This window comes from Hymenobacter psychrophilus (assembly GCF_900107135.1).
Lineage (GTDB): Bacteria > Bacteroidota > Bacteroidia > Cytophagales > Hymenobacteraceae > Hymenobacter > Hymenobacter psychrophilus.
Genome location: NZ_FNOV01000020.1, coordinates 1 through 41,131 on the forward strand (window position 1 = coordinate 1; position 41,131 = coordinate 41,131).

The 41,131-nt window shown below is 58.1% G+C and carries 39 protein-coding genes and 1 pseudogene; 20 read left to right on the plus strand and 20 right to left on the minus strand.

Going from position 1 to position 41,131, the window contains the following annotated elements:
* A partial coding sequence (locus BLW21_RS19790) for a hypothetical protein (protein ID WP_217633895.1) occupies window positions 1-267 on the plus strand: 267 nt, incomplete at its 5' end.
* A 388-nt stretch (window positions 268-655) separates the two neighbouring features.
* Here the strand turns inward: BLW21_RS19790 and arsB are convergent.
* From arsB to BLW21_RS19815, 5 genes are all read right to left on the minus strand, one after another.
* Entirely contained in the window at window positions 656-1,786 is a 1,131-nt protein-coding gene (gene arsB / locus BLW21_RS19795) for an ACR3 family arsenite efflux transporter (RefSeq protein ID WP_317040247.1), read from the minus strand.
* Between the two features lie 11 nt (window positions 1,787-1,797).
* Window positions 1,798-2,292 carry a GNAT family N-acetyltransferase gene (locus BLW21_RS19800; protein WP_092743661.1) on the minus strand — a complete coding sequence of 165 codons (495 nt, stop codon included), beginning with the start codon at window positions 2,290-2,292 and terminating at the stop codon, window positions 1,798-1,800.
* 27 nt (window positions 2,293-2,319) lie between these two features.
* Window positions 2,320-3,093, minus strand: a complete 774-nt coding sequence (locus BLW21_RS19805; RefSeq protein WP_092743663.1) for a metallophosphoesterase family protein — start codon at window positions 3,091-3,093, stop codon at window positions 2,320-2,322.
* A gap of 65 nt (window positions 3,094-3,158) precedes the next feature.
* Window positions 3,159-3,617 carry a DUF6428 family protein gene (locus BLW21_RS19810; RefSeq protein ID WP_092743665.1) on the minus strand — a complete coding sequence of 153 codons (459 nt, stop codon included), beginning with the start codon at window positions 3,615-3,617 and terminating at the stop codon, window positions 3,159-3,161.
* A 28-nt stretch (window positions 3,618-3,645) separates the two neighbouring features.
* The gene (locus BLW21_RS19815) at window positions 3,646-3,996 is read right to left on the minus strand and encodes an ArsR/SmtB family transcription factor (protein WP_092743667.1); all 351 of its coding nucleotides are present in this window, start codon (window positions 3,994-3,996) and stop codon (window positions 3,646-3,648) included.
* Between the two features lie 78 nt (window positions 3,997-4,074).
* Here BLW21_RS19815 and BLW21_RS19820 point away from each other — a divergent pair, with 78 nt between their 5' ends.
* A complete protein-coding gene (locus tag BLW21_RS19820) occupies window positions 4,075-7,095 on the plus strand; it encodes a Tn3 family transposase (protein WP_092743669.1) in 3,021 nt (1,006 codons plus the stop codon).
* A 28-nt stretch (window positions 7,096-7,123) separates the two neighbouring features.
* On the opposite strand, the gene BLW21_RS19825 is transcribed toward BLW21_RS19820, so the two are convergent.
* Both BLW21_RS19825 and mobV read right to left on the minus strand, forming a co-directional pair.
* Window positions 7,124-7,693: a recombinase family protein gene (locus BLW21_RS19825; protein WP_092743671.1), complete on the minus strand. Its 570-nt coding sequence runs from the start codon at window positions 7,691-7,693 to the stop codon at window positions 7,124-7,126.
* 866 nt (window positions 7,694-8,559) lie between these two features.
* Complete coding sequence (mobV, locus tag BLW21_RS19830) at window positions 8,560-9,579, minus strand: MobV family relaxase (RefSeq protein ID WP_092743673.1); 1,020 nt, start codon at window positions 9,577-9,579, stop codon at window positions 8,560-8,562.
* 1,935 nt (window positions 9,580-11,514) lie between these two features.
* Here mobV and BLW21_RS19840 point away from each other — a divergent pair.
* From BLW21_RS19840 to BLW21_RS19865, 5 genes are all read left to right on the plus strand, one after another.
* Window positions 11,515-12,519 (plus strand): replication initiation protein, encoded by a 1,005-nt coding sequence (locus BLW21_RS19840; RefSeq protein WP_092743677.1) that lies wholly within the window; start codon window positions 11,515-11,517, stop codon window positions 12,517-12,519.
* A gap of 628 nt (window positions 12,520-13,147) precedes the next feature.
* Window positions 13,148-13,615 (plus strand): LexA family protein, encoded by a 468-nt coding sequence (locus tag BLW21_RS19850; protein WP_092743681.1) that lies wholly within the window; start codon window positions 13,148-13,150, stop codon window positions 13,613-13,615.
* Between the two features lie 89 nt (window positions 13,616-13,704).
* The gene (locus BLW21_RS19855; RefSeq protein WP_092743683.1) at window positions 13,705-15,051 is read left to right on the plus strand and encodes a Y-family DNA polymerase; all 1,347 of its coding nucleotides are present in this window, start codon (window positions 13,705-13,707) and stop codon (window positions 15,049-15,051) included.
* 93 nt (window positions 15,052-15,144) lie between these two features.
* Window positions 15,145-15,978, plus strand: coding sequence for a DNA/RNA non-specific endonuclease (locus BLW21_RS19860; RefSeq protein ID WP_092743685.1), 834 nt, complete (start codon window positions 15,145-15,147; stop codon window positions 15,976-15,978).
* Between the two features lie 25 nt (window positions 15,979-16,003).
* Window positions 16,004-16,612, plus strand: a complete 609-nt coding sequence (locus BLW21_RS19865; protein WP_092743687.1) for a Riean_0653 family protein — start codon at window positions 16,004-16,006, stop codon at window positions 16,610-16,612.
* A gap of 224 nt (window positions 16,613-16,836) precedes the next feature.
* Here the strand turns inward: BLW21_RS19865 and BLW21_RS19870 are convergent, their stop codons facing one another.
* Window positions 16,837-17,346: a hypothetical protein gene (locus tag BLW21_RS19870; RefSeq protein WP_092743689.1), complete on the minus strand. Its 510-nt coding sequence runs from the start codon at window positions 17,344-17,346 to the stop codon at window positions 16,837-16,839.
* 13 nt (window positions 17,347-17,359) lie between these two features.
* The gene (locus BLW21_RS19875) at window positions 17,360-18,103 is read right to left on the minus strand and encodes a ParA family protein (protein ID WP_092743691.1); all 744 of its coding nucleotides are present in this window, start codon (window positions 18,101-18,103) and stop codon (window positions 17,360-17,362) included.
* A gap of 171 nt (window positions 18,104-18,274) precedes the next feature.
* On the opposite strand from BLW21_RS19875, the gene BLW21_RS19880 reads away from it, so the two are divergent.
* From BLW21_RS19880 to BLW21_RS19890, 3 genes are all read left to right on the plus strand, one after another.
* Entirely contained in the window at window positions 18,275-18,577 is a 303-nt protein-coding gene (locus tag BLW21_RS19880) for a hypothetical protein (protein ID WP_092743693.1), read from the plus strand.
* A complete protein-coding gene (locus tag BLW21_RS19885; protein WP_092743695.1) occupies window positions 18,574-19,365 on the plus strand; it encodes a Fic family protein in 792 nt (263 codons plus the stop codon). The genes BLW21_RS19880 and BLW21_RS19885 overlap by 4 nt, the downstream gene beginning before the upstream one ends.
* A gap of 728 nt (window positions 19,366-20,093) precedes the next feature.
* Complete coding sequence (locus tag BLW21_RS19890) at window positions 20,094-20,972, plus strand: nucleotidyl transferase AbiEii/AbiGii toxin family protein (protein ID WP_092743697.1); 879 nt, start codon at window positions 20,094-20,096, stop codon at window positions 20,970-20,972.
* On the opposite strand, the gene BLW21_RS21380 is transcribed toward BLW21_RS19890, so the two are convergent.
* The 3 genes from BLW21_RS21380 to BLW21_RS19900 form a co-directional block, all read right to left on the minus strand.
* Window positions 20,959-21,825: a type IV toxin-antitoxin system AbiEi family antitoxin domain-containing protein gene (locus BLW21_RS21380; protein WP_139255343.1), complete on the minus strand. Its 867-nt coding sequence runs from the start codon at window positions 21,823-21,825 to the stop codon at window positions 20,959-20,961. The two genes, BLW21_RS19890 and BLW21_RS21380, sit on opposite strands and share 14 nt — an antisense overlap.
* A gap of 566 nt (window positions 21,826-22,391) precedes the next feature.
* The gene (locus tag BLW21_RS19895) at window positions 22,392-22,610 is read right to left on the minus strand and encodes a hypothetical protein (protein ID WP_139255344.1); all 219 of its coding nucleotides are present in this window, start codon (window positions 22,608-22,610) and stop codon (window positions 22,392-22,394) included.
* Window positions 22,611-22,715: 105 nt separating this feature from the next.
* Entirely contained in the window at window positions 22,716-25,451 is a 2,736-nt protein-coding gene (locus BLW21_RS19900) for an Eco57I restriction-modification methylase domain-containing protein (RefSeq protein WP_092743701.1), read from the minus strand.
* A 205-nt stretch (window positions 25,452-25,656) separates the two neighbouring features.
* Between BLW21_RS19900 and BLW21_RS19905 the strand changes: the two genes are divergently transcribed.
* Together BLW21_RS19905 and BLW21_RS19910 are read left to right on the plus strand one after the other, a co-directional pair.
* Window positions 25,657-26,355 (plus strand): recombinase family protein, encoded by a 699-nt coding sequence (locus BLW21_RS19905; RefSeq protein ID WP_092743703.1) that lies wholly within the window; start codon window positions 25,657-25,659, stop codon window positions 26,353-26,355.
* A complete protein-coding gene (locus BLW21_RS19910; RefSeq protein ID WP_092743705.1) occupies window positions 26,352-26,627 on the plus strand; it encodes a hypothetical protein in 276 nt (91 codons plus the stop codon). The genes BLW21_RS19905 and BLW21_RS19910 overlap by 4 nt, the downstream gene beginning before the upstream one ends.
* Window positions 26,628-26,826: 199 nt before the next feature.
* On the opposite strand, the gene BLW21_RS19915 is transcribed toward BLW21_RS19910, so the two are convergent.
* Both BLW21_RS19915 and BLW21_RS19920 read right to left on the minus strand, forming a co-directional pair.
* On the minus strand, window positions 26,827-27,102 hold the full coding sequence (locus BLW21_RS19915; protein WP_092743707.1) for a hypothetical protein: 276 nt from the start codon (window positions 27,100-27,102) through the stop codon (window positions 26,827-26,829).
* Window positions 27,103-27,390: 288 nt separating this feature from the next.
* On the minus strand, window positions 27,391-27,963 hold the full coding sequence (locus tag BLW21_RS19920; RefSeq protein WP_139255345.1) for a hypothetical protein: 573 nt from the start codon (window positions 27,961-27,963) through the stop codon (window positions 27,391-27,393).
* A 291-nt stretch (window positions 27,964-28,254) separates the two neighbouring features.
* Here BLW21_RS19920 and BLW21_RS19925 point away from each other — a divergent pair, with 291 nt between their 5' ends.
* From BLW21_RS19925 to BLW21_RS19935, 3 genes are all read left to right on the plus strand, one after another.
* A complete protein-coding gene (locus BLW21_RS19925) occupies window positions 28,255-29,382 on the plus strand; it encodes a PD-(D/E)XK nuclease family protein (RefSeq protein WP_092743711.1) in 1,128 nt (375 codons plus the stop codon).
* Window positions 29,383-29,586: 204 nt separating this feature from the next.
* The gene (locus BLW21_RS19930; protein WP_092743713.1) at window positions 29,587-30,021 is read left to right on the plus strand and encodes a hypothetical protein; all 435 of its coding nucleotides are present in this window, start codon (window positions 29,587-29,589) and stop codon (window positions 30,019-30,021) included.
* 130 nt (window positions 30,022-30,151) lie between these two features.
* Window positions 30,152-30,508, plus strand: coding sequence for a hypothetical protein (locus BLW21_RS19935; protein ID WP_139255346.1), 357 nt, complete (start codon window positions 30,152-30,154; stop codon window positions 30,506-30,508).
* 273 nt (window positions 30,509-30,781) lie between these two features.
* Here the strand turns inward: BLW21_RS19935 and BLW21_RS19940 are convergent, their stop codons facing one another.
* From BLW21_RS19940 to BLW21_RS19955, 4 genes are all read right to left on the minus strand, one after another.
* Window positions 30,782-31,378 carry a Fic/DOC family protein gene (locus BLW21_RS19940; RefSeq protein WP_092743717.1) on the minus strand — a complete coding sequence of 199 codons (597 nt, stop codon included), beginning with the start codon at window positions 31,376-31,378 and terminating at the stop codon, window positions 30,782-30,784.
* 354 nt (window positions 31,379-31,732) lie between these two features.
* Window positions 31,733-32,290, minus strand: a complete 558-nt coding sequence (locus BLW21_RS19945) for a hypothetical protein (RefSeq protein ID WP_139255347.1) — start codon at window positions 32,288-32,290, stop codon at window positions 31,733-31,735.
* 93 nt (window positions 32,291-32,383) lie between these two features.
* The gene (locus tag BLW21_RS19950) at window positions 32,384-32,830 is read right to left on the minus strand and encodes a response regulator (protein ID WP_245711974.1); all 447 of its coding nucleotides are present in this window, start codon (window positions 32,828-32,830) and stop codon (window positions 32,384-32,386) included.
* Between the two features lie 11 nt (window positions 32,831-32,841).
* Window positions 32,842-35,727, minus strand: coding sequence for a PAS domain-containing sensor histidine kinase (locus BLW21_RS19955; RefSeq protein ID WP_092743721.1), 2,886 nt, complete (start codon window positions 35,725-35,727; stop codon window positions 32,842-32,844).
* A gap of 165 nt (window positions 35,728-35,892) precedes the next feature.
* Here BLW21_RS19955 and BLW21_RS19960 point away from each other — a divergent pair, with 165 nt between their 5' ends.
* The 4 genes from BLW21_RS19960 to BLW21_RS19970 all read left to right on the plus strand — a co-directional run bounded on the left by BLW21_RS19960 (window position 35,893) and on the right by BLW21_RS19970 (window position 38,550).
* Complete coding sequence (locus BLW21_RS19960) at window positions 35,893-36,780, plus strand: efflux RND transporter periplasmic adaptor subunit (RefSeq protein ID WP_092743723.1); 888 nt, start codon at window positions 35,893-35,895, stop codon at window positions 36,778-36,780.
* 225 nt (window positions 36,781-37,005) lie between these two features.
* Window positions 37,006-37,128, plus strand: coding sequence for a TlpA family protein disulfide reductase (locus tag BLW21_RS22020; protein WP_262490463.1), 123 nt, complete (start codon window positions 37,006-37,008; stop codon window positions 37,126-37,128).
* 21 nt (window positions 37,129-37,149) lie between these two features.
* Window positions 37,150-37,446: a TlpA family protein disulfide reductase gene (locus BLW21_RS19965; RefSeq protein ID WP_245711975.1), complete on the plus strand. Its 297-nt coding sequence runs from the start codon at window positions 37,150-37,152 to the stop codon at window positions 37,444-37,446.
* A 171-nt stretch (window positions 37,447-37,617) separates the two neighbouring features.
* A complete protein-coding gene (locus BLW21_RS19970) occupies window positions 37,618-38,550 on the plus strand; it encodes an alpha/beta fold hydrolase (RefSeq protein ID WP_092743725.1) in 933 nt (310 codons plus the stop codon).
* A gap of 308 nt (window positions 38,551-38,858) precedes the next feature.
* Here the strand turns inward: BLW21_RS19970 and BLW21_RS19975 are convergent, their stop codons facing one another.
* Together BLW21_RS19975 and BLW21_RS19980 are read right to left on the minus strand one after the other, a co-directional pair.
* Window positions 38,859-39,977: a Fic family protein gene (locus tag BLW21_RS19975; RefSeq protein ID WP_175471065.1), complete on the minus strand. Its 1,119-nt coding sequence runs from the start codon at window positions 39,975-39,977 to the stop codon at window positions 38,859-38,861.
* Window positions 39,978-40,032: 55 nt separating this feature from the next.
* On the minus strand, window positions 40,033-40,647 hold the full coding sequence (locus tag BLW21_RS19980) for a recombinase family protein (RefSeq protein ID WP_092743729.1): 615 nt from the start codon (window positions 40,645-40,647) through the stop codon (window positions 40,033-40,035).
* A gap of 234 nt (window positions 40,648-40,881) precedes the next feature.
* Between BLW21_RS19980 and BLW21_RS19985 the strand changes: the two are divergent.
* Window positions 40,882-41,131: pseudogene (locus BLW21_RS19985) on the plus strand (hypothetical protein); the annotation flags it as partial.

Here is a 41,131-nt window from a genome sequence, read left to right on the forward strand (position 1 = left end):
TGCTACCCTGGCCACCGCTTCGTGCCCTTTCACCTGGCCGCGGTGCCCCTGCTTGGAGTGTACTTGCCGGGCCGGGAGGAAGCCACCCAGCCCCTGTTTTACGGCCTGTTCAATGACCAGGTCGACCTGCAGGCCCGCACCCAGGGCGACCCTGGGTACGGGGGGGAGCACTGGCAACGCCCCGCCCCGCCCGGCGGGTGGGGGGAGTGGCGCGTGGGTCCACCTGGCGCACGGGGCGACGCGCGGGCCGCCAGACACGAGGAATGAGGACGCGAGAAGGGAAGGCCCGCGCTTAGTTTAAGAAAACGGTGATTTAAACAGGCTGCGTGGTATCCATAACGCTTTACAAACAGCCACGGTCGTTTAGAAAATGTTATACCCCTGACCTCGGAATAGTGCCGGTTTTGGCCTCTCCGGGGGTGGGGCTGTCGGCGGGGTACTATCCTCATAAATACTCCCAGCTACCAGAACAGCCCAGCAGTATCAGAAGCAGGTGGCACAGCCCCGCAACTAAGGAAAGAGTAGTAGTTGCTTCCATAGTTGGGGTAGCACAATAGTAGGAACAGAAATTCCCGCTAAGAATATATTATATACTTAATACTATTAAAGCGGCTGCTATCTCCCCTCTTTGGCGCGTTGAGGCGCGTCGGCCGGGCTAGGAGTGGGCAGCGGGAGACGGCTTGGAAACGGTGCCGACTGCTTGTCCTCCGTACCAGCGACGGCGGAACCAGAAGGCTACGTTTACGAGCGCAATAAGCGCGGGCACCTCAATCAGCGGCCCGATGACGCCGGCAAAGGCTTGCCCCGAGTTGAGGCCGAACACGCCGATGGCCACGGCAATGGCTAGCTCGAAGTTGTTGCCGGTGGCGGTGAAGGCAATGCTGGCGTTTTCGGCGTAGTCGGCCCCCAGCCACTTGCCGGCCGCGAAGCTGAGCACGAACATGATGCCGAAGTATAGGACCAGCGGCAGGGCAATACGCAGCACATCCAGCGGCACTTGCACGATGGTTTCGCCCTTCAAGCTGAACATGACCACGATGGTCAGCAGCAACGCAAGTAGGGTAATGGGGCTAATGGCCGGGATATAGACCCGCTCGTACCACTCGTCGCCTTTCAGGCGGCGCAGGACGGTGCGCGAGAGGAAGCCGGCCGCGAAGGGGATGCCGAGGTAAATGAGCACGCTTGGGGCAATGTCCCCAATGCCAATGTTCACGGCGTAGCCCTTCAGGCCGAAGTAGGGGGGGAGCACGGTGATGAACAGCCAGGCTAGCACCGAGTAGAACAGCACCTGAAAGATGGAATTCAGGGCCACCAGCCCCGCCGCGTATTCGCGGCTGCCGTCGGCCAGGTCGTTCCAGACCAGCACCATGGCGATGCAGCGGGCAATGCCAATAAGAATCAACCCCATCATATACTCGGGCTTGTCAGGAAGTAGCCAGATGGCCAGCAAGAACATGAGCAGCGGGCCGAGTATCCAGTTCAAAAATAGCGACAGGCCGATAATACGCGTGTTTTTAAAGACCGTGGGCAGTTGCTCGTACTTGACCTTGGCCAGCGGCGGGTACATCATCAAAATGAGCCCCAGGGCCAGCGGCACGTTCACCGTGCCCACGGAGAAGTAGTTCACCGCCCGGTTAATGCCGGGCACGAAGTAGCCTAGAGCCACGCCGAGCACCATGGCCAGAAATATCCAGAGCGTCAGCCCCCGGTCGAGACCGGAGAGCTTCTTTTGGGCGAGAGCCGCCGCAGGGGGCGGCATGGGCAGCGACTGGGAAAGCAAATTCATAAGAAGAGAGATTAAGCGACGCCCACGGTCGGACTGCGCCGCTCCAGCAGCACCGTGTTGCGCCACACGCCATGATGCTGGCCGATGCGTTCTCGGTGCCCGACGACGCGGAACCCCGCTTGGGTGTGCAAGCCGATGCTGGCGGTATTTTCCTCAAAGGTGCCAGCCTGTAGCGTCCAGATGCCCTGCGCTTCGGATTCCTGAATCAGCGTCTGGAGCAGTTGCCGGCCCACCCCTTGCCCCCGCGCCTCGACGGCGACGTAAATGCTGGTTTCGGCCACGCCGCCGTACACGCAGCGGCCCGAGACGGGCGAGAGCGCCGCCCAGCCCAGCACCGTCCCGTCGGCGGCCAGGGCCACGAGGCGGCTATGCGCCAAATGTCCTTTATCCCACGTTTGCCAGGTGGGCGCTTGGGTTTCAAACGTGGCGTTGCCCGTCGCCATGCCGGCCTCATAGATGGCGCGCACGGCCGGCCAGTGAGCGGCGGTGAGTGGTTGGAAGGTCATGCTTGGTAATTAGTAAACTACTGATTATTAGTATGCCTTACGCAACATATCGGCATACTCATTCGGCAAGGGCGAGGCCTCGACCGCCCGCGCGGCTTGCTCTACGTCGTAGGCCACGCGCACCAACTCCGACCGGACGCTGTCGGCGTCGGTGAGGGTAGTATCCTGGTCGAGGTGCAACAGCAGGTAGGCGGCGCGTGCGTCGCCATCCTTGGGCTTGCCCACGGAGCCAATATTGAGCGCGTGTCGGTAGCGGGTTTCGCCCTCGTGCTGGTAGGGAATGGTGCGATGATAGGGCTTGTGGGTGTGCCCAAAGAGCAGAATATCCGCCCCAGCCCCTTCCAACAGGCGTAAAAAGCTGCCTTCCGGGAAGTCCTCAAACAGGTACTGGTTGATGCGGCGCGGCGAGCCGTGGACCATGAGCAGGCTGAGCGTGCAGGGTTCTTCCTGAAAGTCCAGGCGCATGTGCTTGGGCAGCAGGCGCAGGTAGCGCCGCTCGTCGCCGCCCACGACGGAATTGGTGTAGGCGATGCTTTGCGCGCCCAGGCCCTTATCTACGTCCGTCTGGTAAGCGCAGCCGCAATCCGAGCTGGCCAGGCCAATGCCCTGGTCGTAGTTGCCGGCCAGCGTCGGGATGCCCCGCCGCCGCACCTCATTCACCACTTCGTTCGGCCAGGGCGCGTAGCCCACCAGGTCGCCCAGGCAGAAAATCATGTCCGGCCGGCGCTGCTCCAGGTCGGCCAGCACCGCTTGCAGCGCCGGCAGGTTGCCGTGCACGTCGGAAAAGAAGGCAATCGTCATCAGAATGAGAGAAGGAAGGATGTAAAGCAAAACGGCGCAACCGCAGGGTTACGCCGTGGAAGGCCTTAGCAGCACCCGCCGCCCGGTGTGCAGCTGGCCACTTGCAGTTGAGGCAGGGCGAAGGCGGCATTGGGGATGCCGCAGGCGTCTTGTGCTAGGCAAGCGGTCTGCTTGGGCGTCAGCACGAAGTCGGTGCCGTCGAACGTCAAGCCAAACTTGCCGATAGTTTCCTGCTGGTATTCCACCTCGATGGCTAAATCCTCGTTGCCCAGAATCTTCTCCGACAGGTTCAGGATGTGCAGGAATTTTTGCGGGGCCAGGCGGTGGTCGTAGTCGCCGGCTTCCCAGAGCTGGAAGTTAGCCACGGTTTCCTTGCGCTCGACGCCGCCGCAGTCGATAAAGTGCTTGCTCACCAGGCCCACCTCCGTGACGTGGAAGTGCGCGGGCAGGTACTCGCCCGTGGGCAAGCGGAAATTCACGGCGTCCAGCCCCGCCAGGGACTGCTTCATCTCGGAAATGTTCATGGTTTGGAGGATTAGGATGGGAAACAAATTAGCAGGCGCAGGCATCGGCCGGCCCGCAGGCCGCGCCGGACGTGGCCTCGATGAAAAAGGCGGTGAACTGCTGCTGCACTTGCAGTAGCAGGTCGGTATTGAGGCAGTAGCAGACCGTGAGGCCATCGATTTCGCCGCGAATCAGGTCCAGCGTCTTCAGCTCCTGCAAGTGTTGGGAAACGGTGGTGCGCGAGAGCGGCAGTTCGGCGGCAATGTCGCCCGAGATGCAGGTTTGCTTGCTGGCCAGCAGCTGAATAATGGCCACCCGCGCCGGGTGGGCCAGGGCTTTGGCCACGCGGGCGAGCTGCTGCTGGTTGGCCGTGAAGGCGGCGGTTTTGGCGTAGGTCATCGGGAAACAGTAAAGTATGTCGCAAATATACGACATACAATGACGTATGTTTACGTCCCACCGTTTTTTCTTCTCTGTATGCCGGTAGAATTTCTCAGCGACGAGCAGGCTGCCCGCTACGGCCGCTATCAGGCTGACCCCACCCCGGAGCAGTTGGCCCGCTTCTTTTATTTGAGCTCCGATGACCTGGTGTTCATTGCGCGGCGGCGACGGCGGCCCAATCAGCTCGGCTGTGCCGTGCAGCTCTGCACGCTGCGCTTTTTGGGCACCTTTCTGCCCGACCCCACCCACGTGCCGGCCGTCGTGGTGGAGGCGCTGGCCGCGCAGCTCCATGTGGCGCCCGCCGAGTGGGCGGCCTACGGCAAGCGCGTCAGTACCTGGTACGAACACCAGCCGGGGGTGGTGGCTTATCTGGGTTACGCCCCCTTCGAGGCCGCGCAGGCCTTTCGGCTCACGCGCTGGCTTTACGCGCAGGTGGCCACCAGCACGGTGCGCCCCAGTGTCTTGTTTGACCTGGCCACCGCGCACTTGGTCACCCTACGCGTGGTGCTGCCCGGCGTCACGGTGCTGGCCCGCCTGATTGCGCGGGTGCGCGAGCGCACCGGCCGCCACCTCTACCGTCAAGTCGTTGCCCGGCTCAACGCGCCGCAACAGCAGGCGCTGGAGGCCCTGCTAGTCGCGTTGCCCGGGGAGCGACTCACGCCCTTGGAAGTGCTGCGCACGTCCCCCACCCGGGTTTCCGCGCCCGCGCTGGTGGCCGCGCTCCGACGCCTGGACCAGGTGCGGACCCTCGGGGTCAGCGATGTGTCCCTGCGCGACCTGCCGGAGGCCCGGCTGGCGCGCATGGCCCGGCACGCGCAGCTGGCCTGGGCCCAGCCGCTCTTGCGCATGGGGCAGGAGCGCCGCTTGGCCACGCTACTGGCCTTCGTACAGGCGCTGGAACGCACGGCCACCGACGACATTTTGGAGTTGTTCGACGGGCTGATGAGCGCGCTGGCGCTTCGTGGGGAAGCCAAACGCCGGCGCGAGCGGCTACGCTCGCTCAAAGACCTGGACCAAGCCGCGCTACTGTTGCAGCAGGCCGTGCGTATCCTGCTGGATGAATCAGTGCCTGATGCAGCCCTGCGGCAGCGAGTACTCGGCACCCTCGGCGAAACGGCGCTCCGGGAAGCCGCGGACGCCGTGCAGGAATTGGCCAGCAGCGAGGACGACCCGATGCTCCAGGTGCTGGCCGGCAGCTATGCCACCGTCCGCCGCTTTTTGCCCGCGTTGCTCAGTGGCCTGGTATTCGACGGCTCCCCGTCGGCCAATTCCCTGCTCGATGCCTGGCACTTCTTACAGGAGCAGGAAAAGCCCGGCCGGGGCCGGCTCAAGTGGGCCGCTGCCCCCGCAGCAGTTATTCCCAAAAGTTGGGCGCGGCGGGTGTTTCCGGCCAAAGGTGAGGTAAATCCGCAGGCCTATACCCTGTGCGTGCTCGACCGGCTGCACCAGGCCTTGCGCCGCCGCGAGGTCTTCGTGCCGAGCAGTGAGCGCTACGGCGACCCGCGGGCCGAGCTGCTCCGGGGCGAGGTTTGGGAGGCGGCGCGGGATTCGGTGGCCCGGGCCCTGGACCGCTCCACCGACCCGGCCGTGGAACTGGCCCGGCTGCAAGAGCAGCTGCACGCGGCCTACACCGAAGTGAGTGCCAACCTGGCCCAGAATACGGCCTTGCAGCTGCTAGACGAAGGCGGCCTGCCTTACATCACCCTGACGCCTCTGGCCGCCCGGGAAGAACCGGCCAGCCTGACGCACTTGCGCGAGCAGCTGGCCGGGCAGCTGCCCCCGGTCGAGTTGGCCGCGCTGCTGCTGGAAGTGGAGGCCTTCACCGGCTTTGCCAGCGCCTTCACCCACGTGGCCGATGGGCAAACGGCCGCCACGGACCTGCCACTGAGCATCTGCGCCGTGCTGCTGGCCCAGGCCTGCAACATCGGCCTCAAAACCGTAGCCCGGGCCGAAGTGCCGGCCCTGACGCTGCCGCGCCTCTCGTGGGTACAGCAAAACTACGTGCGGGCCGAAACCCTGACAGTGGCCAATGCCCGGCTGGTGGACGGCCAGGCGCAGCTGCCCCTGGCGCAGGCCTGGGGCGGTGGGGAAGTCGCGTCGGCCGATGGGATGCGCTTCGTGGTGCCCGTGCGCACCATTTACGCGGGCTGGAATAGCAAGTATTTTGCCTCCCAACGCGGGGTTACCTATTACAACTTCACCAGTAACCAGTTCTCGGGTTTCCACGGCATCGTGATTCCCGGTACCCTGCGCGACTCGCTCTTCATCCTGGCCGGGCTGCTGGAACAGCAAACCAGCCTGGACCCGCGCGAAATCATGGCCGATACGCACGGCTTCAGTGAAGTGGTATTCGGGCTCTTTTCCTTGCTGGGCTTCCGCTTCAGTCCCCGCTTGGCCGACTTGCCGGACCAGCGGTTCTGGCGCCTCCAAAAAGAGGATGACTACGGGCCGCTCGACGAGCTAGGCCGCCACGTCATCAATGCCCGGCTCATCGCCGAGCACTGGGACGATATGCTGCGGCTGGCCGGCTCACTCAAACTGGGCAAGGTCAAAGCCACCGCCGTCATGCGCACGCTGCAACGTGGCGGTTCGCTCTCGGGCCTGGGGCGGGCCGTGGCCGAATTAGGCCGGGTGGAGAAAACCCTCTACCTGCTGGCCTACGTCCACGACGAGGCCTACCGCCGGCGCATCCTAGTGCAGCTCAACCGGGGCGAAGGCCGCCACGCGCTGGCCCGCGCCGTCTTTCACGGCAAGAAGGGCGAGCTGCGCCAACGCTACCGCGAGGGCATGGAAGACCAATTAGGCGCGTTAGGACTGGTCGTGAATGCGCTCGTGCTATGGAACACGCGGTATTTACAGCAAGCCTTAGCACAGTGGCCGGCAACGGAAGGACCGCTGGCACCCGATGACGTAGCCCGCCTGTCGCCTTTGCTGCACGAACACGTCAATATGCTGGGACGCTACGATTTTACGCTCCCCGAGAGGATTGCGGCCGGCGAGCTGCGCCCGTTGCGCAACCCCGAAAACTGGCAGGAGCGGTTTGCGCCCGTGGAATAAAGCGGCTGGCAGCCCCCGAGCGGAGCCGTTATACCAGGTATTTGTGCATCGTTGCCACGGGGATGCCGGTAGCCGCCTGAATCTTTTTAAAGCTCAGGCCGGTGCTCCGCAGCCGGCGTAGTTCGGCAATCACCTCGGGGGCCAGGGCGGGGCGGCCCGGCTTCTTGCTGCTGCGGGCCTGCCCGGTTTTGATGCGCTCCGAGAATCGCACCCGCTCCTGCTTGGCGATGGCGGCCAGAAAGCCGATGATGGCATCCCGGAACAAGCCCGTGCTGTCCAGGTATTGCTCGGTGAAGGACTTGAACTGCACCCCCGCCGCTGTAAGTCGTTGTAGGTGATTCAGCGTTTCGGTCACGCCCTCGCGGCTAAAGCGGTCCAGGGCCCAGAACAGCACCACGTCAAAGCGCCGCTGGTGCGCATCAGCGAAGAGCTGCTGGAATTGGGGCCGCTCGGCGTTGCCGCCGCTTTCCTGGTCCGTGTACTCTTTGTAAATGGAGTAGCCCAGCCGCTGGGCGAAGTCGCGCAGCTCGCGCAATTGGTTTTCGTTGGTCTGCCCCTTGTCCTTGGTGCTGACGCGGGCGTAAATCGCGGCCCTCATCAAAGGGTGAGTGCTGGAAAGCTCATTCGCAAAACTACTGTTTCTCGAATGGAATCAGCACAGGCCTTGTATGCCCTGAGAAGGGCGTTTTAAGGGCCAGTTTTGGTGAGGGTTTTTCGAACACTTTTTTCAGTACCTACGCCGGGTGAATGTTGAAGGCCCGGCGGCCTGCTTTTCCGAATCGACCCGCTTAGTATTAAGTATACCATATACTCTTAGCGGGAATTTCTGTTCCTACTATTGTACTACCCCTAGTTTGTCGTACCATCTTCCTTAGTTGGCGGCATTCCGGTTACACTTCCACTTGTATCCCAACGAACCACCTAACCCTCGACCTACGGAAAGAGCATTGGCTTCTTCCGCCGCAAAACGCACTGTTTTCCGCTCATAGCATTTGACATGAGGATTAGAGTACGTTTTCTGAGATGTACCAATGGCTCAGGATGCACTAGCGTTGTTTTCCGTTCCTACTATTGTGCGACCCCAGCAGCTACAAGTCGAGGATTCGAGCCTTTACCTGCCCGCTTCTGATGCGAGCCACGACGCTTTCAACGGATTGGTCATACTCGGCTTCTGAGGCGAATATGGGGTGTTGAAAAGGTTGTAAGGAACGAGCATTCGAACACACGTCAGTAGCCGGTTTCCTTCCGATGCCAACGATCCGAAGACGCTTTTTGGTTATCTTTTTCATTGCTTGAGCTGCCCGAGGCGCCATAGTTCAGAAGTGGGTGATGTATACAAAGAGCCCCCGGCTGGTGGAACAACCGGGGGCTCTGAAGCGGGTGCTGGTACACCCTAACTTCTCGTCTATGAAACGGGACACCCAAAGTTAACAATTGGGGCATAATCACTGCTGAACGCTAAAATCATTCCCCAATGCTCAGCCCTTGCTCGCGAGACAGCTCCAGTTCCATCGCCCGAGTGCCACGCTGGCGGAAATGCGCTCCGCTTTCCTCGATGTGGTTATCACTCTCCTTGATAAGCCCGAAATAAGTGTGGATTTTGTCTATTTCCCGACTTTCTGTGCTGTATTCGACCTTTACTGTGTGCTGCTCGGGGTCAATACCTAGGATACGCAAATCGAGCTTTCTAAGCTCTTTAACCATTTTGACGCCCACTTCCTCGTTGTGGTAGTGGATAATCGCACTAAGGGGCGGATTGGGGTCTTTCTGACGGTCTTTCTCGCTGGCCTGCAGCCGGGCTTGCACCACTTCGTGTGCTGTGCCCATGCCTAGCTCCTTGGCCAGCTCGTAAAAGCGCTTTACGTCCTGGTGGCGGGCCTTACTTCCCTCAACCCCGCGAATGAGCCCGAGCGGAGCCATTTCCTCGGCTATGTTGGTTTGCATATCACGCATTTTTTCTCGGCCGCCCAAAAAAGCCCGGCAATTCAGCCTGCCCCGCTCGTCCACTGGGACCACCGTGGCGTGAAAATGGGGGCTAGACTCGTCCAAGTGCAGCTGCACGTTCACCACGTTCTCTCGCCCATACGTCTTGTCCAGCCAGGCCAGCGTGTGGTCTATAAACCCGTTCAGGCGGTCCTCATCCACCTGGCTTACGGGCAAGAGCCAGGACGTGGTTTCCGCCGTGGACCGTGGGCTATAATTTCCATCCTCCTTGAAAAAATTTAAAAACTCAGGACTAACCGCAATCAAATGTTCAATGCACAATACGGCATTTTTTTTCGGCTTGCCATTTACCTTCTCCAGCTCTGCCAGACGGCTATCTACGTCGGCCAAGAGGTCAGCACTACCGCGCAGAATTTCGTTCTGGTGGGTCAGATCGGGGTCCGCATTTGGGGTGTCCCGAGTCCGTTGAAGGTGTTGGCCTAGACTGGCGATGTTGCCTTTTGTTTTCTGTTTTGCGGTGCGCAGGATGATGTAGGCCATTGGGGTAAAGAAGGCAGTGGAGAAGAAAATGGGTGCAGCTGGCCGCAGTCATAAGACTAGAATTAAAATAGTCGTCAGGGACGAACGTAACAACGATAATCCAACGCTAACTCGTTAGCGTTGGATTATCGTTGTGTAGTGAGTACACAACGCTTGAATAACGCTACCTATATAGTTCCCCAACGCTAACTACCCTTTGCTAGGAGATTCCCCCACTGTCTTCTTTTTCTTTTCCGCTGCCTTCTTTTTGCGGTTTTCTTCTTGGTCCATTCGCTTGGAAACCTCCTGGACTACCCCATCCATCACTAGGTCAGTCAGCTCATTTAGCCGGCTAAAATACAGCTCGCCTAAACGCTCTCTCCCAATTCCAAGCGCTTCCAAATGATGGAGCAACCCCCAAGAATAGGTGGTCGCTTTTCGGGTAAGCTCAACCATATGACGTTCCCGTGCTGTCGTCGCTTTCCCGATTAAATCGCTGGCGTTGTTCTTTTCCCAATGCGCAACCCGGCACGTCGTCCCACAGAACTCTTTCGTTTTGCGCTTGGCTTGGAACTCTATCCCGCAGTTTAAGCAATTCCCTATCATATGCGCAAAGTACAAATGGATTTTTACATCGCCACGCCCTTTTTCTAAAGGTCAATCATTTTGTTAGCTAGTTCACTTTACTGTCTGCGCCATTACGGGGAGCCTAGTCAGCCGCTCGTCATTCACCCTGGCCACCACTGCTCCAGACGACTAAGCCGAATATTAAGGTGCTAGTTGAGCGAGCTCCTGGCCTTCGATAGATCCCTTTAACACGACCATTCCATTCTATCTCCAAGATCTCCTTCTACTCGCTCGTCTAATAAAGGTCTCCATGCCGGACGAACCTTCCTATTTGCCCCCTCGCTCCTAACCACTTCATACTGGCCAACCAGATTTCGACTCGAGCTATCCAGCCGATGCTTTAATCCGATTTGGCCTACCTATAGCAGTTCAATACCAACCTACAGGCGAACTATCTCATCTGGCTACTCCTACTCAAAAATTGTTCTCATAGGAGGCCTGGTATCAGTTGGTTTGGTTAAGCCTAAGATTCTATCGCAGAGATTCTGCGATGGCCTTGGTTACCACCTGATGCAGGTACTTGAGGTATCAATATATTATGTGTACTTAAAAAGAGATATTTCCTTAACTATCTTAAAGATAGAATCTTGCAAACTAGATGTACATGTAATTAACAGGTTTTGTACGTATATACGCACAGAGTCTATAGAACGTCCTTCGCAAAGTTGGCCTCAATGATAAAGCAGAGCTTAAGCAGGTTTTTCAGTTATTTCTTGTTCGTATATACGTACAAAACCTGTTAATTCATTGCCATCTTACAAAGCGCTGTATGATTAAAGTTAAATTTTTTAATGTTTATGTTAAATTAATAAGCATTATCTGTCATTTTAGGGCCCAAACTGACTTTTGGGAAGATTTGTTAGTTGAGTTTGAGAACTTCTGAGAAGGGTAAGGAACACCAATCATTGGTTTAAGCTACTTATGCAAACTACCATATCAATTAAGTACTAATAAATAGTATTAAAGTGCAAATCATTATTTTGTACTATTTTAACGCCTTTTTTTGTTGTTTTCCCTATACCACCTAGTATAAACTTACCTTTTTAAATGCTTTTTTTTTGGTATCAACAATCTTGTTGATATTTTTTTTATTTACCCTATTTGCAGAAGACATAACAGCATAAAAGTGAGACTAATAGGGCCTTCAACTAACAGGTTATGTCCGTGAACTAACAGGTTATGTCCGTGAACTAACAGGTTATGTCCGTGAACTAACAGGTTATGTCCGTTAAACTAACAGGCTATGTCCGTGAACTAACAGGAAACAATAATTAGCTGTTAGTTCATGGCTGTTTATTATATTTGGATAACCTTGCTTTCCCTCTGACTATGCCTATTAAATCTGGTTCCATCCGTGTATCATCATCAGTTACAAAACTGCCGCAGCCCAGTTCGGGTGAAATTAGGCAGCACAATGCTCTCACCACGGCCCGGTACGACATGACCTCACTGGAGATGGATATCATGTTCGCCTTACTCTCACGCCTAAATAAAAATGACAAACCGGGTACTATGTACCGCTTAAGAGTTCACGAACTTGAGCAACTCACGGGCAGGGAGTGGAATTACAGCCGACTGGGACCAGCAGTCGAGGCGTTGGTTGGACGTAGCTACCATATCGACGAGGGGGAAGGGTCTTGGCTTAAGGTAGGGATGCTAGCTTCAGCCGAGTACATTAATCACCACGGCGTCATTGAACTTGAGATTTCGGAGAAGCTGCGTCCCTACCTCATCGATTTAAAGAGCAACTTCACGAGCTTCCAACTGCAAGCTGTGCTCAATTTGACCAGTAAGTATGCAAAGCGTATTTATGAGTTAGTCTCGCAATGGAAGGACATTGGCGAAACGAAAATCTATTCATTTGACAACTTCAAATACATGCTAAGCCTGAAGGACCCAGCGGGCAAGGAGGCTGAACAATACACTCAGATATCTCATTTGAGGAAAAACGTACTGGATATTGCCGTTAAACAAATTAATGAGCACACCGAATTTACAATTTCCTACAAGTTGGGCAAGGTTGGGCGCTCCTATCAGAACATCCGCTTTTACGTGGTCAAGCAGGAACCCGAGCAACTACCCATTCCATTTGAACTCAGCCCAGATGATGCCCGCATGCTAAGGGCACGTAACAATCTCGAAGATTTGGAAATCATAGACCCGACACTGGTCAAACACATTCTCTCGACCGAGAAGCTGTTGGAAAAGCTATTCGCGTTTGTCTATAAGGTTAAAACGGGTAAAATTAAAGCCACCAGCAATCCGGGAGGACTCTTTCTTAAAATGCACGGCCTAGCAGGACAAAAAAAGCATGTGAGCCAGCCAGAGAGGTAGCATAATTGCAAGGACGGAAAATGAGATGTTAGCGCCTGCTCTCTACCTGTCGTCCCAGTTGGATGCGTTGCCGGCGTTCCTGCTCTTGTGCACGGGTTTGAGCAGGACGAGGTGGAGCGGGAGCTGCACCAGCAAACAGCAAGTCCAGTGCTTCCGTCAGCGCTTGCTTCTGAGAGTAGGTATAGTCACCTTGCGCGCGTCGGGCATGGACGTAATCCCGTAACTGCTCCAAGTGGCCACAACTCAATACGAAGGTTTGGCACACGCTTTCGGGCTCCGGAGCAGCAGTAACGTCAGATGACGACCCTAATCTATCGCTATCGGGTATACCAATGTTACCCATATTACCATAGTTACCGGTATTATGAGTATTACTAACTGCTTTTGCCTTATCAACTGCTTTTTTCGTAGGCATTGGCTCGTCGGTAAGAGGGTCGCACTATTTTCTCTTTCGTTCATACTATCGATTTTAGCTTTTTTGCTGTATCAAAGAAGAGTATCTCGTAATACTTACATCCATCTTACTACCCAAATAACAATCGGAGAGCAGTAGGAAGTTTGATTAAAGAAGAAAGTTATACTAAATTATTTAGTAGTATTGTGTAACTGGCTCAGCCATCTTTGCGCTATGACTACCATCGAATTAATCGACGTGGGTACGCCCACTACCACGCTCTGGCTGCCGGTTTATGCCTCGCTGGTACCCTGCGGCTTCCCCTCCCCGGCCTCCGATGAGTTGGAAGAGCTTTTCGACCTTAACCGCTTGCTCTTCCGCCATCCGGAGGCTACTTACCTGATCCGAGTATCCGGTGAGAGCATGCAGGGGGCAGAAATTCACGCCGGCGACCTGCTGGCCGTTGACAAGCACATTGAGGCCGACCACAACCACATCGTCGTGGCCGTGATCGAAGGTGAATGCACCGTCAAGCGCCTCGTACGCCGTGGTTCCAACTGGTGGCTACAGGCCGAAAACCCCGCCTACCCCGATTACCCCATTACGGAACCCGAGAACCTACGAATATGGGGTGTCGTCACCCACGTCGTCCACGAGCTCATTCCCGGCAAGCTCACCGCCTTGCTCCGCAGCCGCGACTGATTTTTCAAGCTTGAGCTGATAACTCCAGCTCAAGCCTCCCCAGAATGAGAGCTAACAGCCAGCAGCTGTCAGCTACTAGCTCACCACCCATGTACGGTCTCGTCGACGGTAACAACTTCTACGTCTCCTGCGAGCGGGTCTTCCAGCCCCGCCTCGAAGGGCGCCCCGTCGTGGTGCTGTCCAATAACGATGGCAACGTCGTCAGCCGCTCCGCTGAAGCCAAACAGCTCGGCATTGCCATGGGGGCTCCCTTCTTCGAGGTGCGCGAGGTGCTGCGGCGCCACCAGGGCCACGTGCTTAGCTCCAACTACCCCCTCTACGGCGACATGAGCCGCCGCGTCATGGCTCGCCTGGCCGACCAGGTGCCGGCCGTTGAAGTCTACAGCATCGATGAGGCCTTCCTCGACCTGCACGGCCTGACCACGTTCTGCGGCACGCTCGACGTCCGGGCCCGGCGCATCCGGCAAGACGTCCTGCGCTGTACCGGCATCCCGACCTGCGTGGGCATGGCCCCCACCAAAACGCTGGCCAAGGTGGCCAACCGCCTGGCCAAGAAGTATCCCGAGTTGCAGGGCATCCTGCGTCTCGATACTGAAACCCGCCGTGAACGGGCCCTGCGTGCCCTGCCCGTGGAGGACGTCTGGGGGATAGGTCGCCAGTATGCAGCCAGGCTGTATACCCACGGGCTGCGCACGGCCTGGGATCTGAGTCAGGTATCCGAAGCCTGGACCCGTAAATACCTGGGCGGCGTGGTCGGCTGGCGGCTGGTGCAGGAGTTGCGCGGTCAACCTTGCCAGAACCTGAACCCTTCTGAAGACGGCACCCTCGCCCGTCAGAGCATCAGCTGCTCGCGCTCCTTCGGCCAGCGCCTGACTTGCTTCGACGACCTGTGGGGGGCCGTGAGCACGTACCTGAGTCGAGCCGCTGAGAAGCTGCGCGACCAGGGCGACCAGGCCCATATCCTCACCGTCTTTCTCAGCCAGGACCGCCACGATACCCGTATCCCCCCGCCCTACACCCGCTCCACTACTCTTACCCTACCCGGCGGCCCCACTGCCGATACGCTTCGGCTGCTGGCCTATGGGCGGCGGATGCTGGGGAAGCTCTACGAGCCCGGCCGCCGCTACGTCAAAGCCGGAGTCGTACTTGACGGCCTCGAACCGCCCGACCGTGGCCAGCAACTCAGCCTGTTTGCCCCCGCCGCTCCGGCAACCGGCCGACTCGCAGCTACCCCCGAATCCGACGCCCGCGCCCGGCAGCTCATGCACAGCCTCGATTCCCTCAACCGCCAGTTTGGCCGTGGCACCGTGCGCCCTGCCGCCAGCGTGGCCCCGCCGGCTGCTCCCGGCCAGCCCGCCGCGCCCTGGCTCGGCCGTGCCGAGCACCGCAGCCCCGCCTATACCACCCGGCTGGAAGACTTACTGATGGTTAGCTAATTGCCTCAGTAAAAGACAAGCTGAAGCCTGCAGCAGCTCCCAGGCAAGCCCATTAACTTTACGCCATGCACGCACGTTTCCCGTTACGCTCTCGTGGCAGCCCTGGCCTTTACCAGCGCCGCCTGCTCTACTACCGAAGATCCCACCCCGGCCCAGACTCCGGCAACCCCGCTGACCGAGCACCTGATCCTGGGTAACCCCAGCGGCGCCACCGCCGACATCAACCAGCCCACCAACTACCTACTCAGCAAGTCGCAATACGCGCTTAGCTACCACCGCGACCGGGGCATCCCTACCTGGGTCAGCTGGCACCTCGACGCCACCTGGCGCGGCTCCGCTGCCCGCCAGGACGACTTCCGGGCCGACAATACCCTGCCCGCCGGCTGGTACCAGGTCAGCGCCACCAGCTACACGGGCTCAGGTTTCGACCGCGGCCACCAGTGTCCCTCAGCCGACCGCACCAATACCGTAGCCAACAACTCGGCCACCTTCCTGATGAGCAACATGGTGCCCCAGGCCCCGCGCAATAACCAGCAGACGTGGGCTAACCTCGAAGACTACACCCGCACCTTCCTCAGCGCCGGCAACGAGGTTTACGTTATCTGCGGGGGCTACGGAAAGGGCGGTACCGGCTCCAACGGGTTCCAAACTACGCTCGACCAGGGCCGCGTCACCGTCCCCGCCCGCCTCTGGAAAGTGGTCGTCGTCCTGCCTAATGGGGAAAATGATGCCACCCGCCTCACCAGCAGCACCCGCGTCATCGCTATCGATACGCCCAACGACAACTCCACCAACACCAACTGGGGTCAATACCGTGTCAGCGTTGACGCCATTGAAGCCGCCACGGGCCTCGACCTGCTGTCCGCCGTGCCCATAGCGGTGCAGCAAGTGCTAGAGACCGGCGTGGATAGCGGGCCAACGCAGTAGTTTAGCCTCCTTATTGCCTCACCTTATGCAAACCCCTCCCCTGGCCCGGCTCTACCGCGCCAGCCTGCCCCTGGCCCTGCTGGGCCTCGCCCTTTCGAGCTGCGGCAAGCCCTCGTCCCCGCCCCGCGAAGTGCTCCCCCCTGTTACCGAAACCGGCTTGAATAAAGCGGGGGCCATGGTAAACGGCACGGTCTGGCGGGCCCTCTCCGCCAATCTGTTCGGCCCCCAGGCCATGCGGGCCCACGTCTTTCGCACGACCGGCAGTGGCCGCGGCTTTGAAGTGTCGCTCTCGCTCACGCGCCAGGCCCCGGAAGGCAGCGAAAAATATTACCCCTACCCCGACTCCAACATTTCCTTCTTCCTGCCCTCGGTGCTGGCTCCCGGCACCTTTGCCCTCGACCAAGCCGTTACGCGGCCCTTCCCGTCTGAGCAGGGCCGCTACGGCTTGTTCTCCGACTACTCGACCAGCCCCATCGGATACTACCCCACCGGCACGGCTCAGGGCCAGGGCCAGCTGGTGATTTCGCGCTTCGATACCGTGGCGCGGGTCGTGGCCGGCACCTTCGAGTTTACGGGCCAGCGCGACGCCACGCTCATCACCATTACGCAGGGTCGGTTTGATATAAGCTACTAAGCCGCCCTGTTAGCTGTTTTTTCCATTTCCCCACTTTCAATTGTTGCCCTTTCTGCCTGAATGTGGCACATGGGCGGCGTCCGTACTGCTCTCTCCGGACTCGATTGATATTCACCCGCTAGCTGCATAAGACAGTCCTAAAGTCAAAAGGCCACCCCTGCAGGGGTGGCCTTTTGGCTTTGAAACTGCACTCTCCTTGCTTGAGCTCAGGGAAACAGATCTGTTCACTCGCTATTGCCGGTCTGCCGCCCTTGACGAATGCGCTGACCATGTTGCAACTGCTGCTCGCGCACCTTGTCGGGACGGGGAGGCACTGAACCTACCGTGGCAAAAAGCAAGTCCAACGCCTCTTGCAACGCTTGCCTCTGTGAGTAGTTGTACTCCCCCTCCACCCGGCGCACGTGCACGTAATCTCGCAGCCTTTCCAGATGCCCTGGACTCAGAACGAATGTCTGCCGTACACCAGGAGAAGACATGACCTCATTGTCACCACTGGATTCTGGAGCAACAGCAGCGGCACGCTCCGTGCCCCTCTTTTTATTACCGGTGTTATTAGTGTTACCAATATTATTTGAGTTAACAGTGTTACCTATGTTATTACCCTTCTGCTGTCTTGTAGCAGGCTTTTCTACCAATGATGTATCATCACTGAGGTCGAAAAAGTCACGTTCTGAAGTGGGCTTGCTGGCCTTAACTTCACTGGAATTCGGCAGGTTTTTGAAAGTCTTAGCCATTGGGAATAGGGGATTAACGAGTAAGGATTTCAGCTACCAATGCCTGATAGTCGGCGGCGCCGGCACTCTGTGGAGCGTAGGAGAAGATGTCTTTGCCCAGGTGTGGCGCCTCCCCTAAAGCAATGCTTTCCCGAATAACAGTGTCAAGCACCAGGTCCGGATACTGAACCCGTAGTTGCTCAGCTGTATCTCGCCGCAACACCTTGCGCTTGTCATGTCTGGTGAAGAAGACTCCCCCTACTTTCATGTCTGGGTTAAGCCGGCGCTGCACACGGCCTACCAGGTCCAGCACCTTCTCCAGCCCATCGGTAGCGTATAGCTGGGCCTCCAACGGAATGTAGAGTGCCTGGGCGCACGCATAGGCGTTCAAGGTGACCAGGCCGAGCGCTGGCGGGCAGTCGAGCAGGATAAAGTCGCACCGGTCCCGCAGGGGTTCAAGCAGGTCCTTGAGCAGAAACTCCCGATCCAGTTCATCGCCCTTTACCTTTTCAAAGCCGGACAAGGCTGACGACCCGGCTACCAGCGCCAGGTTCTTATGCAGTGAATAGGCCTTGAGGGGATATTCCCCCAATAAGGCACCGTAGACGTTTTGCTCGGCATCGCTCAGGCCAAGGCCTTTTGTCAGGTTGGCCTGGGGGTCCAAGTCCACCAGCAGCACCCGCTGGCCGGCCCGGGCCAGACCAGCGCCGACATTAGCGGTAGAAGTGGTTTTGCCAACCCCGCCCTTTTGGTTTGTAAATGCTAGGATCTTACTCATGGAGCTAAAGTATGCATAAAAGTATTACCCGTGTTACTTATCGTGTTGATGTTACAAATATTACTGATGTTACCGGTATTACCGCAATGGAATTGCTTGAAAACAGGGTTAGATCAGGCTGAAATCGTTACTTTTGGTTGCTACCCGTGCAGCCTGCTTGGCCCGTTTCTCATGATCCCATCCACCCAAGATGCTTACCAAGCCCTCCGGGACTACCTGAACGGGCTCCTGAATCCGTCGCTGGGTGACCAGGCGCTGGCTGACGTGCCAGCAGCCCTGCGTCCTGGCTTAGAGGCGTTCATGACGGGTAAAACCGAGTACCAGGACGAGGCCGGCCGACGCATGATTTACGCGGCCGACCTGGCAGCGTGGGCTGCAGACCTTATCTACGGTACGGGCCTGACCGCACCCTTGCCCCTGGCCACCGTCGACGTGACCGAGTTGCGGGCGGCCACGCTCCGGCAGGCGGCATGAGCTGGGAGGAGATTGAGCGGCTGACCCAACAGGTGCAGCAGCTGCCGGCCGGCCGGCAGCAGACCAGCCAGCAGTTAAGCCACGTCATGGTCTCGGCGCACTCGACCATGATTGAGGGCTCGCGCGTGTCGGTGCTCGAAGCGTTTGATTTTCTGCTCGGGACCACGCCCACCCTGGGTCCGGGCAAGCCGCTGGCCGGTTACGACATGCTGGGCGACCACGCCCGCGCCCTGGACCTGGCGTTGCAGCGCGCAGATGCGCGGCAGCTTCCCGGTCCGGCTTTATTGCGCGAGCTGGCGGCGGCCGTGATGAAATCTACTGGCCGGCCCACCAACACAGCCCTGGGCACCGTGGACCCCACGCAGGGCGACCTGCGCCGGGGCAACGTGTTCATCGTTGGAGCCAGCTCCTTTCCCAGCGCCCAGAAGGTGCCCGCCCTGGTGGCCGCGCTCACCAGCGAGCTACGGGAGCGGATGCCGGTGGCCACCACCTTTCGCCAGCAGCTGGAGCTATCTTTTGAGGCCCACCAGCGCTTGGTTATCATTCACCCCTTCAACGATGGCAACGGGCGCACGTCGCGGCTACTTATGAACTATATGCAGCGGTATCATGGCCAGCCACTGACCATCGTGTTCCGCGAAGATCGGCAGGCCTATTTCGCGGCGTTGGAAGAAAGCCGCACCGCAGGGGATCTAACGGTTTTCTTTGATTTCATGCGCGACCAGCACAGGAAGTCGTTGGTCTATCAACTATCGGCAATTGCACCTCCAACACCACAACAGAGCTAATATCATACTACTAGTATTACCTGTATTATCGGTGTTACCCATGTTACTGGCATTACTGATATTACTGGATTTTCTATAATTTACATACTTCCCTTAATCCCATTCCTTTACCTACTCTACATACTTTCATTACTCTTCATATCTTCTATTTTCGCTATCATCTTTCACTCACACAATGCTTTTGCGCTTTTTGAGTGGCATTCAATTCGCTAACGGGAATTTCTGTTCTTACTCTTGCGCTACCCCTTATGCTGCTTGTTCATATGATTTGCCTACAGCGAAGTGATACAGGAAGTTCGAGATGGGGTAGCGTTCAGGGGCAAATACCCGCGCTGCACTGCCTTATCTTTGGTCGGTCAGCCTTTACAGGTGTGTGGGGCTGACAAGGGCAGGTCATTCTCCCATTCCGCACCTACTGCAACACAGAGGGGAAGCTGTCAGTGTGGCTTTCCCTCTTGTGCTGGGTGGTTGCTCAATCTGTAGGCGTTGAGCCGCTACTGAGGCGTTTCCCGGCAAAAGCTTTTCCGGAGGTCGAAGGCTAGGCGGACCGTTGGCATACAAGTTATGTGTAACTAGAATGCTGTCAATTAAGGAAAATGTTACGACCAGCTATGGAAGCAACCATTACTATTTCCTTAGTTGCTGTGCTGTGCCACTCGCTTCTGATTCTTTCGGAATTGGCCGCAGGGAAAATACATTGAAATTGAAATTTATTGCCTAAAAAAGCCATGGACATAAAAATTGTAAATAAAATCAAGCGCCTAGCAGTTATTGCTCTTGCCTCTGATGATGAATTGATAGAAAATATTGTTTTAAAGGGTGGAAATGCAATTGACTTAGCATACAGTGATGGTTGTATATCAAGAACATCCTATGACTTAGACTTTTCAATTGCTAATGGTGACTTTTTAGGAGATATTGATGTGATCAAAGATAGGATTAGAGATACATTAGCTAAGACATATAAGGAGAATGGATTTATACTGATTGATTACGAATTCATAATAAAGCCCAAGACGGCTAAAATTGGAGCACCAGATTTTTGGGGAGGATATTTAGTGCAATTTAAGGTAGTGGAAGAGTCTGTTTTTGATAAATACGAAAACGACAAATCCATGCAGAGAAGATTGTCAATTGCAGTAAAGCCAAATAATTCACCAAAATTTGAAATAGAATTCAGTAAATTCGAATTTATAAAAGATAAAAAATCAATCAATGTGGATGGATATACTGTATATGTATACACACCTGAAATGATAGTTTTTGAGAAAGTGAGGGCTATATGTCAACAATTGCCACAGTATTCTGACATAGTTAAGTCAGAAACGCAATCAGCTAGAGCAAGGGATTTTTATGATATTTATTTAATCATGACGACTTGTGGAGTAGAAATAGAATCGGAAGAGAGTATAGATTTGTTAAAGAATATCTTTGAAGCCAAAGGGGTGCCGTTAGAATATATCAATGAAATAAGAAGTAATAAATCAATTCATAGTGACGATTGGGAAAATGTTAAAGCTACGATTTCTCAAGTAGAAAGTCCTCAAGAATTCTCGTTCTACTTTGATTATGTAGTAAACACTTTTGAGAAAATTACAGGCCTTTAGGAAAATATAGCATCCACTCTGGAGAATAGTCTTTAACTTCTATTTCATACGTGAGATAAAAGTTAAAGACTTTCTTTCTGGCTTTTAGTTCGTCTATTTTTTTTCCCTTGTATCCAGCTTTTTCTAAGTAGAAGCCTACTGCCTGGAAGTATGGATATATAAAATTTATATTATCTAAAGTTGCTATAAGTTTATTAATAGAAATTCTGTTCATAGCGTTCTTATAAGCATCTAGAACTGCATGGACTCCACCTGCATAGTTTGGTCTTACAGTAATGTCTATAAGTGTGCGCTCGATATTTGTGACAGGAACGTTGTTGATGGTAGTCACTCCAGAGCGGTTAGTGAAGCTGCCATTAAGGGCAACGAAGGCATAATCACTATAATCAGCTATTGATCCGGATCTGCGCTGGGGCCTAGAAAAGGCTCTATCAATAGCATCTTGTTCTAGCTCCCTATATATGTTATGTTTTTTGCTTTGCTCAAATGTAACAAAAATAATTTTTGGTACTTGAGTAGTTAAGCCGTTAAGCCATACGGCCGAATAGTGTGATAGATAGGATTTATGTACAGATGCTGCCGCAATCTGATAAACTGGAGCATCATCAGAAACATATAAATCTTTTGATGGGACATATCCATCAAAGTCTATTTGTACTTTTCTAAGTATTTCTCTTTTGACAAGTAAGTCTGTGAACTTCTTGTCATTTGTGGCCAAGGCTAAGTTCCAAGTGCTTCTGTACTCTTCCAGTACCCCCACTAAATCAACCTTGGTGAATACCTTGGTCGGACTCTGCTTGAAAAAAGCTCTGATTCGAGCTTCTGCAATAGAAAATCTGGATTTACCCGGCATACGGAGCAGCAAACATCAGCTCGTATTAAGTATATATACTTAATACGAAGTTAATACAATAGAGTTAGAAAGTCAAGTTTGACGGCCTATGACCTCAGATTAGGCACTTTATGAAAATCTAATGATCGCTATGGTACTAAGTATATATACTTAGTACACGAAAGTTATGAAATTTTATTTAAAATGTCAAGGGTTCTTTGAGAAGTGGGGGTTTAATTTGTCTAATAGCCTATATAGTAGGCCGTACGCTGGGGGCGTGAGGGTAGTAAGTTAGAATCACCAGGATGCCCACGGGATACTATGGGGGGTATCAATTACGGCTATAATGTGCCTAGCGCCAAGTTGCCCACACAGGGGGCAACTTGGCGCTAGGCGAAGCAATACTAGTCGAAATTCATCGTCGCAAAGAGGGGCCTCGCACCGGAAAAGTACCACGCCGGCCGAGTGCCGCGCAGCAGGGCCAAAAGCAGTGCGATTCCGAGGGGCCGCGTATAAGCTATGTTAAGCAACGAAATCTATACCAGGGAAGGACTATTTAATCTTCCTCAATGCCTAAAAAATTCTATTCATCTGCGGCGAGGTTTGGGTGGCTCTGCGTCTGCGAACTGGCTGCGGCTATCAAAGAAAAGTTCGAGTGCCTGGTTCACCACATCGGTAGTTTTGGCACCACCCGGCTTATTCGATTGATAATTCACAAGGCGCCGCTTGTTCTCTGCCGTAATCGTGGACGTGAACGGGTGCTTTTTGTCCAAGTCTTCCTCTTCTTTCATGATTTTCTGGGGCATGGCCATTTGCTTGATGGGGTTCAGTACAGACTTTTAATAGTTAACTAACGTGCGCTGATGATTACGATTTGCTTCAGCTGTGGAGCTGGCAGGCTCTAAATGAAATCAGCTGCTCACCCCCGAAACATGCGCTCGCTCTTCTTCCGTCAGCTGGTACAGGTCGTATACCAACCCGTCTAGGCGGCGCTCCAGATGCCGCAGCTTTGCCTGCGCCTGCTCTTTCGCTGACGCCAGCTTGTGCGCCGCCAGCCCCGCGTAGCCGGCCAGCAGTTGATCCACTAGTCCTACTACCTCGTCGTGCGTCCTCTTGTCGGCTGAGATTTTAAGGCTGAGTTTGGGAATAGGCAACTCTTTGAGTTGCGCTATTCGAACCTTCGGGAAGGTCTTAGTCTCAGGTGAGATAAACTCTTTGAAGTAGAAGACAAACAGCTTCGACCCCAAAAGGCCCAACAGAAACTTCTCTGAGACTTGATCCTTCTTTGATTTGACATTGTAGATGCTGCGGGTTGTCAATAGTCCCTCATCATCAAGCGTGACGCAGAATTGCGAGCCGGTTTCACGTACCATTAGCTTGGGCGCGGCAAATACCTCTGCGTTTTTATTAAATTCTTGACGAGTAGGAGCAGATATGTATTTCCTGCTCTTCGTAAAGTATCGGTCAATATTACCCCCGGTTAGACAAGCGTATTCTCCCGCTTCCATCAATTTATCTCGTCCTATTTCCAAGCCCCGAGTAACCGTAGCAAGCTCGCCTAGGGGCTGCGTTTTAACCTTTATAAACAATCCGTCTGCGTCTCCCGCAAAATAATCGCGCGCTATTTTCGCTTGTCCCTTGTGAGTAATAATGATGCATGTCGGCATCTTCACTTGGTCGAATACGTTGTCGCCCTGTTGCTCAAACACGAAGTTCGCACAGTGAGTATTGATGTATGCTCGTACATTTTTCGAGTTCACATTCTTGAGGAAAAGGCTGGGCACGATGAAGCTTAACTGCCCGCCGGTGTGCGTGAGTTGCATGCCTTTTTCTAAGAATAGCGTGTACAAATCATTTGTTAGCGAATAATGCTGTTGAAGGTATTGCGCTACCTCTGTAGGCATATTTGAAACCTGCACGTACGGCGGATTGCCCATCACCACGTCGAACCCGCCCTGCTTGAACACGGCCACAAATTCATCGCGCCAGCCGAAGGGTTTCACGGTCTTCTCTGCGTCGGGGGCAAAATCTATTTCCCCATCGTAGAAGTTAGTTTCGACCAGCGAATTGCCCACCCGGATGTTCTGGTCGATGGTGGGCAGCACCCTTTCCAAGCCCAGCGTGTGCTGGATGCTGGCCGATGTTTCACCCTCCAAGCACTTGAGTAGCAGCGAGAGCTTGGTTACTTCCACGGCCTGCCCGTCGAGGTCAACGCCGTAGAGATTGTTGAGCAGAATAGCTCTCTTGACAGGGCTGCTCAGGCGGCCGTCTGGCGTAAGGCCACCCCCACGACGGGGCGGCGCTTTAGCTCCCGCCTTGCCGATTGAGACCGGTACGGGGGGCAACGCGGCCGTAGGGTGGGCCTGGTAGTAGGCCAGGTGCCAGTCGAGCAGATACTGATACGCTCCTAGCAAAAACGAGCCCGAGCCGCAGGCCGGGTCCAGCACCCGCAACTTGGCCACGTCCTGCGGGGTACGGTCAGCGCAGCGCGGCCCCAGGGTGGCGGCCACGATGTGGTTCACGATGTAGGCCGGAGTGTAGAACACGCCGCCTGCCTTGCGCACCTCCGGTTTGTCCTCGATACGCACCACCCGGCCTGGCTCTAGGCTGATGACCTTGCCCAGAAACCGCTCGTAAGCTGAGCCCAGAATTTCGGCCCCAATCACCGAAAACTCGTACGGCGACTCCGGGTAATAGAGACTTTGCAGCAACGGCGCCAGTACAGCGTTGTCGAGGTGCACTTGGGCAGAAAGCGGGTCTTTCTTCAAATCGAACAGCCCCGAGTTGTAGCGAGCCGATGCTGCCTTGAAGCGGTCGAGAAGACCAGCATACACCTTGTCCTTCTTCTTCACGCGGGCTACGGCCTGCAAGTCGGCGTAGGGCTCAATCCCCCGGTCTTCGGCGATGCGCAAGAAAATGATGCGGTCGAGCAGCATCTGCACCAGAAAGCGCAGCTCGTCGGCGTCGAGGTGGCGGTTGCGGGTGGCCAGACCTTGCGCCAGCTCGGCGCGCATGGCTTCCAGTGTGGTGAGGAAGGCCGCGTCCACGGTTTCCTTGCCACGCTTGCCGCTGCCGGTGGCCACGTACTTATCCAGCCCCCCGCGTAGCACGCTTTCCTTGGAAAATGTGTCCCACAGAAAGTCAAACTCCGCCGCGTACTCCCGAAACGTGAGGTATTTCAAGCGGCCCTTGGCAGCTTTGTCAGTGGGGGCCGGCTGCATGGTGCAGTCATACACGGCCAACTCCTCGAAATCGGTGAGGACGCTCAGGGCCAGCTTGGCGCTCCAGCCGTAGCGGCGCACCTGGTAGGCGGGCTCCAGTTCTTCTTTGATTCGGACACTAGGCTTCTTGGCTTCGACAAAAAATAACCGCTGCCCGCCCGGCAGCCGAAACGAGTAGTCGGGTGCCTTAGTGGCCTTGCCGACCTTCACCTTGTCTTCGTGGATGACTTCACGGTAGGCTTCAGCCGCCCCGCTGCTATTATCAATGTCCCAGCCTAAGGCTTGAAAGAAGGGGTCGATGAAATCGCGGCGGGTCTGCGTTTCGTTGTAGCTGCCGCGGTGGTAGTCGGGCAACTGACGTTCAAAATTTTCGACCAGGGTAGCAACTCGGGCGCGGGCTTGTTCTTTAGTAGGAGCTAGAAACATCAGAGAAGAATGGCAAAGTGCGGGCCCTAAGCTAAGCAGTGTCCGCGCAACGGCCACCCGGCGGCCCACTCCCCGGTAACCAGTTCATCAAGGACTTTCTACAGCAACAAGCTCTATTAAGAGGGCTGCCATGTGCTTGTCACGTTTTATAAACGAACGTTTAAAAAACGTGACAAGTACCAAAATAGGAGCGTAGCTTTGCTCTATGAGCAAGTACGTCGCCTACTTCCGCGTGAGCACCGCCCGCCAGGGTCAGTCCGGCCTGGGCCTCGAGGCCCAACAGGCCGCCGTGCTCCGATTCCTCTCTCCCGACGCCGTGCGCGTGGCCGACTTCGTCGAGGTGGAGAGCGGCCGCAAAAGTGCCCGGCCCCAACTGGCGGCCGCCATCGCCCTGACCCAGCGCGAAGGCGCGGTGCTGCTCGTGGCCAAGCTCGACCGCTTGGCCCGCAGCGTAGCCTTCCTGGCCACGCTCATGGAAAGCCGGGTCCGCTTCCAAGCCGTGGACCTGCCCGCGGCCGACGAGTTCACGCTCCATATCCTGGCGGCCGTAGCCCAGAAGGAAGCCGCAGCCATCTCCAGCCGCACCCGCGACGCGCTGGCCGCCAAGAAGGCGCGGGGCTTTGCGCTCGGTACCCCGGCCAACCTGACCGTTGAGGCGCGGGCGAAGGGACTGGCGGCGCGTCAGGCCAACGCGCGGGCCAACCTTCACAACCGCCAGGCGGCCCAGCTGGCCACCTTGCTGCAGGCCAATGGTAAGAGCTTGCGAGCCATCGCCGAACAGCTCAACCAGTCGGGGTACTGCACCCGGCGCGGGAAGGCCTTTCACCCGATGGGCGTGCAGCGCCTACTCGCTCATCGGCCGGATGCTCACGTGGTGGATGCCCCCACCGAGCGATACATATGAGCATAACCCTCGACGAGTTCCGGGCCCTGTCCGAAGAAGACCAAACGGCCGCCGTGTACGCCGCAGGCACGTTCGTGGGCCAGCGCTGGCAGGAGGTGGACGAGGCCGTGCTCCTGTACCGGATGCCGGGCGACTTCTTCGCCGAACTCACTTTTAACACCACGCGCCAGCAGGTGCTATACCCAGACAGCTTTGGGGACGACGAGCCGGAGAAGATGGAAGACTACGCGTTGTTCGTGCGATTGCCCGGGTGGCTTCCCGAAACGGAATAGTAACGTCCCTTCCGACCAGGAGGCCGTCCAGCAGGAAATACGTAAATCGGACAAGCCAGCAAGGCAAATCGGTGCGTTGCCGTCCATACGCCTTGTCAACAGGCTATGTACATACGGCGGGCCAGATCGCGTGCGGTGGCGCGGCTTTCCCAGGCCTTCCGGTGCAGGGGTCAGGGGGTTTTCCGCTGGTGGAAACGCGCTATATCCGCTGCAACAACGGGTCGCGCACGATGTGAACCGCGACGTGCCGGACGCCATCATCGCCCGCCTCAAACTTGTACAGCCGCGCAAACACGCCGCGGTCTCGCTGGATTTCGCTGTACACCCTCGCGTAGCTGTCCATGGTCGGCACAAACGCCTCCGCCAACTGCACCACGGCCGTCAGGGATGCGGGGGGAGAAGTGAGGTCTGGTCCAATATCTAATTGCTTTATAGTCAATCTGTACGTTTTGGTCGTGGGGTTGCTTGCCTTCATAGCGCAAAGATGGGTGTTGCTAAACAAATAGAGTAAAACCTGCGAGTCCGTGGCCAAATGGCCTTGTCGCTCGTGATAAGGTGCAAAATCGGCGTAAGAGCATCGAAAACCCGATAGTATTACGTCAGGTCGCAGCCTGGCAGCTGCCGGAGCATCTTAACATCATTGCTTACAGCGCAGGTGAGACACGGAGAGCTCATATATCGGCCAATACTTCCGGCGGAAAAGGGATCCTTGAAAGGCTGCTGGCATTAAGCTGATTGGAACAGGGTTCAGCCCTTCTCGCCCTTATGTTGTACCAGCTGTAAACATCTTGTCGGACATCTGCTTACCGCCTGCCATGAACATGATGTACTCTAAAGCGCGTAGTGGGGTAATCTTGAATGTTTCGTAGCCCGGCAAGTCTCTGAACTGTTCGATCAACGAGTCGTAGGTAGGCTGAAAGTCCGTGGTTACAGCAACTTCTCGACAGGTCTGCGCATAGGTTTCATACAGGGTCGCATTATTAACCTGATAGTGGTGGCCCTTAAGCGCTGGAGCAGTGTCGGACCGGTTGAGGAATTGGAAGACGCGACTGTCCCATATAGGGTAGACACTTGGATTGGTGAAGTGCAGCAGTTTGGAGGCACCAATGACTGAGTTGTTGACAGTACCTGCCAGTTGAGCTATCTGTGATGCTGTCAGTACGAGCCCATGCCGGGCGGCTTCCATAACCGGAAGAGCCTCGGGCAGGGAGTTGACGTTTAGCTCCAGGATAGTTGGCATCCATCCATAGACGATATGGGCAGCGGTGATGAACTGGTTCGCCGTAAATCGCTCAATCGCCTCAAAATGCTCGAGGATTGCAGGATAAGAGGACAAATACGAGGAAGTAATGGGAGGGCTGCTATCTCGGTGTGCCACATAAACTCTGGCTAGCATTTCCTGCGCGGTAAATTTCATCAAGTAGGAAAAAAGGATGGTGTGGTGTACCTCGCTATAGCTGATCAGACTTGCGGCCAATTGCACTTGGTGGTATGTTCTGTGTGCGGCAAGAAATACAGCTGAACTAGTCGTCTAACGCGTAGTTACAAATCAGTTGATCTACTGCATCTTTAACTCACAAGCAATCTTTGACCAAGGTCTGCGTGGCTTGCACAAGATATAGATAGTATGATCCAAGATCTATCATCATTACGGGAGCTGTTCACCCGATTTCGAGCTCTACATGTAAAAGAGCGGAAAGGCGCTACGTTCCTGGAAATCGCCCGCTTTCCACATCGGGAAACGGTCTGGAGCAATATCCTCGCCTTTTACTTGGATCCTAACCGGGAACACGGCCTGCACGACTTGCTCCTGCGCTCAGTGCTGGAGGCAATCGGCCTAGACAGTCCCAGCTTACTCTCCAGCCTGCATATGGTGCAGGTGCAGACCGAGATCCAAACCGCAAAGGGCAACCGGCTAGACCTACTCGTAGTGGGCGAACGGTTCATCTTAGGTATTGAGAATAAGGTGCTGGCCAGCCTCTATAATGACTTGGCTGATTATGGCGCGACCCTGGATAAGCAGGCTGGTGGCCATGTCCACGTCTATAAAGTTGTACTGTCACGCTACCCAGTAGTGCCGGATCATCAGTTTGTGAACATGACCTATGCTCAGCTCGTGCAGATGGTTCGCAAAAATCTCGGCCAGTATACTGACTATGCCGATGCCAAATATTTACTCTTCCTGCTCGACTTTCTAAAAACGATTGAGAAACATCACAACCGCCCTGCCCTTATGGAAAATCCGGACGTTTTACAGCTTCTACAAGACAACGCGGCCGTAGTGGAAGAACTGGTCAAACACCACGAAGCCTACCAAGCTGAGCTTATGGGCAAGATGGACCGGGTGGATCGTCTGCTTGTCAATCGCTTGTATACCGCTACAGGTTTAACAACCCAGTTGAAGCAGGCGGGGGGGGTGTTGCAGGGCGCGGGTGCGCGGAACGAGTCAAGCCGGTTTATCTGGCAAAGCAACCCCCTTATGAAGTATAGCCTGACCCTGGGCGATGTGGTCGTATGGTACCAGGTGGGCATTGTAAAAGGCTATAAGCTACGAGCTCACTATTGGGTAAAAGGCCCCCACTCGCTAGAGCGCCAATTGACGAGCAAGGTTATACAGGAGCAGCACTTCACCCTTACGGAGTCCGACGAACATATGGCAGCTGAAATGGAGCAGCAGCTGCAGCGCATAGTTGGCACCCTCATGCAGGCCCCTAACACGGCCACTTCTCTACCCCCCGACCTTGGCCTTAGTTAAAAGTTCGGTCCAAAAGTCGCATTTGGCAGCTAACGGACTCCCCTTGTGTACCGGAAGACCATCAGGAGCGCCTAAACTGTACTTTGATTAGGTAAACCTGTCCGCTTACCTCTTCTTAACCAACTTAGGGTCTGAGCTACCCATAAGCTCGCTGGTATCCGAAAATCACCGTTTGGCTGGACTTCAAAATACCTTTAGTGTATTATGCCCCTTCTCGCCGCTGACCTTGCTTATCCCGTGATGTGCTTTAGCCAGGGCCACCAGATGCTGCACTATGCGCGCCACGCCGACGAATTGACGGTATGCCGTGCCAAAGCGTTCAACTCGGGGTTCTATCAACACATGGAAATCGTGGACCGACATGCGCAACGGTTCGGGGTGCAGGCCGCTGAAAAAATCACGACAATGGGACCGTTTTGGGGCTTCGATCTATTGGGTGGGCAGACATTCCGCGTGGCCTTGGCGCTGGAGCCGCTGCCGCCTGATTCGTTGGCGGTACTCAAGCAACGCCTTGAGCAGGCTATGGACGGTATGGAGGCACTCGATGGCCACCCCGAAACGAAGAGATTGGTCCGCAACGCGTCCTCGTGGGCAGAGTTAGTGGCGCAGTTGGCCGACGATTACTACAGACAGTACTAACGCTCCTTATTTTGACCGGAGCGCGTTTAAGGCACCACCCTTTTGGTGAACATGCGTAACCGTTGGGTTACGATCTTAAAGTATACCCGATTCGTTATAGGTAGCTTTGAAAGGCACACCAGCAGACACTTTGGCAAAGAATAAAAAAAACGCCCGTGGGGCTTCTTGGAGCTTTTCGGAGTGGTTGGGAGTAGCAATCACTGTACTGACGTTTGGATACATGCTTCGCACTTGTGCCCACGGTCAGCGGATGACGCAGGCATTAGAAGGACCCACGGCAACCGTCAAGGCGGTAGTAATTGATAAAAAGAATTTCTTCGGCAATAGCCCGGTGTCCAACCAGTTTGCCTATTCCTATCGGTTCAAGGCAAAGGGCCAGCAGTGGGAAGGAAATTCCCGCGACCCGGCCCTGCACGTAGGTGATAGTATGCTCGTCGATTACGCGCTCGATGCCCCAGAATATAACCGGCCACACGAGAGCGAGTAACCAGTGCTTGAGAGAGCAATTATTCGCTCGTTTCAGTGAACAGATCCTGTAGTTTAGGTGGCCTGGAATGATAATTATCCGTACTTTGTACTAGCAAGGCAGAAACCGTAATAACTATGAAAGCGACTGGCAAACGAATCGTAGACCGCTACCCGCACCTGCGGGAGGGAGCAGAGCGTCAGCAAATGTTGGTGCGCAATGCCGTGGGCTCGGCCCGTGTGGAAGGCATTCGCGCCGATGAAGGGCGGCTGCGTAAAACAGTAGGCACTTCGGTTACGGAGACGGGGGCAACACGCTTGCGATAACGGCCTGCATGGGCTCGTACCGGAGCAGCCCAGCGGCTTGCACAGCCTGCACATACAAATTAAAACGTTCTGGCTCGGCCAATGCTTCCCATTGGAAGCTGGTCGAGCCGTTTTTGTAGGCCATGAGGTTGGCCAGCACGCGCGCGGTGCGGCCGTTGCCTTCCCGAAACGGGTGAAGGAACAACAACTCGGCGTGGACGCGGGCCACGTCGCGCACCAGGGACGTGGCATCGGGCCAACTGTGGGGCAAGGGCCGCAGCATTTCCTGTTCGAAATCCGCCATGTTTTTAGGCAGGTGCAGCGCCGCCGGAAAAGCGAAGCCGCCCTTGGAGAGGTTGACGGTGCGGTAACGCCCCGCGAAGCCGTAGACCCGACCGAGGGCGCGTCGGTGGATTTCCTGAATGTAGGCCACGTCAAAGACCTCGTCCTCGCGCAGCTCGTTCAACAAGCTCTGCTCGGCCAATAGGAAGCCTTCGGTTTCCGCCTGCTGCACTTCTGCCAACGACGAGAGTCCCAACAGATTGGGCAGCGCTTCTTCTTCGTCACCAGAGGAGGCGTATTTCATGGTTCCAAGGGCATAAGTCCTTCGGCTTGGCCGCGAACCAGTACAGGTAGGCAACGCGAGCGAAAAAAGGCAAGCACAAGAACGCATATTCTTTTCCAGCCCCAAAGTAGCTGTCAAAGAAATAATACTTCATTTGCGATTTGGACCGTTTTCTTGAACGGATGGGGTAGTTCATTAAGGCAAGTGCTTGAAAAAAGTAACGCGTTGGGTCGTCATGATGACCCGCGCGTACCCGCCGCGCATGCCTACATAGGCCGTGTCGCCGAACACCGCGACGGAGTTGGGATAGAGACCGCCCCAAAGGGTGCGCTTTGCTACCGCGTCGGGTCGCAGCGCGCGCAGAACCGTGAACCCCTAGCTTTGGGCGATGTATATGGTGTCCTCCACCACCGCAAAGGCTTCGGGGGCGTCGTCGAAGGCGAGCACTTGGGTGTACCCGAACGCGGGCGCCGTGCCTGTCACTTGGTACAACGCCCCACTCCGATGGGCCAAGTGCGCGAGGCCTTCGAGGAAGTACACTCGGCCCTGATACTGAAAAATCAGCCGCACGTTCCCTTCCTTAACCACCACGGGCGGGGCCTGCGGGTCCGAGCCGTAAAAGCGCAGCACGCCGCCAAATTCGCCGTGGTCCAATCCTTCGAAGCGCCCGGCGGGGGTGGTCAGGGTAACGGGCCGCCGGGGCCGGCTCAGCACATCCGTCAGGCCGGTCACGAGTTTGCCGCCTTTGTTGCGCACGGAGTAGCTCCATGCCTTGTTCAGGCGGTACACCATCGGGTCCCATGGTTGGGGCAGGGGCACTTCCTTGAACAACAGGGGGCGGTTAGTCTGTGCCCCACTGGGAGGCACATTGCACCACCAGCAAACGGCAAAAAGCCACCAGCGCAACCTGGTTGGCAGAAGAACAGAGGTCATGCGACAACGCGTAATCGTGGAACATAGCAAGGGACGCCACAACGATGGTCCATTCAATAATAAGCTCGTATTGGTTTAGCTGGGTGCCGCGGGCTAAGTAGAAGCGGCTTGGCCGAAGTGCTGCTGCAGGACCTGGTTGACTTTGTCGCGGGTAAGGGGCTTGGTGAGGTAGCCGGCGATGGGCAGGTCCTGCATCTGCTCGACGTCGCGGGGGTTGAGGGAGGTGGTGAGCATGATGATGACGACCGACGGGTTTTGGCGTTCGGGCCGCTGGGCGTAGGCGTGCAGGAACTTCATGCCGTTCATAATGGGCATCTTCAGGTCGAGCAGAATGAGGGCCGGGCAGGTGGGCGAGGCGGGCGGTTGGCAATGGGTGCGCAGCAGGTCGAGGGCCTGCCGGCCGTTTTTGGCCACCAGCACGGTGTCGGCCACGCCCAGGTGCTCGAGCAGGCGCTGGTTGAGGAAGAGTTGGTGGTGGCGTCGTCGTCGACGAGCAGGGTGCAGGAAATGGTGGCCATGAAGCGGGCGGGACGGGTGCAAAAGGGGCGGCCCTACGCGGCAGGAGCAGCGTGCGGCAGGTGGACGAAAAACGTGGTGCCGGCCCCGAGCCGGGAGTGGACTTCGACGCGCCCACCGGCGTTGTCGACCATGCGCTTGAGCATGAACAGGCCGATGCCGGTGCCCTCGACATGGTCGTGGAAGCGCTGGAACATGGTGAACAGGCGCGGCAGGTGGTCGGGGTCGAGGCCCAGGCCGTTGTCGTGGACTTCGAGCACGGTGAAGCCCTCGCGCACGTGGGACCGGACGTCGACGTGCAGGCGGCGGTCGGGGTGGCGGTACTTGAGGGCGTTGCTGAGCAGGTTGTAGACCACCGAGCGCAGGTTTTTCTCGGAGAAGTGGAAGGCGGACCCCTCGCTGACGGCCACGGTCAGCTGGGCCTTGCTTTCGCGCAGCTGCGGGGCCAGGTCCTGGCGTACGCCCTCGACCACGGCGGCCAGGTTGACCAGGGTGGTAGCGGGGGCATGCTCTTTCTGCAGCTTGGATAACTCGGTGAGGTGGTCGATGGTGCGCTTGAAGCGGTCGACGGCATCGAGCATGTGGCCGAGTACGGGGCCCACGGTGGGGCTCTCGGCCAAGGCCGGCGGCAGTTCCAGCTGCAGCAGGTGCAGCAGACCCTCGAGGTTGGAGATGGGGGCTTTGAGGTCGTGGCTGGCCGTGTAGATGAAGTTGTCCAGGTCCACGTTGGTGCGCAGCAGCTGCTGGTTGGTGGTGCCCAACTCGGCGTTCAGGGCCTCGGCCTGGTCGCGGGATTTGCGCAGCTTTTTGGTCAGTTTCTGCAGGGCCAGCTCGGCCAGCTTCTGCTCGTGCACTTCCACCACGGTGCCCACGATGCCCGCGAACGCGCCGTCGGGCCCGAAGCGCGGCAGGCCCCGGTCGATGGCCCAGCGGTACTTGCCGTCGTGGCGGCGCAGGCGGTAGAGAAACTCAAAGGGCACGCGGCGGTCGTTGGCGTCCAGAAAGGCGGTGCCCGCGGCATCGGCGTCGTCGGGGTGCACGGCCTGCGTCCAGCCCAGGCCCAGGGCCTCGGCTTCGGTTTGGCCGGTGTAGGCGTACCACTGGGCATTGAGGTAGGTGCACTGCCCGGCCGGGTCGGTGACCCAGAGCATGGCCGGAGCGTGGTCCGCCATCAGGCGGAAGGATTCTTCCCGGGCTTCCACCACGCGCCGGGCCGCCACCTGCTCGCTCACGTCGGTGACCACGCACACGATGCCCGTGACCTGGTGCTGGGCGTCGAACAACGGTTGGTACACAAAATTGTAGTAGCCGGGGGCGCCGGGCTGGTGGCGGAGCAGTTGAATGGCCTGCTCCTGGGCCACGTAGGGCGTGCCGGTGCGGCGCACCTCGGCCAGCAGCTCGGGCAGGCCCTGGGCGCGCAGCTCGGGCATGACCTCAAAAAACGGGTGGCCCACCAGGGCTTCGAGCGGGTGGCCGAGCATCTCGGCCATGGGCGGGTTGACGACGTCGAACACCGAGTTCTCGCCCCGGAACAAACACACGGCCACCGGGGCCTGCGCAAACACGGCCTGGAGCTGCTCGCGCTGGGCCTCCCGCTCCTGGCGGGCCATCACCTGGTCGGTGACTTCGTAACAAAACACCAGAATGCCGTCAATCCGGCCGTGGACGTCGCGGGTGGCCTGGTAGGTGTAGGTGATGAAGGTGCGCTCGAGCTGGCCGGAATTGGTGCGGTCCAGCACCACGGGCTCGTCGATGCCGTGGTAGGTTTCGCCGGTGCGGTACACGCGGTCGAGCCGGTCGAAAAACGGCTGGCCGGCAAACTCGGGAATGGCCTCGCGGTAGGTTTTGCCCACCAGCTCGCGGCCGCCGAAGATGGCGCGGAAGCCGTCGTTGGCCAGCTCCACCACGTGCTCGGGGCCGCGCAGGCTGGCAATCAGGGCCGGGGCTTCGGCCACCAGCTGGTGCAGGCGCTGGCGCTGGGCTTCGGTTTCGGCCTGGGCCTGGGCCAACTCCCGGGTACGGGCCTGCACGCGGGCTTCGAGCTCCTGGTTGAGCTGCTCCACCTGCTGGCGGGCCAGCACCTGCGCGGTGACATCGGTCGCGAAGGCCTGCACCCCCACGATGCGGCCGCGGCCGTCGCGGGCGGCCTGCACCGCAAAGGTGAAGTAGCGCAGCTCGCGCCGCCCCGCCTGCGGGGGGGCGATGTAGTACGGGGCTTCGGCGGCGTAGTAGGGCTCACCCGTGCGGTAGATGTGGTCGTAGAGCGCGGTGGCCTGGTAAGCGGAGTCGTCTTGGGTGGCGGCAACGGGCAGGGCCTCCAGGTAAGGCTTGCCCACCGGGTCGGGCACGCCAAACTGCTGGCGGAAGCCTTCGTTGGCGAATTCGATGACGTGCTGCGGGCCCACCAGGCGGAGCACCATGCCGGGCGCCGCGTCCATAAACTCGAGCAGGCGCTGGCGCTGGGCGTCGGCGCGGGCAGCTTGCTCGGCGACCTGGCTTTCGCGCAGGGCGAGCTCGACGGCGCTGCGGTTTTGGTCGGCCGTGTCGGTGAAGCTGACCACGAGCAGCTCGCCGCTGCGCCGGGCCGCCAGGCGGAAGAAGTTGTCGAGGCCATCGGCCTGGTAGTTGACTTCGTGCAGGCCGGGGTACCCCTCGGTGTACGCGCGCCGGTAGTAAGCGAGGATGCCGGCGGCCTTGGACTCCGGAAAGCGGGTGAGCAGCGTGCCACCCGGGCGCTCGGCCAGGCCGGCCATGCGCTGGCCGGCGGGGTTGAGGTACTCGATGGCAAAATCTTCGATTTCCCCGGCCGGGTCGTAGACCGGGCGCAGCACGTTGACGCCGGTGAGCGAGACGTCCAGCAAGTCGTAGAGGAGGCTATCGGGGAAAGACAGGGACGCTGGAGTGGGGAAGCCGGGAGCCATGAAGACGAAAGAAGGCAGTAGGAAGAGGCAATTTACCGAAAAGGGTGCGGGCAGCCGGTTGATAACCGGGGATACGCAGGCTGGGCTTTCGCGGCTGGCAGGGCCGGGAAATGTAACGAGCGGGCCAGGTGGTCTGCTCGGGTTGGCGGGCAGCCACTACAAGCCGTGGGCGAGGGTAAAGAGGATGGTGGCGCGGGTGATGCGCAGGGCTTCGGCGGGCTACTGGGCTGCGCACCGGAGCAGCTTGCCGTACTTTTTGCGGCCCCTCTCCATCTGGGCTGGCGTCAGCTCGTGGACCCAGACGGTAGTGTTTCTGAGGAGCGGGGCACCATCTCGCCCAACGACCTGGAACAGGCCCGTGCCGCCATGCAGGCCGACCAGGCCAACGTGCAGGCGGCCTATTCTGAGCTGCAGGCCAGCCGCGAACTGAGCAACTACCTGGTGGTGCGCGCCCCGTTCGGCGGCATCATCACGGCCCGCAACGTATCGGTGGGCGCGTTGGTGGGGCCGGGGGCCGGGCAGCCGGCCGCGCCCCTGTTCTCGCTCGAAAACAGCCGCACCCTGCGCCTGGAGGTGGCCGTGCCCGAGGCGGCGGTCGGCCAGTGGCTGCAGCCCGGGGCCCGGGTACCCTTCACGGTGGCCGCCTTCCCCGGCCAGACGTTCAGCGGCACTTTCCGCCGCAACGCCAGCCGCCTGAGCCCGGAAGTGCGCTCGGAGCTGGTGGAAATGGAGGTGCCCAACGCCGATGGCCGCCTGAAAGCCGGCATGTATGCCCAGGTACTGGTGGCGCTGCCCACTGCCGCCGATGCCCGCGCCGTTCCCATCTCGGCCGTGTTCACTGCCCCCGATGCGCCCCAGCAGGCGCGGGTGGTGCGCGTGCAGCAGGGCCGCGCCCAGTGGGTGCCGGTGCGCAAGGGCCAGCTGCTGAGCCGCGACTCGGTGCTGGTGTTCGGGGCCCTGCAGCCCGGCGACGAGCTGGTGCGCGAGCAGGCCGACCAGGTGCCGGACGGTCAGCCCGTAACCGTAGCCAAACCCCGGCCCGCCGGCGCGTAGCCGCTTCTCTCTACTCCTTTTTCCATTGTTTTACCTTTTCAACTTCTTGATTATGAATCTGAATTGCAAAAATCTGTTGCAGTGGCTGCCCCTGGCCATGTTCGCCCTCGTCCTGTTTATCCCCCCTGCGCACGCCGGTGCTGGGGGCCCTCCAACGCGGGCTGCTGGCAACGGGTCTGTGGAAGGCCGAAGCGCCCATGGCCGCCCCCCCCCCCCGGCCCGCCCATGGTGCATACGAGCGGGGCAGCCTATCCCCACAATCTGCCATTGCTCACCTTCGATGGCAAACACACGAGCCTGAGCGAGCTCAAGGGCAAGGTGGTATTCGTGAATATGTGGGCCAGCTGATACCCGCCCTGCGTGGCTAAAATGCCGGGAATTCAGGTGCTCTACCAAAAAGTGGACCCTAAGAAGGTCGCTTTCGTGATGCTGTCACTGGATGAGAATCCGGCTAAGGCCCGGGCTATGGTGAAGCGGCAGGGCTACAGCTTCCCGGTGTATTTTCCGCAGGGACCCCTGCCAGCACCCTTTAATTCCAGCGCCATTCCCTCTACCGTCATTCTCGGGCCCGATGGCCAGGTAGTGGCCCGCCACGAGGGCATGGCCGAGTACGATACCCCCGAGTTTCTGGCCGCGCTCGAAAAGCTGGCCCTGACGGATAAGTAAGCCAACTGAGTTGAAGGGCGAAGTTTTTAAATCACTTCTTTCTTTGAACAGCGCGTATTTAGCGTCGGACTGTCTTCTTAAACAGGAGGCGGAACCAGAGGGCCGGACCAAGAAGGTGAGCCGTTTCTTATGGCCCCACGTTTAGGGGTTACACTTTCTTCTGCTTCTGTTATGGACCTGCACTTCGTTCGCCGCGGCACCGGCCGCCCCCTATTACTGGTTCACGGCCTCGGCGGCAGCTGGCGGTCCTGGAACACCATTCTCGACACGCTGGCGGCCGAGCGCGACGTTATTGCCGTGGACTTGCCCGGCCACGGGCAGACCCCGAAACTGTCCAGCATCCATTCTATCGGCAACTTGGCCGATGCGGTGACGGACTTTCTGGCCCAGCACGACCTGCTCGGCATCGACGCCGTGGGCAGCTCGATGGGCGCGCGGCTGGTGCTGGAGCTGGCCCGGCGCGGCGGCGTGCTCGGCGCGGTGGTGTCGCTGGACCCGGGTGGGTTCTGGCAGGGCTGGCAGATTCCAGTTTTCTACCACTCGGTGTCCCTGTCCGGCAAGCTGGTGACGGCCCTGCAGCCGGTGATGCCCGCGCTGGCCGGTTCGGCCGTGGGGCGCACCGTGCTGCTGCCGCAGTTTTCGGCCCGGCCCTGGGCCGTGGACGCGCAGCTGGCCCGCGACGAGATGTACAGCTTCGCCCACTCGCCCGCCTTCGACGAGTTGCTCGACCAGCTGGCGCATGGCGAAGTGCAGCGGCCCGCGGCCAAGGGCAGCATTACCGAGCCCCTGGTTATTGGCTGGGGCCGGCAGGACCGGGTGTGCCTGCCCAGCCAGTCGCGCCTGGCACTGGAGAAGTTCCCGGATGCACACCTGTATTGGTTCGAGCACTGCGGCCACTTTCCGCAGTGGGACCAACCGGCCGAAGCCGCGCGCCTGATTTTGGCCGTGACCAACCGCGAGGCCCTTCCCGAGACATTCAGGGCCCGGGCGAAACCAGCAAAGGCAACGCTTGGGCTGCCCCCAGCGACCATCGTGGGGGCCGCGCTGGCGCTGCTGGCCGGCGGCCTCTGGCTGTGGTCGGCGCGGCGAAAACCGCAGCACTAGCCTGCTGAGCAATTACGCGTAAGCGAGTTGGGGGTCGCCGTTACCGCACAAAAAAGCCCTGGTCCTGCGAAGGCACCACCAGGCGACCGGTAAGCGATTCATGGTCCTGAGTGCTCCATGTGAAACCCCTCTTTTCACCAAACGGACTTTCTGGATGAGTAATTTCGCAATGCCGTGAGCCCATTGTGAACCCATTACTTTACCGCAAAATGTGTATTTAGAAGCCAGGGAGCACGGTTTAGGGCTCGGTGTATCGGTGCTGTGAGCCCCTTGTGAGCCCTTTCGCGCTTGCCCCGTCGGCAGGTGACTTATCGGGCGTCGGGTTCGGGCGCCAAGCGATAGCTGGTGCTGCGCCCACCGGCGCCTTCGTGCACCAGCACACCCTGGGCCACCAGGTCGGCGATGTCGCGGCCGGCCGTGTCTTGGGAGCAGTGGGCCATGCGCGCCCATTTGGCCGTGGTGAACTTGCCCTCGAAGCCGTCGAGTAGCCGCGTGAGCAGCTGCCGCTGCCGGACCGTGAACGCCGCGTCCCGGTGCTGCTCCCAGAAGCGGGCCTTGGCCAGCACTTGCCCCAGCGTTTGCTCGGCGGCTTGCAGGGCCCGGCCCAGGCAGCCTAAGAACCAGTCCAGCCAGGGCGTCACGTCCAAGGGCCCGCGCTGGCTGGTTTCGAGCAGGTCGTAATACGCTTGGCGCTCGGCCTGGATTTGCGCCGACAGGCTGTAGCAGCGCTGGCCCGTGCCGTCGGCGCGGGCCAGCTGCAAATCGGCGATGGCCCGGGCGATGCGGCCGTTGCCGTCGTCGAAGGGGTGAATCGTCACAAACCAGAAATGCGCCAGCCCCGCTTTGAGCACGGGGTCCAGGCCCTGGTCGGCGTTGAACCAGGCCAGGAAGTGCTGCATCTGCGCGTCGAGCTCCGCGGCGGCGGGCGCGTCGTAATGCACGCGCTCGCGACCCAGCGGCCCGGACACGACCTGCATGGGCCCGGTGCGCCACGCGCCCACCTGCAGCGGGTACAGCCCGCTGTAGCCGGTGGGGAACAACGCCGCGTGCCAGCCGAACAGGCGGTTCGCGGTCAGCGGCGCGGCGGCCTGCTGGGTGGCGTCGAGCAGCATGGCCACCACGCCCTCCACCCGCCGGTCGGTGGGGGGCAGCGCGGCCTGTTCGAGCCCCAGGCGCCAGGCGATGGAGGATCGCACCGAGGCCGGGGGCAGCAGTTCACCCTCGATTTCGCTCGACTTGAGCACGTCGAGCGTGAGCGTACGCAGCGTGGCCTCGGCCCGCAGGTCCACACCCAAGGCCTCGAGCCGGCCCAGCAGCCGCCCCTGCTGGTGACGTACGGTGCCTAGCAGCGCCTCCAGGACCGCCGGGTCCCAGGTGAAGGCCGGCCAGTCCGGGCGTTCATGGATATAAGGCACTATTCTCCGCATAATCTGCGGTGAATATACCCGTTATTCGCCGCATGCCCCGACCCGGGCGCTTTCTTCAGGTGGCAGGGGTGGTCACTGGACTGGGCAAGGGCTGCACATGCAGGGCCACGCCGCGGTGGTGCAGGTACTTGTAGAAGGTGGCCTTGCAGATGCGCAGGCTGCGGGCCATGTCGTCGACGCTCAGCTCCCGGGCTTTGTAGAGCAGTTCGGCCGCGCGGGCCGTGCGCTGGGCTTCTACTGAAAGGCCCGGCTTGCGCCCGCCGACGCGGCCCCGGGCACGGGCCGCAGCCAGCCCGGCCAGGGTGCGCTCGCGAATCAGCTCGCGCTCAAACTCGGCGAGCGAGGCAAACAGGTTGAGTACGAGCCGGCCTTGGGCTGACGACGTGTTAATGGCGTCGGTCAGGGAAATCAAGCCGATGTCGCGGCGCTGCAGGTCCGCGACCAGGTCGAGCAGGTGCTTAAGCGAGCGACCCAGCCGGTCGAGCTTGTAGATGTAGACCGTGTCGCCCGGGCGCACTTGCAGCAAGAGCTTATCGAGTTCGACCCGGGCGGCCAAGGCGCCGGAGGCTTTTTCCTGGTAGATAAGCTCGCAGCCGGCCTGGGTCAGGGCGTCGAGCTGCAATGCTAAATTCTGGTCGCGGGTGGAGACGCGGGCGTAGCCAATCTTCATATAGGGGAGTTTACGAAACTCACCTGCTAACGGCATTTCGTAAACTTTGATTGGTAGACGAGTTTCTTAAACTCGGCATAGGCACCAAATGGCCGTTCCAAGCTTTGGTGCAACTTGCGGGGCGTTTAGTTTAGCGGTTCAGGGAAAGGAGGGTATACTTACCTGAACATTGTACCCCTTGCGTTGCCACGGGCAGGTTAGCTGCTGCGCCTCCGCCCTGTCTCCATCCTGCCCATGACGCACTTTTTCAACGCCCAGCGCGATTACTGGCCGATTTACCTTGACCTGCAGCGCCACTACCCCCTGGGCCTTGTGCCCCCCGACGGGATGAACGCGCGGGCTTTTCCTGGGTACCAGGCCCTGGAGGCCCGCATCGTGGCCTGCGTCCACCAAGAAAGCGCTGAGCGGACCCGTTGGGAAACCTTGGCCACTGAATTGGCTGCGCGCACGGGCTTGCCGGTGCGCGATACCACCTACGGGCAGG

Coding starts and splice junctions, on each gene's coding strand:
- BLW21_RS19900 (WP_092743701.1), bottom strand. CDS start 25,451: ATGTTTCTAGCTCCTACTAAAGAACAAGCCCGCGCCCGAGTTGCTACC.
- BLW21_RS19805 (WP_092743663.1), bottom strand. CDS start 3,093: ATGACGATTGCCTTCTTTTCCGACGTGCACGGCAACCTGCCGGCGCTG.
- BLW21_RS19810 (WP_092743665.1), bottom strand. CDS start 3,617: ATGAACATTTCCGAGATGAAGCAGTCCCTGGCGGGGCTGGACGCCGTG.
- BLW21_RS19890 (WP_092743697.1), top strand. CDS start 20,094: ATGGACATAAAAATTGTAAATAAAATCAAGCGCCTAGCAGTTATTGCT.
- BLW21_RS19930 (WP_092743713.1), top strand. CDS start 29,587: ATGCCCCTTCTCGCCGCTGACCTTGCTTATCCCGTGATGTGCTTTAGC.
- BLW21_RS19880 (WP_092743693.1), top strand. CDS start 18,275: ATGATCCCATCCACCCAAGATGCTTACCAAGCCCTCCGGGACTACCTG.
- BLW21_RS19815 (WP_092743667.1), bottom strand. CDS start 3,996: ATGACCTACGCCAAAACCGCCGCCTTCACGGCCAACCAGCAGCAGCTC.
- BLW21_RS19840 (WP_092743677.1), top strand. CDS start 11,515: ATGCCTATTAAATCTGGTTCCATCCGTGTATCATCATCAGTTACAAAA.
- BLW21_RS19870 (WP_092743689.1), bottom strand. CDS start 17,346: ATGGCTAAGACTTTCAAAAACCTGCCGAATTCCAGTGAAGTTAAGGCC.
- BLW21_RS19910 (WP_092743705.1), top strand. CDS start 26,352: ATGAGCATAACCCTCGACGAGTTCCGGGCCCTGTCCGAAGAAGACCAA.
- mobV (WP_092743673.1), bottom strand. CDS start 9,579: ATGGCCTACATCATCCTGCGCACCGCAAAACAGAAAACAAAAGGCAAC.
- BLW21_RS22020 (WP_262490463.1), top strand. CDS start 37,006: ATGGTGCATACGAGCGGGGCAGCCTATCCCCACAATCTGCCATTGCTC.
- BLW21_RS19895 (WP_139255344.1), bottom strand. CDS start 22,610: ATGCCCCAGAAAATCATGAAAGAAGAGGAAGACTTGGACAAAAAGCAC.
- BLW21_RS19885 (WP_092743695.1), top strand. CDS start 18,574: ATGAGCTGGGAGGAGATTGAGCGGCTGACCCAACAGGTGCAGCAGCTG.
- BLW21_RS19925 (WP_092743711.1), top strand. CDS start 28,255: ATGATCCAAGATCTATCATCATTACGGGAGCTGTTCACCCGATTTCGA.
- BLW21_RS19855 (WP_092743683.1), top strand. CDS start 13,705: ATGTACGGTCTCGTCGACGGTAACAACTTCTACGTCTCCTGCGAGCGG.
- BLW21_RS19850 (WP_092743681.1), top strand. CDS start 13,148: ATGACTACCATCGAATTAATCGACGTGGGTACGCCCACTACCACGCTC.
- BLW21_RS19875 (WP_092743691.1), bottom strand. CDS start 18,103: ATGAGTAAGATCCTAGCATTTACAAACCAAAAGGGCGGGGTTGGCAAA.
- arsB (WP_317040247.1), bottom strand. CDS start 1,786: ATGAATTTGCTTTCCCAGTCGCTGCCCATGCCGCCCCCTGCGGCGGCT.
- BLW21_RS19965 (WP_245711975.1), top strand. CDS start 37,150: ATGCCGGGAATTCAGGTGCTCTACCAAAAAGTGGACCCTAAGAAGGTC.
- BLW21_RS19975 (WP_175471065.1), bottom strand. CDS start 39,977: ATGCGGAGAATAGTGCCTTATATCCATGAACGCCCGGACTGGCCGGCC.
- BLW21_RS19980 (WP_092743729.1), bottom strand. CDS start 40,647: ATGAAGATTGGCTACGCCCGCGTCTCCACCCGCGACCAGAATTTAGCA.
- BLW21_RS19945 (WP_139255347.1), bottom strand. CDS start 32,290: ATGACCTCTGTTCTTCTGCCAACCAGGTTGCGCTGGTGGCTTTTTGCC.
- BLW21_RS19915 (WP_092743707.1), bottom strand. CDS start 27,102: ATGAAGGCAAGCAACCCCACGACCAAAACGTACAGATTGACTATAAAG.
- BLW21_RS19820 (WP_092743669.1), top strand. CDS start 4,075: ATGCCGGTAGAATTTCTCAGCGACGAGCAGGCTGCCCGCTACGGCCGC.
- BLW21_RS19970 (WP_092743725.1), top strand. CDS start 37,618: ATGGACCTGCACTTCGTTCGCCGCGGCACCGGCCGCCCCCTATTACTG.
- BLW21_RS19940 (WP_092743717.1), bottom strand. CDS start 31,378: ATGAAATACGCCTCCTCTGGTGACGAAGAAGAAGCGCTGCCCAATCTG.
- BLW21_RS19955 (WP_092743721.1), bottom strand. CDS start 35,727: ATGGCTCCCGGCTTCCCCACTCCAGCGTCCCTGTCTTTCCCCGATAGC.
- BLW21_RS19865 (WP_092743687.1), top strand. CDS start 16,004: ATGCAAACCCCTCCCCTGGCCCGGCTCTACCGCGCCAGCCTGCCCCTG.
- BLW21_RS19800 (WP_092743661.1), bottom strand. CDS start 2,292: ATGACCTTCCAACCACTCACCGCCGCTCACTGGCCGGCCGTGCGCGCC.
- BLW21_RS21380 (WP_139255343.1), bottom strand. CDS start 21,825: ATGCCGGGTAAATCCAGATTTTCTATTGCAGAAGCTCGAATCAGAGCT.
- BLW21_RS19825 (WP_092743671.1), bottom strand. CDS start 7,693: ATGAGGGCCGCGATTTACGCCCGCGTCAGCACCAAGGACAAGGGGCAG.
- BLW21_RS19905 (WP_092743703.1), top strand. CDS start 25,657: ATGAGCAAGTACGTCGCCTACTTCCGCGTGAGCACCGCCCGCCAGGGT.